Consider the following 57671-nt stretch of genomic DNA (forward strand, 5'->3'; position numbering starts at 1 on the left):
GACTTGTGTCCGTAAATCACCGCGAAATAGGATGAATATGTGCAGGAGGGGTACTGCACGTTTACGCACCGATCAAGCAGTGGGGTGGCGCGAGGGGCGAAAAGGCCGATATCTGTGACGCGTGGCTGCGGCCACACGATGTCGGCGGCGGGTAGCGGCACTGCTGCGGGTCTCGTTGGGGGGAGCGTCCATGGTGGATCAGGGTTCGGTGGCCACGAGAACGCGAACGGTGTCAACCGGCCGCTCGGGCGCCGGGAGCCGCTGGGCAGCCCAGGCGCTCACCCGGCCACCCACGGCTCGCACCGATCCGTCCCGGCCCCCGGCCGGCCCGCGATCGACCACCCTGGCGACCCGGCTCCCGATCGCGCCGTGCGCGACGCCGATCCCGAAGCTGCGCCGTCCGTGGGCGTTGGCCACCGCCGACCTGTCGGCCGCGCCGGCCCTCCCGGCGTACGTGCGGCTGCCACGCCTGCGGCCCGCGATCGTCGTTCCCGCCCTGCCCGGCGGTGGGTTCCGCGTTCCCGATCCGGACGACGACCGGCGCGCCGCGCAGATCGTGGTGGCCAGCGGGATCTCCGGGGTGGCCGTGCTGGCGACGATCGCCGCGGTGTCTCTCTTCGTGCCCGGCGTCGCCGCGGTGGGAGGCTTCGCGCTCGGGTTCCTCGGGCTCGTCGGGGCCTTCTCCGGCTACGCGGCCTGGCGCTGGCTGCGCTGGGCCCGGCACCGGACCGAACGCCTGCCCTGGTCGGTGATCGCGGCGCTCGGCGCGACGATCACCGCGTCCGAACTGTACGGAGCGGCCGGTATCGCGGTCGCCCACTCCGGATTCTTCGAGCGGCTGACCGTGCTGGCCGGATTCGGATTCGCGGCCGCGCTGACCGTCGCGGTGACCGGCGTCGCCGCCCTGATCACGTACCATCGCTCGGTGACCGACGCCCAGCTGAGCCGCTGGGCCCGCCGGTTCGCCTGACCGGCCGAAAGGAAAGAGCGGCGTGCAACATGCACGCCGCTCTTTTCTTTGAATTCGTGAATGACGATCCATTCACGAATTCAGCGGGGGATCAGGCCGCCGCGTGGTACTTGGCGACGATGTCGGCCGGAATCCGGCCGCGCTCGCTCACCTGCAGGCCATTGCGCTTCGCCCAGTCGCGAATCGCCTGGTTCTGTGCGCGGTCGGCGGCCGGGGCGGCCGGCTTCACGGTCGCGGCCGCCCGCCCGGCTTTCGCCGAACCGGGCCGACCGGCTTTCCGGGCCGCGGCGACGTAGGAGGCCAGCGCCTCGCGAAAAGCCGCCGAGTTGTCGGTGGACAGATCGATTTCGTAGTTCGTTCCGTCTAGGCCGAACGAGACCGTCTCGTCGGCGGTACTGCCGTCGACGTCGTCGACGAGGAGAACTTGCACTTTGCGAGCCATTGGAACCTCATGGAATGGAGGGGGGATCAAGCGCGCGCCCAACAATACTCTAAGTATTGAGGACGGTGAGACTTCTCGTTCCCCGAGGCGTGGCGGAATTGCCTGCCGATCCATTCGAGAAGGGCTCAACCAGGCCCGGGAAAAGACAAAGCGGGCCAGCGCCTATGGCTCTGGCCCGGGGCTGGTGAGAAACAACCATCTAGGTTCGCTCGCGGGCCGCTGGGGCGGCCAGGCCGGCCAGCGCGACCAGCACGAGGACGAGAAGCAACGCGCGGAGCAGCCCGGCGGCGTCGCCGATGAAGCCGATCGACGGCGGCCCGACCAGGAAGGCGAAGTATCCGACCGTCGCGACGACGCTCACCCGGGCGGTCGCGGTGCGGCGGTCGTCGGCGGCCGCGGACATGCCGACCGGGAACCCGAGCGACGCCCCTAGCCCCCACAGCACGACGCCCACCGTGGCCACGGCCGCGTTCGGCACGAAGATCACGGTCAGCAGGCCGACGACGGCCAGCAGCGTGGTGGCCCGCAGTACCGGCACCCGCCCGTACCGGTCGAGGAACCAGACGCCGGCGATCCGCCCGACGGTCATCGCGGTCACGAATACGCCGTAGATCACCGCGCCGGTCGAGTTGGTCACCGAGTGACCGTCGACCATGGCCAGCGCCAGCCAGTCGTTCGCCGACCCCTCGGCGAAGGCGAACCCCAGCACGATCAGCCCGATGAGCAGCGTGCCCCGGTCGGCCCACATCCCGAGCCGCTCGCGCCAGCCCGGATGCGCCTCTTCGGACGACGAAGTGCCCGCTCCCAGAGCGTCCAGATGAAGGAACCGGACCGAGACCACGACCCCGGCCACCACCGCGGCGCCGACCGCGGAGAAGTGCAGCGCGGTCGAGGCCCCGGCCCACTCGGCGAGCGCGCCGACCGCCGCACCGGCGATCGTGCCGCCGCTGAAGGCGGCGTGGAACAGCGGCATGACCGTGCGGCCGAGCTCGCGCTCGGCCGCCGCGCCCTCGACGTTCATCGCGACGTCGCAGCAGCCCATGCCGCCGCCGAGCAACGCGAGGCCGAGCACCACGAGCACGGGGTGCCCGGCGGTGGCCGCGCCGAGCCCGACGACGGCCAGGCCGAGCGACCCGACGATCACCGCACCGGCGATCGCCCGCCGGGAGCCGACCCAGGCCAGCACGTGACTGGCCGACGACAGTCCGATGATCGACCCGACCGCGAGGCTGAACACGACCCAGCCCATCTCCGCGGTGGTGGCGCCGAGCGAGTCGCGGACCGCGGGCACCCGGGACATCCAGGTGGCCAGCGCGAACCCGTTCAGCGCGAACACCGCGAAGACCGCGTTCCGCCAGGCGACGACCACCGACCGGTCGACGGACGATACGGCCGGGGCATCAGCAGACATCAAGGTCCTTCGGTGGAGCTCATTTCGGTCAGTCGAACCGTAACCGGTGTTACCCGCGAGAGGCCCGGAAATCCCTCACGATCTCCGCGTAACGACGGCCGCTCGCCTTCATCGTGCGCTGCTGCGTGGCGTAGTCCACGTGGACGAGCCCGAACCGCTTCTCGTACCCATAGGCCCACTCCAGGTTGTCGAGCAGCGACCACACGAAGTACCCGGCCAGCGGCACGCCGTCCGCGACCGCCGCGTCGATCGCCTCGAGGTGCTGCTCGAGGTAGTCGATGCGGTCCTTGTCCTCGATGCCGCCGTCGGCGTCGACGACGTCCGGCCAGGCCGAACCCTGCTCGGTGACGTAGATCTTCGGCGGGCCGTAGTCCTCGGTGACGCGGGTCAAGATCCGCTGCAGGCCGGCCGGGTAGATCTCCCAGTCCATCGCCGTGTACCGGGCCCCGGGCAGTGTCTCGACCTGCCGGGCGTGCGGCACCGGCCCCTCCGGGTCGTCGGCCACGACGCCCCGGAAGTAGTAGTTCACGCCCAGGTAGTCGGTCGGGGTCGCGATCGTCTCCAGGTCGCCATCGAGGACCGGCGGCTCCATCCGGTAGAGGTCGACCATGTCCCGCGGGTACCCGCGTCCGTGGAGCGGGTCCAGCCACCACCGGTTGGTGTGCCCGTCGGCCCGCACGGCCGCGGCCGCGTCCGCCTCGGAGTCGGTCGCCGGATCGACCGGGCTGAGGTTCAGCACGATTCCGACGTTCGACGTCGCGGAAGCGGCCTTGATCGCCTGGGTAGCGAGACCGTGGCCGAGCAAGACGTGGTGGGACGCGTCGACGGCCGAGCGGAGATCGGTGAGGCCCGGCGCCATCCGGCCCTCGAGGTGCCCGATCCAGGCCACGCACAACGGCTCGTTGATCGTGCACCAGTCGGTGACCCGGTCGCCGAGCGCGGACGCGACCACGGCCGCGTAGTCCGCGAACGCCTGCGCGGTGTCCCGGGCCGGCCAGCCGCCCTTGTCCTGCAGGACCTGCGGCAGGTCCCAGTGGTAGAGCGTGACGAACGGCCGGACGCCTGCGGCGAGCAGCTCGTCGACCAGCCGATCGTAGAAGCCGATCCCGGCCGGGTTCACCGCGCCGACGCCGGTCGGGATGACCCGGGGCCAGGCGATCGAGAACCGGTAGGCGTCGACGCCGAGGTCGCGGATCAGCCGGAGATCCTCCGGCCAGCGGTGATAGTGGTCGCAGGCGACGTCGCCGGTGTCGCCGTTCGCGATCGCGCCCGGGATCTGGCCGAACGTGTCCCAGATCGAGGGGGAGCGGCCGTCCTCGTCGACCGCGCCCTCGATCTGATAGGCCGCGGTGGCGACGCCCCAGAGGAAATCAGACGGTAGATGCACTGTTCGGTATCCCCATCACTTGACCGCGCCGGCGGTGAGACCGGCGACGAAGTACTTCTGCAGGAACAGGAACGCGGCCACGACCGGCACGCTGACGACGAGCGACGCGGCCATGATCTGGTTCCAATAGACGTCGTACTGGGTCGAATAGCCGGACAGGCCGACCGCGACCGTCCGGGTCGTCTCGTCGGTCATCACCGACGCGAACAGAACCTCGCCCCAGGCGGTCATGAACGCGTAGACGAGAACCGCGAGAATGCCCGGCACCGCGGTCGGGATCAGCACCCGGAACAGGATTCGCATCGGACCGGCGCCGTCGACCGCCGCCGCTTCGTCCAGCTCGCGAGGAATTGAGTCGAAATAGCCGACGAGCATCCAGATCGAGAACGGGAGCGAGAACGTCAGATAGGTGATGATCAGCCCGGTGCGGGTCGCGTAGAGCTCGATCCCGGTCTTGTTCCCGATGTTGACGTAGATCAGGAACAGCGGCAGCAGGAACAGGATGCCGGGGAACATCTGCGTGGACAGCACGCTGGCCAGGAACACGCCCCGGCCGCGGAAGCGCCACCGGCTGGTCGCGTACGCGGCCAGGATCGCGATCGCGACCGACAGCACCGCGGCCGCGGTCGAGACGATCAGGCTGTTCACCAGATACCGGCCGAGCGGCACCGTCGACCACATGTCGACGAACGCCTCGCCCGAGAGTTTTTCCGGGAGCCAGGTGAACGAGTCGCGGACGTTGCTCAGCGGCTTGAACGCGGTCGAGAGCATCACGTAGAGCGGAACGAGCACGAAGAGCGTCAACAAGGTCAAGATGACGCGGCGGGACCAGCGTTCCGCGACGGTCTCACGCATCGGCACGCGCCTTCCTGGTGAAGAACAGGTAGAGCCCGGAGACGATCGACAGGAACACCAGCAGGCAGACCGACATGGCCGAGCCGAGGCCGAAGTTCCAGGTCACGAACGAGCTCTCGTAGATGTGGATCGAGATCAGGTCGGCCTGATCCGGTGCGCTCTTGCCGAACAGGACGTACGGGGTGTTGAAGTCGTTGAACGTCCACAGGAAGAGCACGAGCAGCAGGACCTGGTTGACCGGGCGCAGCATCGGCAGCGTCACCGCCCGCAGCCGGCGCCAGAACCCGGCCCCGTCCATGTAGGCCGCTTCGTACAGGTCCTGCGGCACGCTCTGCAGGCCCGCCATCAGGCACAGGAACGCGAACGGCCACTGCTTCCACACCATGGTGAGTACCAGCGAGTAGAAGCTGTTGCCGCCGATCAGCCAGAACGGCCGGTCGTTCACCAGGTGCAGCTGGTCGACGAGCACGTGGTTCAGCGCGCCGGTGTCGCGCTGGAGCAGGAAGCTCCAGGTGATCACCGCCGCGTAGACCGGGAGCGCGTAGGGGGTCAGGAACAGCGTCCGGAGGATCGCCCGGCCGCGGAACGGACGCTGCAGCAGCACGGCGGCCATCAGCCCGATCGCCCAGCAGAGCGCGACGACGAGCGCGGTGTAGGCGACCGTGATCCAGAACGAATGGAGCAGTTCCTTGCCGGTCGCGCTGTTGAAGTCGAGCGAGACCTTGTAGTTGTCCAGGCCGATGAACGGGGCGCCGGACCAGTCGCGGATGTGGAACTGGGTGAGTTCTCGCAGGCTCATCCAGATGCCGGTGAGCATCGGGATGACGTGCACGGCCAGTTCCAGCACGATGGCCGGAATCAGCAGCAGGTACGGCAAGGTCGGGCGGCGGCGGCGTTTCGGCGGCTTCTCGGCCGGGGCCGGGGGCGCTTCGTCCGGTGCGGAGACGGTCGTTGTCATGGGAGTCCTCACGCGGAGAAACGGCCCGGGACGACAGGCGTCCCGGGCCGGTTGAGCCTTACTTGACCTGATCCTGGGCGGTCTTCAGCTTGTCCTGGATCTCGTCCACCGAGGGGCTCTTGCCCTTGGCGGCCTCGGCGAAGAGGTCCTTCATCAGCCCGCCGACGAGAGTCTCGAACTGGCTCTCGCTCGCGACCTGCGGCAGCGGGGCCGCGCTGGTGGCCAGCGTGTCCTGGATGGTCTTCTGCTCCGGCTTGGCGAACGCCGGGTCCTTGCCCACGGTGGTGATCGAGGGCAGCGAACCGTAGGTCTTGTTGAGGATCGTCTGCTCCTCGTCGCTGGTCATGAACTTCACGAAGTTCAGCGCACCCTCCTGGTTCTTGGAGTGCTTGAAGATCGCGATGTTGATGCCGGCGACCATGCTGTTGACCTTCTTGCCGTTGGCCGGCGGCGACTGCAGGAACGGCACCGGCGCGACGCCCCAGTCGTCGGGGTTCATCTTGCGGAGCTCGAGCTGCGAGCCGACCGCCTGCCAGAGCAGCATCCCGGCCTTACCGCTGGCGAAGTCGGCCACCGACTGGTTCTGGGCGTACTCGGCGTTGCCGGGGTTCGTGATCTTGTCGGTGCCGATGAAGTCGATGTACCGCTTGATCGCGGTGGCGTTCTCCTTCGTCGCGAACGTCGGCTTGCCGCTCGCGTCGAACCACTGGCCGCCGTACTGCTCCGAGAACGCGAACGCGTGGTGCGAGTTCTCCGAGGTGTGAGCGCCCTCGATGGCCAGCCCCCACTTGCCGTCCTTGGTCAGCTTCTTGCCGTCGGCGACGAGCTCTTCCCAGGTCGTCGGGGGGTTCTGGATGCCGGCCGCGGCGAACATCTTCTTGTTGTAGTAGAGCGCGTAGGCCAGCGAGTAGATCGGCACCGCGGTCGGCGGCTTGCCCTCCGCCCCCGCGGCGGCGAGTGCGGCCGGGACGAAGCGGCTCTTCCCGCCGATCTTGTCCAGCGTCTTGTCGTCGAACTGGACGAACGCGTCGGTGGCCTGCAGGGACGCCGACCAGGTGTTACCGATGTTGACGACGTCCGGGCCCTGGCCGCTGGTGGCCGCGGCCAGCAGGCGGTTGAGCAGGTCGGACCACGGAACGACCTCGAGCTTGACCTTGATGCCGGTCTGCTTCTCGAACTTGGCCAGCTCCGGCTTCAGGATCTCGGCGTCTTTCTCCAGGCTGGTGCTCTGGTTGCTCGCCCAGTACGTCAGGGTCTTGGCGTCATCGCCAGAGCTGCCTGAGTCTCCACAGGCGACCAGGGAGGACGCCAGCAACGCTCCGACGGCAACGGCGGCTAATCGTCGCTTGAACACGAGCTGTCCTTTCACGGGACGCCGACCGGTTCGGCACCGGGTTCCGAGCGCGGTGAGCGGAACCTTGGCCGTACGGCCCGGCGGGACAGAAGAGTTTTGGTGAACGGGACTCTAAGGTGCCGTTGGCCACTTTGTTCACGACTTAATTCAAGGCGTTATTAAAGTGTTGCCGGGTGGAAGCGCTTCCCTCGTAGAGTGGCGCCGTACGGGGCCGAGAACCGGGGTGGGACAGGTGGAACCAAGACGAGCGACCAACCGGGCGCTGCGCACGCAGAACCGGTCGGCGTTGCTCTCCGCGCTGTTCCTCGACGGCCCGCTGAGCAGGCAGGACCTGGCCGCGCGGTCGCGGCTGAGCCAGGCCGCGGTCAGCAACGTCGTGGCCGACCTGATCGAGGACGGGCTGGTCAGCGAGGCCGGCGCGGTCGAGTCGGACGGCGGCCGTCCGCGGATCCTGCTGCAGGTCGCGCCCCGGTACGCGACGGTCGCCGGGGTGGACGTCGGGGAGACCCGGGTGCGGGTCGAGCTCTTCGACCTGGCCATGACCCCGCTGGCCAAGGCCGACTACCCGCTCGACACGCTCGAGCCGGCGGAGGTCGTCCGGCACATCCTCACCGGCCTGTCCGCGGTCGACGCGGGGCCCGACGTGCTGGGCGTCGGCATCGGGGTCTCCGGGCTGGTCGAGCGGGACCCGGAGGCGGTCGTGCATGCCCAGGTGCTGGGCTGGGACGGCGTCCCGCTGGAGCGGATGCTGCGCTCCGGCACCGACCTGCCGCTGCACTTCGACAACGGCGCGAAGACCTGGGCCCAGGCCGAGCACTGGTTCGGTGCCGGGCGCGGGGCCCGGCACGCGGCGTTCGCGCTGGTCGGCTCCGGCGTCGGGGCGGCGATCGTGGCCGACGGGCAGGCCTACCGCGGGTCGTCGAGCAGCGCCGGCGAGTGGGGGCACACGACGCTCGTCTACAACGGGCGGCTCTGCCGGTGCGGGGCCCGCGGGTGCCTGGAGGCCTACATCGGGGCCGAGGCGGTGATCGCCAGGGCCCGCGAGGCCGGCGTCCCGGTGGAGGGCCCGGACGAGGAGTCGCAGGTCGCGTCCGTGCTGGCCGACCCGGCCGCCGGGCCCGTGCTGGCCGAGACCGCGGCCTACCTCGGCGCCGGGGTCGCGAACCTGATCAACCTGTTCAACCCCGAACGGGTCGTGATCGGGGGCTGGGCGGGCATCGCGCTCGGTGGCCTGCTGCCGGAGATCCGGAAGGCCGCGGCGGCCCAGGCGATGCGACGGCCGTTCGCCCAGACGTCGATCGAGCTGTGCCGGTTGGGCACCGACGCGGTGGCGCTCGGCGCGGCCACGCTGCCGGTCGCTCGTCTGCTGGAGGCCGGGGGGATCCGTGAGTGAGATTCTGCCGGTCGCCGCGGCCCAGCCGCGTCTGGTCTCCTTCGACGTCGACGCGAACGTCCGTGCGCACGCCGACGTCGTGCGGACGGCCGGGGCGCGGGTCGTCGTGTTCCCGGAGATGTCGCTGACCGGGTACGAGTTCGAGGCGCCACCGCTCGACCCCGACGATTCCCGGCTCGCGCCGCTGGTCGCCGCCTGCGCCGGGGCCGGGGCGATCGCGCTGGCCGGTGCGCCGGTCGGCGGGCACATCGCAATGCTGGCGGTCGACGGCAGCGGGGCGCGGGTGGCCTACCGGAAGCAGTACCTGGGCGACGCCGAGCCGTACACGCCCGGCCCCGCACCGGCCGTGCTCACCGTCGACGGCTGGCGGCTGGGGCTGGCGATCTGCAAGGACACCGGGGTGGCGGCGCACGCGGCGGACACGGTCGCGCTGGGCGTCGACGCGTACGTGGCCGGGGTGCTGGAGGACTCCGCCGACGTGCCGGCCGGGCGAGCCGAGCGGATCGCGTCCGAGCACCGGGTGTGGGTGGTGATCGCGAGTTACGCCGGATCCACCGGCGGCGGGTACGAGTACGCCGCCGGTGGATCGGGGGTGTGGGCGCCGGGTGGTGGGGTGGTGGCGCGGGCCGGCGCCAGGCCCGGCGACTTCGTCCGAGCCACGCTGACCCGTCGCTGAAAGATGACTGGTGCTATGACCCCAGCGATCTTTCCGCGAGCCCGCGATCGCGCAGGAACGCGTTCTCGGCCGTCGTCCAGAGTGTGCTGGTGAGGAGGTAGAGCGCGGCCGCGAGCGGGACGGTCGCGGCGAACGCGACCGAGACGTAGGGCGTCAGGCTCAGGAGTACCGGCTGGCCGAGGCGGCGCAGCCGCCGGGCCGCGAGGGTGGCGGCCGCGGTGAACAGCGCCAGGACGACGACGAAGACCAGACCGTGGACGCCGAGCAGCGGGCCGTCGAGCCAGTGGTCGCCGAGCGGGACGCCGGCCAGGTGGGCGGTGAGCAACTCGTTCGGGCGGTCGCCGATGTCGGGGGTCCGGAAGAGCGAGTAGAGCGTCAGGAAGAACGGCGCCTGGACGAGGAGTGGCAGGAACGTGTGGGCGGCTCCGACGCCCTCGGCGCGGTAGAGCGCGGAGACCTCGGTGGCCGCGGTGAGCGGGTCGTTCGGGTGCTTCGCGCGGAGTTTCTCGACGCGGGGTGCGAGCGCTTGCCGGCGTCGCTCGAGGGAGATCTGGCGGAACGTGAGCGGGACCAGGATCAGGCGCACCAGGGCGGTCGCGAGCACGATCGCGGCGGCGGTGGCGGTGGCGCCGACCACTGGCGTCAGCAGGGTGGTGGCGGTTTCGACGACGTCGTACGCGAGGGAAATGGGCAGGCCGAACGACATGGGGGACCCTCCGGGGCCTTCGAACGAACGAGGGCAGAGGGCCGCGTAACCCGCCGCGGACGCGCGGAAGCGCGCCGCCGCAAACGGCGGGACAGAGCGGAGTTACGCGGCCGGGGTGGCCGAAGGGGCTCGGGGGCGGGGGCGGCCCTGGGCGTCGGGGTCGCGCAGGCGCGGGGTACCGGCGGACGCGGTCCGGCGGGCGGTGGCGGCGAGGCCGGCCCAGGCCGGTGCCGGAAGCCGAAGACGAACCGAGCGGAGCGCGAGCACCCCGACCACGGCCACCGCAACGAGCGCGAGCGCGGCTCCACCGGCGCTCGGCTCCACCAGCAGGAGCAGCCCGGCGGCGCACGCCAACACAGCGAACAGCCGCGAAGCGATCACGTTCCCACCGTAGCCCGCGCCTGCTACTTTAAAACCAAACGGTTATGAAAGGTGGTCGTGGTGGGTGTCGTGATCGTGGACCTGACCGTCTCCCTGGACGGGTTCATCGCCGGGCCGGGCGACGGCCCGTCGGCGCCGCTCGGCCGGGGCGGTGAGCCGCTGTTCGCCTGGATGATGACGGGGCCGCGCGACCCGATCGACCCCCGGCTGTCGGTGGTCGAACCCAGCCGCCCGATCCTCGACGAGTGGCGCAGCGGGGCCGGCGCGATCGTCAGCGGACGCCGGACGTTCGACATCGCGAACGGCTGGGCCGGCGGGCACCCGATCGACGCGCCGATCTTCGTGCTCACCCACCAGGCCCCGACGAGCGGCGAGTGGTCACCGCGGGTCCGGTTCGTCACCGAGGGGTTCGACCGCGCGCTGGCCCTGGCCCGCGAGGCCGCCGGCGACGGCGCGATCTCGCTGAACGGCGCCGACGTCGCCCAGCAGGCCCTCCGCGCCGGCGTCCTGGACGAGATCCAGGTGAGCGTGGTCCCACTGCTGCTGGGCGGCGGAGTACGGCTGTTCGACGGCATCGGCCCGGTCGCCCTCGAACAGACCCGGGTCATCCCGTCCGACGGCGTCACCCATCTGCGCTACCGGGTGGTGAAGGAATAGCCCGCCGCGCGCCCGGGGTTGCCGCCGGTATGACCTCTGACACAGGGTTCGACCTGCACGCGCTCCTCGCCGAGGCCAAGATCGGCGTCCTGGCCACGATCAAGTCCGACGGCCGCCCGCAGCTCTCGCCGGTCACGCCGTACTACGACCGCGACGCCGGGATCCTCTACGTCTCGATGACCGAGGGGCGCGCGAAGACCGCGAACCTCCGCCGCGACCCCCGGGCCGCGTTCGAGGTCACCAGCCCCGACGGCTGGGCCTGGGCCACGGCCGAGGGCGCGGTGACGCTGACCGGGCCGGGGGCCGACCCGAACGGTCCCGAGGTCGAGGCGCTGGTCGGGTACTACCGGGCCGCGGCCGGCGAGCACCCGGACTGGGAGGAGTACCGCTCGGTGATGGTGTCCGACCGGCGGGTCCTGATGGCGATGAAGGTCGAGAAGGTCTACGGCGCGAAGATCCGCTAAGACCGATTTGCCGGTTTCGCTGTACGGTGGTTCTGTGGTAGCCCCGATGGTCGCTCGGCCGGACCCGGCGACGAGCGACGACCTGGACGCGGTGGCCCGCGCGGCCGCCGAGTCGGTCGACGTGCCGATCGGCCTGGTGACGCTCGTCGACGGCGACTGGATGCGGTTCGCCGGAGCGCACGGGCTGGTCGGCCCGCTGGCCGCGGCCCGCCGGATCCTGGTCACCGACTCGTTCTGCCAGGACGTCGTCCGGGGTGGCGAGCCGGTCGTGTTCCCCGACACGTCCGACGATCCGCGGTCGTCGCCGGCCGGGGCCGGGGCCACGGTCCGGGTCGGGGCGTACATGGGCGTCCCGCTGCGCGCGCCGGACGGGAACGTCATCGGCGTCGTGTGCGTGGTCGACGTGCACGCCCGCGACTGGTCCCCGGCCGACATCGGCGCGGTCCGGGGCGTCGCCGCCACCGCCGGACTGCTGCCGGGGCTGCTGACCGACCCTCCGTCCGAGGACGAGCGACCGGCGGCCGTCCCGGACCCCGGACCGCACAGCCTGTTCCTGCAGGCGCTCCTCGACAGCCTCGACACCGCGGTGTTCGCCTGCGACGCGGCCGGCGCCACGATGTTCGGCAATCGGGCCCTCGTCCGGATGCTCGACCTCGACCACGACCTCCCGGGCGACGCCTCACAGATCGCCACCGAGTGCCTGCGCGACGCCGACGGCGAGGAGCTGCCCCCCGACCGGCACCCGAGCGCCCGCGCGCTGGCCGGCGAGCCGGTCCGGGACGTCGAGTTGCGCCTGCTCCGGCCCGGCCGGACCGCCCGCACGCTGGTCGCCAACGCCGAGCGGATCACGGTCGCCGGTGCGGTGCTCGGCGCGGTGGTGGCCCTGCACGACGTCACCGACCAGCGCCGGGCCCAGCGGTTCGGGGAGTGCAACCTGGCCGTGTCCCGGGCGCTGGTCGAGGCCGACCGGATCGCCGACGCCGCCGGTCAGGTCGTGGACGCGCTGGCCCGCTCGCTGCGCTGGCCGCACGCCGAGCTCTGGCTCGTCGACCCGGTGGCCGACGTCCTCCGGCCGGCCGCGTCCTGGACCGACGGCGAGGCCGACCGGCCGGGCCTGATGTCGGCGCAGCTCACCAACGGCGAGGGGCTGGCCGGGACGGCCTGGCGGACCGGCGAGCCGGTCTGGGTCCCGGACGTCTCGACCGAGACCCGCTTCGACGTCGAGGGCGCGGCCCGGCGGCAGCTGCGCACCGCGCTCGCGGTGCCGGTACGCAGCGCGGACGCGGTCGTCGGCGTCCTCGCGCTCTACGCCGACACCCTCGACGAGGACCGGGTGGCGCTGACCGCGCACCTGGTGGCGATCGCCGCCCATCTCGGGCACTACCTGGAACGCCGCCGCTCCGAGGAGCTGGCGCTCGAGCTGGCCCGCACGAAGGACGACTTCCTCGCGCTGGTCGGGCACGAACTCCGGACGCCGCTGACCTCGATCACCACGTACGCCCAGCTGCTCCACGACAACCCGGACTGCTGGGAGAGCCAGGGCGCGCAGCTGCTCGGCGTCCTCCGGCGCAACACCGACAGCCTGCAGGCGATCATCAACGACCTGCTCGACCTCGCGGGGCTGGAGTCCGGACACATCTCGATCCGGCCGGCCGACACGGACCTGGCCGAGCTCACCCGGGAGGGCGTCGAGGCGGTGCGGGCCGCGGCCGAGCGCCGGTCGGTCACCGTCCGGACGCACCTGCCCGAGCGCGCCCCGCTGCACGGCGACCCGCAGCGGCTGCGCCAGATGCTCGACAACGTGCTGTCGAACGCGGTCAAGTACAGCCACGAGGGTGGCACGGTGACGGTCCGGCTGGCCGAACAGGCCGGGGTCGCGACGCTGACCGTCGCCGACACCGGCATCGGCATCCCGCCGGCCGAACGGGACCGGCTCTTCCAGCGGTTCTTCCGCTCGTCGACCGCCCGCGAGCAGGGCGTGCCCGGCACCGGGCTCGGGCTGGTCGTGACCAGGGCGATCGTCGAGCGCCACGGCGGGCGGATCAGCGCGACCCACGACGAGCCCGGCACCACGATGGTGATCCGGCTGCCGGTCGGTGTGTCGGACAACGAAAACGGCATGTACGCAGGTACAGCGCGTGAGAAGTGAAGTAAGTTCAGCCGATGGGCTCGAAGTCAGTGCAGATCCCGACGCCGGACGGCGTCGTCGACGCCGTCGTCGCGTTCCCTTCCGGGGACGGGCCGTTCCCCGCGGTGATTCTCTACATGGACGCCTTCGGCGTGCGGCCCGTGCTGCACGACATGGCCGACACCATCGCCGACGACGGCTTCTACGTGCTCCTGCCCAACGTGTTCTACCGCAGCGGGCCCGCGCCGCTCTTCGACACCTCGGACCTGCTCAGCGACGAGGGCCGCAACGCGGTGTTCGCGCAGGCCATGCCGATGATCCGGGAGCTCACCACCGAGCGCGCGCTGCGTGACGCGGCCGCCTATCTCGACTTCCTGGCCGCGCAGCCCGAGGCGGCCGACGGGACGGTCGGCGTCACCGGGTACTGCCTGGGCGGGCGGCTCGCGGTCCGGACCGCGGCCGCGTTCCCCGACCGGATCGGTGCGGTGGCCAGCTTTCACGCCGGTGGGTTGGTCACCGACGAGGACGACAGCCCGCATCTGGGGCTGGCCGCGGCGAAGGCCGAGTTCTACTTCGCCCACGCCGAGCACGACCACTCGATGACGCCGGCCCAGGTCGCGCAGCTGGAGGAGGCGCTCGACGCGGCCGGCCTGGAGTACCTGTCCGAAGTCTACGAAGGCACCCAGCACGGCTTCACGATGTCCGACAGCTCGGTCTACGACCCGGTCGGCCTGGAGCGCCACTGGCGCCACCTGCTGGAACTCTTCGAGCGACGGCTAGCCGGCTGAGGTGCTGCTACGGACGACGAGCTCGGGAGCGAGCAGCACGCTGCCCGCCGTGTCGTCCGAGAGCTGACCGACCAGCAGATCCAGGCTGCGCCGGCCGAGCTCGGCGAAATCCTGCCGCACGGTGGTGAGCGGGGGCAGGAAGTACCCGGCCTCCGGCACGTCGTCGAACCCGACCACGCTGACGTCGTCCGGCACCCGGCGTCCGGCCTCGTGCAGGGCCCGCAGGACGCCGAGCGCGATCGGGTCGTTCGCGCAGAAGATCGCGGTCACCGTCTCGTCCCGGGCCAAGGCCGCCCCGGCCTGGTAGCCCCAGTCGGCGGTCCAGGCCCCGTGCTCGACCGGCGGGACGATCCGGCCGGCCGCGTAGAGCGTCGACCGCCAGCCGTCGACCCGGTCGCGGGCCTCGGGCCAGTCGGCCGGGCCGCCGACGTGGTGCACGGTCGCGTGCCCGAGGTCGAGCAGGTGCCGGGTGGCCAGCGCGGCGCCGGCCGCGTTGTCGAATCGGACGCTCGGCACACTGGTCTCCCCGGCCCCGCCGACGCCGACCCGGCCCAGCCCGTCCGGGATCTGGGCGAGCGCGTTCGCCGCCGACTCTTTCGGGGCGATCGCGACGATGCCCTCGACCGCCTGCGCGCACAGCCGGTCGACGGCCTCCAGCACGGCCGAGCGCTCGAGCGAGCGGACGGTGACGACGCTGACGAAGTACCCGGCGGCGCGGGCGGCGTCCTCGATGCCGTACAACATGGACGCCGGGCCGTAGAGCGTGCTCTCGAAGCCGATCAGGCCGAGGATGCCGGAGCGGCTCGTGGCCAGCGTCCGGGCGGCCAGGTTGCGTCGGTAGTTCAGCGCCCGCATCGCTTCGAGCACCCGCGCCCGCGTCTCGTCCCGGACGCTCGGGTGGTCGTTGAGCACGCGCGAGACGGTCTGGTGGGAGACGCCGGCCAGCCGGGCGACGTCTCGCATGATCGTGGTGCGGGGCCGGCCCGAAGACTGCTCAGAGGGCTTGTCGGGTGCGGACACGGAACCCTTCCCCTCCGGCTGTGATCGCTCACATCGTAGAAGTCGACGGCATTCTTCCCGGGTTCGGGCTGGTCGCTCCGCACGGCAACAGACCGGTAACGCAGTGGATCCGAACCCTTGACGCGTTGAATGAGAACGGTAACACTCTCGGAACACAGGTGCGTGACCCACGCCACACGCGGTCCATGAACTGCTCGTATGCGTGGTTCATCGCCCAGTGGGGCTGAATGAGAGCGTTTACCCCACGAAGTGGACGACCGCTGATGTGAGCGGTCACATGGGGCGTGGTTCGTTCGACTCGGGAGGACGACGTGTTCAGGAGAGTGTCCGCGGCCATCGCGGCTGGATTACTGATCGCCGGGGGGCTGACCGCGTGCGGCGGGGACAGCGGCGGCGGCAACGACGACGGCAAGATCACGATGGGCTTCGCGCAGGTCGGCGCCGAGAGCGGCTGGCGGACCGCGAACACGAAGTCGGTGCAGGAGGCGGCCAAGGCGGCCGGTATCGATCTGAAGTTCTCCGACGCGCAGCAGAAGCAGGAGAACCAGATCAAGGCGATCCGCAGCTACATCGCCCAGAAGGTCGACGTCATCGCGTTCTCGCCGGTGATCGAGTCCGGCTGGGACCAGGTGCTGAAGGAGGCCAAGGACGCCGACATCCCGGTGATCCTCACCGACCGGGCGGTCGACTCCAAGGACACCTCGCTCTACAAGTCGTTCATCGGCTCGGACTTCATCCTCGAGGGCAAGAAGGCCGGCGAGTGGCTGGTCGACGACTCGAAGACGGCCAAGGGGCCGGTCAACGTGATCCAGCTCGAGGGCACCACCGGCTCGGCGCCGGCCAACGACCGCACCAGCGGCTTCGCCGACGCGATCAAGGCCGACCCGAAGATCAAGATCGTCGCGTCCCAGGACGGCGACTTCACCCGGGCCAAGGGCAAAGAGGTCATGGAGGCGCTGCTCAAGGCGCACCCCGAGGCCAACGTCCTGTTCGCCCAGAACGACGACATGGGCCTGGGCGCGATGGAGGCGATCGAGGCGGCCGGCAAGAAGCCGGGCGTCGACATGAAGATCGTCACGATCGACGCGGTGAAGGACGGGATGACCGCGCTGGCCAACGGCCAGTTCAACTACATCGTCGAGTGCAGTCCGCTGCTCGGCCCACAGCTGATGGACCTGGCCAAGCAGGTCGTGGACGGCAAGGAGATCCCGAAGCGCGTCCTCACCAAGGAGACGACGTTCACCCAGGAGCAGGCCAAGACGGCGCTGCCGTCGCGTAAGTACTGAACCACCCCCGGCGGGCCGCTCGATCCGAGCGGCCCGCCGGAGCGATGCGAACGGAGCCGCCCGTGGCCGAGCCCATCCTCGAGATGACCGGGGTCGGGAAGGTCTTCCCCGGCGTCGTCGCCCTCTCCGACGTCGACTTCACGCTCCACCCGGGCGAGGTCCACGCGTTGATGGGGGAGAACGGCGCCGGGAAGTCGACGTTGATCAAGGTCCTCACCGGCGTCTACGACATCGACGCCGGGTCGATCCGGCTCGGCGGCGAGGACGTCCGGTTCACCGGCCCGCTGCAGGCCCAGCGGGCCGGGATCAGCACCGTGTACCAGGAAGTCAACCTCTGCCCGAACCTCTCGGTCGCCGAGAACATCTTCATCGGACGCGAGCCGCGCACGCTCGGCGTCATCCAGTGGCGGCGGATGCGCCGTCGGAGCGCCGAGTTGCTGCAGGCGCTCGACCTCGATCTCGACGTCGGCGCGCTGCTCGGCAGCTATTCGATCGCGATCCAGCAGATGGTGGCGATCGCTCGGGCCGTCGACATCTCGGCCAAGGTCCTGATCCTCGACGAGCCGACGTCCAGCCTGGACGCGTCCGAAGTCGAGCAGTTGTTCCGGGTGATGCGCAGGCTGAAGGGCGAGGGCCTGGCGATCGTCTTCGTCTCGCACTTCCTCGACCAGGTCTACGAGATCGCCGACCGGATGACCGTCCTGCGCAACGGCCGCCGGGTCGGCGAGTACACGGTCGCCGGCCTGCCGCAGTCCGAGCTGGTCAAGGCGATGATCGGCAAGGAGCTGGCGGTCCTCGAGCAGCTCGACGAGCAGGAGAAACCTGCGGTCGAGGAGCGCCGCGAGCCGGTGATCGCAGCGACCGATGTCGGCCGGAAGGGCGCGATCGAGCCGTTCTCGCTGACGATCCACCGCGGCGAGGTCGTCGGGCTGGCCGGGCTGCTCGGCTCCGGACGCACCGAGCTCGCCCGGCTGCTGTTCGGCGCCGACCGGGCCGACGCCGGCACGTTCGCGTTCGAGGGCGCGCCGGTGACGATGCGCGGCCCGCGCACCGCGATGGACCACGGGGTCGCGTTCTCGTCGGAGAACCGGCGCACCGAGGGCGTCGTCGGCGAGCTGAGCGTGCGCGAGAACATCATCCTGGCCCTGCAGGCGTCCCGGGGCTGGTCCCGGCCGATCCCCCGCGGCCGCCAGGACGAGCTGGTCACCCGCTACATCGAGGCGCTCGACATCCGGCCCGCCGACCCCGACGTCGAGGTGCGCAACCTCTCCGGCGGCAACCAGCAGAAGGTGCTGCTGGCCCGCTGGCTGATCACCGAACCACGGCTGCTGATCGTCGACGAGCCCACCCGCGGTATCGACGTCGGCGCGAAGGCCGAGATCCAGCGGCTGCTCGCCCGGCTGTCCGGGGACGGGATGGCCGTGCTGTTCATCAGCGCCGAACTGGAAGAGGTGCTGCGCCTCTCCCACACGATCGCCGTCCTGCGCGACCGGCGACTCGTCGAACAGCTCGAGAACACCGACGACGTGGACGTCGACCGGATCCTGGCCACGATCGCCTCCGGAGTCGAAGAGTGAAACAGCTACCCAAACACCGCCTGTTCTGGCCCGCGGTCGCGCTCGTGCTGCTGCTGGTGAGCAACGTCTTCTTCAGCTCGAGCTTCTTCTCGATCCGGCTGCAGGACGGGCACCTCTACGGATCGCTGATCGACATCCTGCGCGGGAGCACCCCGCTGGTGCTGGTCGCGCTGGGCATGACGATGGTGATCGCCACGGCCGGCATCGACCTCTCGGTGGGGTCGGTGATCGCGATCGTCGGCGCGTTCGCGTGTCTGCAGGTCAGCGATCTCTCCGACCAGAACAGCGTCGGGGGCGTGCTGATCGCGGTGGCGCTGGCGGTCGTGCTCGGGCTGGTCCTCGGCCTGTGGAACGGCGTGCTGGTCGCCGTCGTCGGCATCCAGCCGATCATCGCGACGCTGATCCTGCTCGTCGGCGGCCGGGGCGTGGCCCAGCTGATCACCGACGGCCAGATCATCAACGTCCGCTCCGACCCGTACCGGACGATCGGCGCCGGGTACGCGCTGACGATCCCGGTCGCGGTGATCATCGCGGCCGCGGTCGTCGCGCTGGCCGTCGTGTTCACCCGGCGGACCGCACTCGGCCTGCTGATCGAGTCGGTCGGCAGCAGCCCCACCGCGAGCCGGCTGGCCGGCATCCAGGCCCGCCGGCTGACCGTGATCGTCTACGTGTTCTCCGGGTTCTGCGCCGGGGTCGCCGGGCTGATCTACAGCTCGAACATCTCCAGCGCCGACGGCAACAACGCCGGCAACCTGATCGAGCTCGACGCGATCCTCGCGGTCGTGATCGGCGGCACCGCGCTCACCGGCGGCCGGTTCTCGATCGCCGGCAGCGTGCTCGGCGCGGTGCTGATCCAGACGCTGAACATCACGATCTACACCGCGGGCGTACCGGGGAGGGTCACACTGCTGTTCAAGGCGGTCGTCGTGGTCGCGCTCTGCTTGGCGCAGTCGCCGGCGTTCCGCGCCAAGGTGTTCCGGCAGAAGGCGGCGGTGACGGCATGACCAGCGTGACGACTCCGCCGGCGGTCGAGCGGCCGCGCGTGGCCCGGGCCCGCCGCTACGGCGTCAGCTCCCGGTTCGTCCCGGTGCTGGCGACGCTCGTGCTGTTCTGCGTCATGTACGGGATCGGCATCGCGAACTACAACGGGTTCAGCGACACCCAGATCCTGCTCAACATCTTCATCGACAACGCGCACCTGCTGACCGTCGCGGTCGGGATGACGTTCGTGATCCTCTCCGGCGGGATCGACCTCTCGGTCGGTGCGGTGCTCGCGCTGGGCACGGTCCTGGCCGCCTCGCTGCTGCAGGCCGGCTGGCCGGCCGTCCCGGTGATCGTCGTCGTGCTGGCGTCCGGCGCGCTGATCGGTCTCGCGCAGGGCGCGATCATCCACTTCTTCGAGATCCAGCCGTTCATCGCGACGCTCGCCGGCCTGTTCACCGCCCGCGGGCTGGCCCAACTGATCAGCACGAAGGCGATCCCGATCACCAACGACTTCTGGACGACGGACGCCACCGAGCGGATCCACTTCGCGGGCTTCCGGCTCTCGCCGAGTGCGGTGCTGGCGCTGGTGATCGCGCTGATCGCCGGGCTGGCGCTGGCCTATACCCGGTTCGGGCGCAACGTCTACGCGATCGGCGGCAACCGGCAGTCGGCGGCGCTGATGGGCTTACCGGTGGCCCGCACCCGGGTGCTCGTCTACACGCTGTCCGGGCTGTGCGCCGCGCTGGGTGGCGTCCTCTACAGCTTCGAGACGCCGACCGGGAACAGCCTGACCGGTCAGGGCATGGAGCTGGACGCGATCGCCGCGGTCGTCATCGGCGGCACGCTGCTGACCGGCGGGTCGGGCTTCCTGGCCGGAACCGTGCTCGGCGTGCTGGTGCTGGGCCTGATCCAGACGATGATCACGTTCCAGGGCACGCTCAGCTCGTGGTGGACGCGGATCTTCATCGCCGGTCTGCTGTTCCTGTTCATCGTGCTCCAGCGAGTTGCCACGCGCCGCGAACGCTGACCCTCCTTGCGCCCGCCCCGGGACGGGCGCGCAAGATGTGAACGTTCACAATGCGAAAGAGGTACACCATGGGCGCCCCCGAGATTTGGTTCCTCACCGGTAGTCAGGGCCTCTACGGGCCGGAGACGCTGGACCAGGTCGCCGACCAGTCCCGCCGGATCTCCGACGAGCTCGGAGCGGCCGGCCTGCCCGCGAGCGTCGTGTGGAAGCCGGTGCTCACTGACGCGGGCGCGATCCTCCGGCTCTGCGAGGAGGCCAACGCGAACCCGGACGTGATCGGGCTGGTCGCCTGGATGCACACGTTCTCCCCGGCCAAGATGTGGATCGCCGGCCTCGACGCGCTGCGCAAGCCGCTGCTGCACCTGCACACGCAGGCCAACGTCGCGCTGCCCTGGGCCGAGATCGACATGGACTTCATGAACCTCAACCAGGCCGCGCACGGCGACCGCGAGTTCGGGTTCATCCAGGCCCGGCTCGGCGTCGCCCGCAAGACCGTGGCCGGCCACGTGTCCGACCCGCGGGTCGTCGGCCGCGTGGCCGCCTGGGCCCGCGCCGCCCGCGGCTACGCCGAGATGCGGACGCTGCGCCTGGCCCGCTTCGGCGACAACATGCGTGACGTCGCAGTGACCGAGGGCGACAAGGTCGAGGCCCAGCTCAAGTTCGGGGTCTCGGTGAACACCTACGGCGTGAACGACCTGGTCGAGGTCGTCGACGCGGCTCCCGACGCCGAGGTCGACAAGCTGGTCGGCGACTACGCCGAGCTCTACCGGGTGGCGCCCGAGCTGCTGGACGGCGGCGAGCGGCACGAGTCGCTGCGCTACGCGGCCCGGATCGAGGTCGGCCTGCGCGCGTTCCTCGACGACGGCGGCTTCAAGGCGTTCACCACGAACTTCGAGGACCTCGGCGGCCTGCGCCAGCTGCCCGGCCTGGCCGTCCAGCGGCTGATGGCCGACGGCTACGGCTTCGGCGGCGAGGGCGACTGGAAGACGTCGGTACTGCTGCGCACGCTCAAGGCGATGACGCCCGGCGGCACCTCGTTCATGGAGGACTACACCTACGACCTGACGCCCGGCTCGGAGCGGATCCTCGGCGCCCACATGCTCGAGGTGTGCCCGAGCATCGCCGTCGACACCCCCAGCGTCGAGATCCACCCGCTGAGCATCGGCGGGCGCGAGGACCCGGTCCGACTGGTGTTCGACGCGGCGCCCGGCCCGGCCGTCGTAATCGGCATGGCCGACCTGGGGGAGCGGTTCCGGCTGGTCGCGAACGAGATCGAGGTCGTGGCGCCGAGCGAGCCGCTGCCCAAGCTGCCGGTCGCCCGCGCGGTCTGGAAGCCGGCGCCCGACCTGGCCACGTCGGCCGAGTCGTGGCTCACCGCGGGCGGGCCGCACCACACGGTCCTGTCGTCCGCCGTCGGGGTCGAGGAGCTCACCGATCTGGCCGAGATGGTGGCCACCGAGCTGGTCGTGATCGACGCCGGGACCACCCAGCGGACGCTGGCCAACGAGCTCCGCTGGAACCAGGCGTACTACCGCCTGGCCAGGGGTTTCTAAGAGTCTCCTCAACTTTCGCCCTGGGCGCCCGATGGAGGTTTCAGTCGGGTTGTGCCCAGGGTGGAATTGAGGAGCGGCATGGCGCAGCGCAACGTTCTGGTCCGGTGGCTGGGCGACCGCTCGGTCAAGGCCAAGCTCGTGATCGCCCTCGGCGTGCTCGCGGTCGTCGCGATCGCGGTCGGCGTCCTCGGCCTGATGAAGCTCAGCGAGACGAACAAGGACTCGCAGTATCTCTACAACGAGAACGTCCAGTCGCTGATCGCCCTCGGCCGGGTCCATCAGGAAGAGCTCAAGACCCGGATGCTCGTCAACGGGCACGCCACCTCGCTCGACGTCAAGACGATGGACGTGTGGGAAGGCAAGATCAAGGACAGCGACGCCGAACTGGCCACCTGGGAGCAGAAGTACGAGGACCTGGGGCCGGAGGACACGGCGACCTGGAACGAGTTCAAAACGACGTGGGCGCAGTGGCAGGCCTACCGCGACAGCACGCTGCTGCCGCTGAGCCGGGCCAACAAGAACGCCGAGTTCAACGTCGCGCTGAACGGCACCGCGCAGACCCTGGTCAGCAAGGCCGCGGACGAGCTCGACTCGCTCGAGGCCACCGACTCGAACCTCGCCAAGCAGACCGCCAACCGGGCCGGTGACGCCTACCGCAGCGCCCGCACCTGGGTGATCGTGCTGCTGGTCGTCGGGCTGCTGATCGCCGGCGCGCTGAGCGTCGTCATCACGCAGTTGATCGTGGCGCCGCTACGGCGGGTCTCCTCGACGCTGGAGGCGATGGCCCGCGGGGACCTGACGACGTCGGCCGAGGTGAACTCGAAGGACGAGGTCGGCCAGATGGCCGAATCGCTGGGCCGGGCCCAGCAGAGCGTGCGGGAGGCGATCAGCGCCCTGTCGGTGAGCGCCGACACGCTCGCGTCCAGTGCGGACGAGCTGTCGTCGGTCAGCCAGCAGATCGCGAACACCGCGCAGGACGCGTCCTCGCAGGCCGGCGTCGTCTCCGAGGCCTCCGAGGAGGTCTCCCGGAACGTGCAGACGGTCGCGGCCGGGTCCGAGGAGATGGGGTCGGCGATCCGGGAGATCTCGCAGTCGGCCAACGACGCGGCCGGGGTCGCGTCCAAGGCCGTGGACGCGGCGGCCGCGACGAACGCGACCGTCGCCAAGCTGGGCGAGTCCTCGATCGAGATCGGCAACGTCGTCAAGGTCATCACCTCGATCGCCGAGCAGACGAACCTGCTGGCGCTGAACGCGACGATCGAGGCCGCGCGGGCCGGCGAGGCGGGCAAGGGCTTCGCGGTCGTCGCGAACGAGGTCAAGGACCTCGCGCAGGAGACCGCCAAGGCCACCGAGGACATCTCGAAGCGGGTCGAGGCGATCCAGGCCGACACCGACTCCGCGGTGTCGGCGATCGAGCAGATCTCCGGGATCATCGCCCAGATCAACGACTACCAGATGACGATCGCGTCCGCGGTCGAGGAGCAGACCGCGACGACCAACGAGATGAACCGGAGCATCGCCGAGGCCGCGCAGAGCTCCTCGCAGATCGCCGCGAACATCTCCGGGGTGGCCGACGCGACCTCGCGCACGTCCGGCAACGCCGGTGACGCGCGCCAGGCCGCCGAACGCCTCAACGCGATGTCTTCCGACCTCCGCGCGCTGGTCGGCCGCTTCCGTTACTAGTCTGTGCGGCGTGCCCGAGCCGAAGGTTGTGGAATTACTCGTCCACGGGGTCGGCGGAGCGACGCCGAACGAACAGCTCGACGACCCGTCACCGACCAGAGTGTCCGGTGACGGGACCGTCGGCTTCTACCGCCACAAGTCGCCCCCGCCGGGCGTGACGCCGCCGGACGCGCTGCTGGGGACCGGGGCCGAAGGGCCCAACCCGGAGGCCTCGGGAGACTTCCCGGGCGCGCGCAGCGCCGAGGTGCGGGCGAGCCTGGTGCAGGAGGCCTACTGCTGGGGCGGCATCAACTCGGCCACCAAGAGCCGGGCCGCCTGGATCATCCTGGCCCCGTTCACGCTGATCAACGCGGCCTGCTGGATGCGGTCGGCCGGTCCGTCCGATCGGGCCGGCCGCATCGGCAAGGGCCTGCACGAGGCCGCGTCGCGCCTGCTCGCGTTATCGCTGACCGGCACGTTGCTGCTGGCCGCGGGCGGGGTCGGCGTCGACATGATCGGCTGGCAGTGCGCGTCCCGGCCGGAGTGCGGCAGCCGCTGGTCGGTGCTCGAGTTCCTGTCGCGCCCGGACAGTTGGGCGCACCCGGCCGGACGGCGGCTGGCCCTCACCGCGCTGGTGCCGCTGATCCTGCTCGGCCTGCTCTGGTACCTGGCCCGCCGGAGTTGGGTGGCGTACGAGAGCGTCCGGTTCCGCGTCGACGTCGCCGAGGGGACCTCGGGCCTGTCGGCGCCGGGGTTCTGGGAGGGTGAGTTCCAGGTCGGGCGTCTGCGGACGTTGCACGTCTCCCTGGGGGTGGTGACGGTCGCGTTGCTGCTGACCGTTCCGGCGTTCACTGTGGACGGTCTGGGGGACGCTTCGCCGGGCTGGGGTGCGGTGGTTCTCGCCGCGGTGCTCCTCGTGCTGGTGTTGCTGGTCGTGGCGACGGCGGCCCAGGGGAGCGCGCGGGGCTTCCCTGGGGTGGGTGCGCTGCGGCTGGCGTCGTTCGCGGTGCTGGTCGCATCGGTGGTGTACGTGCTGGCGCCGCACTCGTGGCCCGGCCCGGGGCACCGGCTGCCCGGGTACGGGACGCTGCTGATGCTGTGGGTGGGTGCGCAGCTGGTCCTGATCGGGATTCTGGGGATCGCGGCCGTTCTGACCGGACGGGGGAGCAGCGGGCAGATGCTGCGCGGGTTCGTCGCGCCGGTGTTCGCCGCGTTCGGGATCTTCTCCGGGATCGCGTACTCGGCCGCGCTGCTCACCCGGGTCTCGGACTGGCTCGGCCACGGCCGCGACGGCGCGCTGCTGGCCCGGCCGCCGGCCGTCGTGTCGTGGGCGGCGGTGGCGTTCGGCGTCGAGGTCGTTCTGGTGGTGCTGCTCGCGCTGTACCTGGTGGTGCGGGTGACGTGGCGGGTCGGCCGCGGGTGGCGCGGGGTGCTCGACGAGTACCACGTGACCGCGACCGCGCCCGACACCCCGGGCAGCGGCCCGGTGCCGGAGATCTCCGGGCGGGCCCGTCAGCAGGCCAAGAAGATCGTCCGGATGCGCGCGATCGCCGACCTCACCGAGAGCGCGGGCCGCTACCTCGCGCTGCTGGTCCTGCCGCTGGTGGCGCTGGGCACCTACGGCGTCGTGACGACGCTGACGCACTGGGCCACCCCGCCGACGCCGGCCACCTACTCGGTGCAGTACGTCAACCCGGTGCCGGGCGCGGTGACGCTGCTCTACAACGCCGGGTCGTGGGTGGTCGGGGCGACCGCGATCGGGCTGGTCTGGCTGGTCTCGCAGGCCTACCGGAACGAGGCGCTGCGCAAGGTCGTCGGCGTCCTCTGGGACCTGGGGACGTTCTGGCCGCGGGCCGCCCACCCGCTGGCTCCGCCCTGCTACGGCGAGCGGTGCGTGCCGGAGCTCGTCGCCCGGATCACGTTGCTGACCGAGCAGGGGCACGGCGTCGTGGTGTCCGGGCACTCGCAGGGCAGCGTGCTCGCCGCCGCCACGCTGCTGAAGCTGCCCGCCGCGCGGGCCGGACGGGTCGCGCTGCTGACCCACGGGTCGCCGCTGCAGCGCCTGTACGGGCGGTTCTTTCCCGCGTACTTCCACGCGCAGGAGCTGGAGACGCTGGCCGGGCGGTTACCGCGCTGGCGGAACCTCTGGCGGGAGACCGATCCGATCGGAGGACCGATCGAGGCGGTCGAGCGTCATGGCGCGCTGGCCGACCCGGTGCAGTTCTTCCCGGAGCCGCACGAGGTGGCCTATCCGCCGATCCGCTGGCACCTCGACTATCCGCTGGATCCCGCGTACGGCGACGAGCTGGCCGCAGCCGCCGCTACCGTCCGTCAAGGTAACGTTGAGTGACTATTTTCCCAGGCTGGAGGAGCCCATGGTCTCGCGTCTGAACCCCTACGTGCACTTCCGCGGGCAGGCCCGCGAAGCGCTCGACTTCTACCGGAGCGTCCTCGGCGGTGAGCTGAACGTGATGACGTTCGGCCAGTTCGGCGGCGACGCCGAGATTGCCGACCAGGTCATGCACGGCCAGCTGGAGACGCCGGCCGGCTACACGCTGATGGTCTCGGACCTGCCGCCGGGTATGCCGCTCAACCCGGGTGACAACTTCACGGTCAGCATCAGCGGCGACGACGCCGAGGAGCTACGCGGGTACTTCGCGAAGCTGGCCGAGGGTGGCACCGTACAGACGCCGCTGGAGAAGCAGATGTGGGGCGACGAGTTCGGCGCGGTCACCGACAAGTTCGGCGTTCCCTGGCTGGTGAACATCAGCGCGTCGTAGCGTCGTCGGCATGTGCCGACGTCACCGCCGGCGCGGCGGGGCGTCCACAGTGGCTCGGCGTGCGGAGCGGCGTCGAGCCGGACGAGCCCGCGACGGTGGGAGGCGTCTTCCGCCGGTGGGCGGCCGGCTACGTGCGTCGTCACCTGCGTTCGCGGCCCGGCCCGGGCGCCCGGAGCCCGGTCTCGGTGGTCGTTCCGCTGTTCAACCAGGGCCGGTACGTGCGGCAGGCGATCGAATCGGTGCGTGCGCAGGAGACCGCCGCGGAGATCGTCGTCGTCGACGACCCCGGACGAGCTCCGGACCGGACCACGGGTGCCGGCACACCTCTGGACGACCGGCTACGAGCCGAGTGCGTCGGTGGCGCCGCAGCGGCGAGGTCGGGCGTGATCGGGGCGGAGCCCAGGTCGACGTGTTCTACTCGGGCGTCCGTGTCTTCAGCGATGAAGGGGACCGAAGCGATGACTGCACGCACTCGCCCGCCGTTCCGCGCCGATCACGTCGGGAGCCTGTTGCGGCCTCCGAAGCTGCTCGCCGCCCGCGCCGACTTCGCCGCCGGGCGGATCCCGTCCGAGGAGTTACGGGCGATCGAGGACGACGCGATCCGGACCGTCGTCAGAGAGCAGGAGAACACCGGACTGCGGACGGCGACCGACGGCGAGTTCCGCCGGACGTCGTGGCACATGGACTTCATCTACCGCCTCGGTGGCGTCCACCGCGCCGACGAGCAGCTGACGGTCAAGTTCCGGAACGCGCAGGGCGGCCTCGAGTTCACGTCCGCCGCGCTGCGCGTCGACGGTCCGATCACGCTGCCGTCGCCGATCTTCGCCGACGACTTCCTGTTCCTGAAAGACCAGGTCACGACCGGTACGCCGAAACTGACGATCCCGTCGCCGAGCATGGTGCACTACCGCGGCGGGCGGGCCGCGATCGATCCGTCGGTGTACCCCGACCTCGACCAGTTCTGGACCGACCTGTCCGCGGCCTACGCGGAGCAGGTCCGGGCCATCGCCGACCTCGGCTGCACCTACCTGCAGCTCGACGACACGAGCCTGGCCTACCTGAACGACCCGGCCCAGCGCGAGATGGTCGCGGCCCAGGGCGGTGACCCCGACCACCAGCACGAGCGGTACATCGCCCAGATCAACGCGGCCCTGGCCGGGCGCCCGGACGGGCTGTCGGTGACGACGCACATGTGCCGGGGCAACTTCCGCTCCTCGTGGGCCGCCGAGGGTGGCTACGACTTCGTCGCCGAGGCGCTGTTCACCCAGCTCGACGTCGACGGGTTCTTCCTCGAGTACGACGACGAGCGCTCCGGCGACTTCTCGCCGCTGCGGTTCGTGCCGCCGGGCAAGCAGGTCGTGCTCGGCCTGGTCACGACCAAGAGCGGCGCGCTGGAGAGCAAGGACGACCTGAAGCGCCGGATCGACGAGGCGAGCAAGTTCGTGTCGCTCGACCAGATCTGCCTGTCGCCCCAGTGCGGGTTCTCGTCCACCGTGGAGGGCAACGCGCTCACCGCGGCTGAGCAGTGGGCCAAGCTCCGCCTCATCGTCGAGGTCGCCGAGGAGGTCTGGGGCTAATCGAGCGCGCGGCTCGGACGCTCGTCGTCCGGGCCGCTGCCCCATTGCTCGTCGAGGCGCGCGACCGCGTCGAGCATCGTTTCGGCCGAGCGGCGCAGCGCGTCGCGGGCACCGAACACCAGCCGCCGATCGGCGAGCACGGCGTCCGCGTCGGCGTACCCGAGCTCGCGCAGCGCCTCGACCGTGCGGCGGCGGAAGTCCAGCGGCGCGGTCGGGCCACCCGGCCTCCCGGCCGGACCGAGTGGCCGGCTCGGACGGATCTCGACGACCTGGCAACCGCCGAACGCGTGCCGGTCCCAGGTCAGACCGGTCCCGAGATGGATGACGACCGCGGAGCGGCACCCGGCGTGCGTGGTCAGCGCACCGAGCGGCGTGTTGTCCCAGAGAAAGCCGTCGACGTACGACCGCCCGCGCACGTCCGGCGGGGAAGGACAGCGGAATCGCGGAGCTCGCGAGCGCCGCGTCGGCCGGGACCGGGCCGGTCGCGACGCGCCGGCGTCGAGCCGGCCGCGGACGGCGGCGGCCGCCGGGTCCGTCCACTTCAGCGGGTCGGGCCGAATATTTCCGGGCCGGACACCTCACCGTCGCCTGGTGCCGGCCGGGAGGAGCGGGCCGGGGGTGCCGGCCCGCAGCGAGCCCTCCCAGTTGCCGGCCGTGCTGACCGCGTCGTCGAGCAGGCGGGCGGCCAGGTAGCGGTCCAGGCGGGGGCGGCGGCCGGCCTGCCACCAGTCGGTGACGATCGGCGCGGCCACTGCGGCGGCCAGCGGCGCGCGCAGCCTCGGGACCGCGACGGCCGCCGGGACCAGCAGCGGCCACCACACGCGGCCGACGGCCCGGGCCAGGCCCATCGCGGTCACCGGCAGGCCGGCCGCGACCAGGTGCGCCGCCTCGGTGACCGGCGCCGGGACGACAGGCCTCAGCTGCCGGGCCAGTACCCCCACGCCGATCGCGGCGGCGGCCGTGGCCGCCACTGGCCGCCGGGCGGCCAGCAGGACGACGGTGGCCGCGAGCGCCGGGCTCACCCGGGCGGCCGGCAGCGCACCCGGGTGACGACGTTCGAGCAGCCCGATCGAGCGGGCGTAGAGGCGCCGCCGGGCGACGAACGGGCGGAGCCGCGTCCGGTGCTCGTGGCCGATCGTCACCGACGGGACATAGTGGACGTTCCAGCCCGCGTCGACGAGCCGCCATTCGAAGTCGACGTCCTCGCCGATCGGGAGCTCCTCGTCGAAGCGTCCGCCGATCTCGTGGACGGCCCGCATCCGCACCAGCAGGGTCGCGGTCGGGACGTAGGGCACGATCGCGGCCGGCCGGACCAGGCCCGGCGACGGTCCCATGTCGAGCGGCGAGTGCGCGGCCTCGTACTCGCCGAGCCAGCCCGTCCCCGCGCCGTCGCCGTGGCTCGTCACCCGGGGCGCGACGGCGGCCACCTTCTCGTCGGCGAAGTACGGACGCAGCGCGTGCAGCCAGCCGTCGGGAACGACGACGTCGGAGTCGACCAGGGCGGCGAACGGGGTCTCGACCGCGGCCAGGCCGGTGTTCCGGGCCGCGGACGGGCCGCGGTTGACCGGGTGGCGCACCAGCCGGGCGTCGAACCGCCCGGCTACGCCGGCGATCCCGGCGTCGGCCGGGGAACCGTCGTCGACCACGACGACGGGGGCGCCGGGCGCGGTCCGGCGGACCGCCTCCAGGCAGCGGGCGAGCTCGGCCGGGCGCGCGTAGGTCGGGACGACGACCGTGACGTCGGTGACGCCTTCGGCCGGGTCCCAGACCGGGTGGGCCATCCCGGCGTCGAGCAACCGGCGGGCGAGCTTGCGGTGGGGCGCGGCCGGGCCGACCGGGGTGCCGTCGGCCCACGCGCGGATCAGCGGGACGCCGGCCTCGGCCACCCGCAGCAGACGCCCGGGGGAGCCGCCGAGCAGCGTCCGCCCGTCCCCGCTGATCCGGAGCCCGGAGTCCAGCCTCAGCCGAATCCCACCCGGCGCCAGCCCGCCGCCCCCGGCCACGCCGCCGTCCCTCGCCGCGCCGGAACTCATCGCGCGTCCGGTGACTCGTGGCCGGCGAACCCGCTGGCCAGCTCGCCGATCGCCTCGTCCAGCAGCGAATCCAGGTCGGCGTCGGACCGCGCGAGCCACTCCGTGTACGCGGCCAGCGCACACCCGAGCGCCGCGTGCGCCACCAGCTGGGGGAGCAGGTCCTCGACCGGCCGCCCCACCCGACCCGCGACGAACTCCGCGATCACGTCGCGCCACCCGGCGAACCGCAGCGTCGAGTACGCGATCAGCGTCGGCACCCCCACGATCAGCGCCATCCGCCGTCGGTGCAGCGCGACGTGGTCGGCGTCGACCCGGTTGAACGCGACGACCGCCTCGCGGAGCGCGGCCATCATCGGGACGTCGGCCGGCGTGGCCGCCAGCCGTTCGCGGAGCCGGGCCAGCTCGGCGTCGAAGTCGCCCCAGACCAGGTCGTTCTTCGACGTGTAGTAGCGGAAGAACGTCCGGCGGCTGATGCCCGCGGCCGACGCGATCTCGTCGATCGTCGTTTCGTCGAATCCGCGGGTGGTAAACAGCTCTAGTCCGATTTGTTCTAGTTCGTCGTGGGAAGTCGCCGGTGGCCGGCCCATCCGCGCAGGAGGCGGACCCGGCTGGTTCGTCATCCGCTCTTCCTTTCTGCATCGGGTGTCATTAGTGTTGGTGCTGTTCCTGAGTGACGCTCGCCTTTTGCGGCGACGAGCTCCCCATCAGCGCAAAGGAGCATTCCATGCCTTCCGAGACTCTCGAAGCCACCGCCGTCGAGGAGACCGTCGAGGTCGACCTGGTGGAGGACGACCTGCTGGTCGAGGACGTCTCGATCGACGGGATGTGCGGCGTCTACTGAGCCGAGATCAGTCATGACCGCGGTCCCGGACAGTCCCGCGGTTCTGACGAGCTTCGACCTGGATCGCGCCTGGGACGTCCATCCCCAGGTCGCGGTCCGGCCGGAGCCGTTCGGAGCCCTGCTCTACCACTTCGGCACGCGCCGCCTCTCCTTCCTGAAGGACCCGACCCTGCTCGGGGTGGTCACCACCCTGTCGGATCACCCGTCCGCCCGCGCCGCGCTGGCCGCGAGCGGCGCCGACGTACCGCAGCAGCGGCGGCTGGCGCGTGCACTGGCCACGCTGGCGTCCACCGACATGATTACCGCACGGACGGAGGCGTCCTCGTGACGGCACCCACAGCCACCCGCTTGATCGACCACTTCAAGCTCGGTCTCGACGCCCCCATCTGCCTGACCTGGGAACTCACCTACGCGTGCAACCTGTCCTGCGTCCACTGCCTGTCGAGCTCCGGACGTCGTGACCCGCGCGAGCTGACCACGGCCGAGGCCAAGGCCGTCATCGACGAGCTCGAGCGGATGCAGGTCTTCTACGTGAATATCGGCGGTGGCGAGCCCACCGTCCGGCCCGACTTCTGGGAGCTCGTCGACTACGCGACCGAGCACAAGGTCGGGGTCAAGTTCTCCACCAACGGCGTGAAGATCACGCCCGCGGTCGCCGAACGCCTGGCCGGATCCGACTACGTCGACGTGCAGATCTCGCTCGACGGCGCGACCGCCGAGGTCAACGACCACGTCCGCGGCCCGGGCTCGTACGCCACGGCCATGCGCGCGATGGAGAACCTGTCGAACGCGGGCTTCCGCGGCTTCAAGCTGTCGGTCGTCTGCACCCGGCACAACGTCGGCCAGCTCGACGAGTTCAAGGCGATCGCCGACCGGTACGGCGCCCAGCTGCGGCTCACCCGGTTGCGTCCGTCCGGCCGCGGCGCCGACGTCTGGGACGAGTTGCACCTGCTCCCGCACCAGCAGCGTGAGCTCTACGACTGGCTGGTCGCGCACGGCGAGGACGTGCTGACCGGTGACTCGTTCTTCCACCTCGCCGCCTTCGGCGACGCGCTCCCGGGCCTGAACCTGTGCGGCGCCGGCCGGGTCGTCTGCCTGATCGACCCGGTGGGGGACGTCTACGCCTGCCCGTTCGCGATCCACGAGAACTTCCTCGCCGGGTCGGTGCGTGACGCCGGCGGGTTCACCGGGGTCTGGCGCACGTCGGAGCTGTTCCAGGAGCTCCGGCAGCCGCAGACCGGTGGCGCCTGCCGGTCCTGCCAGCACTACGACTCCTGCCAGGGCGGGTGCATGGCGGCCAAGTTCTTCACCGGGCTGCCGCTGGACGGGCCCGACCCGGAGTGCGTGCAGGGCTACGGGGAGAACGCGCTGGCCGGCGTGGTGGCCGGGTCCGCCCCGAAGCCGTCGCTCGACCACTCGCACCGCACCGAGCGGAAGTCGCGTCCGGTGGCGCTCACGCTGACGACCAGACCACCCGACAAGGCCTGCGACGAGAACCCGCTGTCCGGGTTCACCGTGCTGCCGAGCTCCGGATGCGCCTCCGGCGCCTGCGGCTGCTGACCTCAGCACGATGCTCCTCACGGAGCCGGTCGGAGTCGCCGGTGTCTTAGCCCCGTCCCGGGTCGTGTTCGGTCCGCACGAGACCAACCTGGCCCGCGGACGGGCGCTGGGCGACCGGGCCCGCGCGTACTACGCCGAGCGGGCCGCCGGGGGCACCGGCGTGCTGGTCACCGAGGTCGCGTCGGTGACCCCGGACGACTGGCCGTACGAACGGGCGCCGCTGGCGTCCGAGTGCGCCGAGGGCTGGGCGGCCATCGCCGCCGCCTGCCGGCCCTACGGCACGCTGGTGCTGGCCGGACTCGGGCACGCCGGCCTGCAGGGCTCCAGCGCGTACTCGCAGGACGTGCTCCGGGCCCCGTCGCCGGTCGCCGACGTCGTGACCCGCGAGCAGCCGGCCGCCATGGAGCAGCCCGACATCGACGCGGTCGTCGCCGGGTTCGGCGCGGCCGCCGCGCTCGCCGCCGAGGCCGGGCTGGCCGGCGTCGAGCTCAACGCCGGGCCGCACTCGCTGCTGCGTCAGTTCCTCTCCGGCCTGACCAACCTCCGGTCCGACGCCTACGGCACGGACCGGTCCCGCTTCCTGCGGGACGTGATCGCCTCGGTCCGGGCCGCCGCCGGCCCGGATCGGGTGCTCGCTCTGCGCCTGTCCGGAGACGAGGACGCCCCCTGGGCGGGCCTCACCCCGGCGGACGCGTACCGGCTGGTGGACGAGCTGGCCGGAACCATCGACCTGCTGACCGTGGTGCGGGCCGGGCACTACTCGTCGTCGCGCTACCGCCCGACGGCCCGTACCGAACCCGGCTTCAACCGGGAGCTGTGCCGGTCGGTGCGGGCGGTGGCGGCCGGGCGGGTGCCGGTCGTGCTCCAGGGCAGCGTCGTGGACGCCGGAATGGCCCAGGACGCGCTGGACGACGGGACCGCGGACCTGGTCGAGATGACCAGGGCCCAGATCGCCGAGCCCCGGCTGGTGGCGCTGGTCCGGGCCGGGGCGCCGAACCGCGCTCGGCCGTGTCTGCTGTGCAATCAGGCCTGCCAGGTCCGTGACGTCCGGAATCCGCTGGTCAGCTGTGTCGTCGAGCCCCGAGCCGGTCACGAGCTGGACGACGATCCGCCGGCCAGCCGGCCAGGGCCCGGCGATTCGCCCGAGGTGCTGGTCGTCGGCGGCGGCCCGGCCGGGCTGGAGGCCGCTCGGACCCTCGCGCTCCTCGGTCGTCGTGTCCACGTCGCCGAGCGCTCCGCGGTGCTCGGCGGGGCGTTGCGCACGGCCGCGGCCGGGCCGGGGCGGGAGCGGCTCGCGCTGCTGGTCGACTGGCTCGCCGAGGAATGCCGGCGGCTGGGCGTCCGCATGAGCACGGAACGGACCGTCACCCCGGCCGACGTGCACGGGACCGTGATCCTCGCGACAGGGTCGCGGCCTGCGAACGCGGCCGGAACGGTCGACGTACTGGACGTGCTGAGCGGGGCAGCGGAGCTGCCATCAGGAGCGGTCGTCCTGGACGACCCGGTGGGCGGGCCGGTCGCGGTCGCGCTGGCCGAGCAGCTGGCGTCGGCCGGGCGGACCGTGCACGTCGTCACGCCCGACCCGGTGCTGGGCGCCCGCACCCCCGAGCTCGCCGACGCGAACTTCCGGCTCGAAGCGCTGGGTGTCCACCGTGCGCTGCGCAGTCGCGTCGCGGCGATCCGGCCCGGCGAGGCCGAGCTCGAGCACGTCTGGACCGGCGAGCGGCGCACGGTCGCCTGCGCCGCGGTCGTCGACTGCGGCCACCGCCGGCCCGACGAGACGTTCGCCGAGGTCGACGCGGTGAGAGCGGGCGATTGCGTCGCCCCGCGGACGGTGTTGGAAGCCGTGCTGGAGGGCCGCCGAGCGGCGTTCGCGATCGTCGCGCCACCATCCCGGGCGAGCGACAGCTCGCCTCAGTTACCCGCGGGGCATCGATCCCGCGTCGCCGCACTGCCCGTGTGACAACGATTACCCGGCAGTGCATCACCCACCGAGGTAAGACAGAGATAGAGGAGGCGCGCGATGGGGCGTGTCGAAGGAAAAGTCGCATTCATCACCGGTGCCGCTCGCGGCCAGGGTCGTAGCCACGCGTTACGGCTGGCCGAGGAGGGCGCCGACATCATCGCCGTCGACCTGTGCGGCCCCGTCCGCGGTGTGCCGTACGCGGCCTCGACGCCGGACGACCTGGCCGAGACCGTCAAGCTCGTCGAGGCGCTCGACCGCCGGATCATCGCGACCCAGGTCGACACCCGCGACCGCGACGCGCTGAAGGCCGCGATCGACGACGGCGTGGCCGAGCTGGGCAAACTGGACATCGTCGTGGCCAACGCCGGTATCTGCATCATCGGCGGCTGGGACCAGATCACGCCCGAGGTCTGGCAGGACACGCTCGACGTGAACCTGACCGGCACCTGGAACACCGTCCAGCTGGCCGCGCCGCACCTCGTCGCCAACGGCGGCGGGTCGATCATCATGACCAGCTCGGCGGCCGGTCTCAAGGGCCTGCCGTTCCTGACGCCGTACGTGGCCAGCAAGTTCGCGGTCACCGGCCTGGGCAAGGCGTTCGCGCACGAGCTGGCCGAGCACAACATCCGGGTCAACACGCTGCACCCCACCGGCGTCGACACCCCGATGGGCAGCTCGGAGGGCACCTCGGCGTTCGGCGATCTGCTCGCCGCGCACCCGAAGCTCGGCGGGATGCTGGCCAACAGCCTGCCCGTCGAGGTCACCGACCCGCGCGACCAGAGCAACGCCGTGTTGTTCCTGGCCTCGGACGAGTCCCGGTACGTCACCGCGCTGTCGATGACCGTGGACGCGGGTAACACGCAGTACTGATCCACAGGGGAGGAACCGTCATGGGACGGGTAGAAGGCAAGGTCGCATTCATCACCGGCGCCGCCCGCGGCCAGGGTCGTAGCCACGCGTTACGGCTGGCCGAGGAGGGCGCCGACATCATCGCGATCGACGTCGCCGAAGACATCCCCAGCGTCACCCGGTTCTACCCGGGCGCCACCGAGGCCGATCTTCAGGAGACCGTGAAGCAGGTCGAGGCGCTCGACCGGCGCATCATCGCCAGCAAGGTCGACGTCCGCGACTACGACGCGTTGAAGGGCGCGCTCGACGCCGGAGTCGCCGAGCTCGGCCACGTCGACATCGTCAGTGCGAACGCCGGCATCTTCCTGCACAGCGACAAGACCCACGAGGTCAGCGAGAGCGACTGGGACGACGTCCTGGACATCAACCTCAAAGGTGTCTGGCACACGGTGAAGGCCGCGATCCCGCACCTGATCGCGCAGGGCACGGGTGGCTCGATCATCCTGACCAGCTCGACCGCGGGCATCAAGGGCACGCCGAACGTGGCTCCCTACACCGCGAGCAAGCACGGCGTCGTCGGGCTGATGAAGACGCTCGCGCTGGAGCTGGCCGAGTACAACATCCGCGTGAACAGCGTCCACCCGACCGGGGTGGCGACGAACATGATCCTGAACGAGACCACGTTCAAGCTGTTCCTGCCGGACGTCGAGCACCCGACGGCCGAGCAGGCCGCGCCGGTGTTCCAGAGCACGAACGCGCTGCCGGTGCCGTGGGTCGAGCCGGTCGACATCAGCAACGCGCTGCTGTTCCTGGCTTCGGACGAGGCCCGGTACGTCACCGGTCTCGAGATGAAGATCGACGCGGGTTACACCACCAAATGAATGCTGGCCGGCCCTCCGGGGCCGGCCACCCTCATAGGAGCATGAATGACCATGACTACCGCCCCCGACGTGGTCGCTGCCCGGGGCCGCGTGGGTGCCCGCCTGGTCGGGCGGGAGCGCGAGCTCGACCTCGTGCTGGCCGCCGTCGCGGCCGGCCGGGACATCGTTTTGGAAGGCCCGCCCGGGACGAGCAAGACCACGATGCTCACCGCGATCACCGCCGAGTGGGGCATCCCGCTGCTGTTCGTCGAGGGCAACGCCGACCTGACCCCGGCCAAGCTGGTCGGCCACCACAACCCCGCGCGCGTGCTCAAAGAGGACTACAGCGAGGACAACTTCGTCCCCGGGCCGCTGTCCGAGGCGATGCGCCAGGGCGGCTTCCTCTACATCGAGGAGTTCAACCGGGCTCCCGACGACACGCTGAACACGCTGCTCACCGCGATGGCCGACCGCCGGCTGTCGATTCCCCGGGTGGGCACGATCGAGGCGCTGCCGACGTTCCGGATCATCGCGTCGATGAACCCCTACGACAACGTGGGCACGACCCGGCTGTCGTCGAGCGTCCACGACCGGCTGTGCCGGCTGGCGGTCGACTACCAGTCCTCCTCCGCGGAAGAGGGGATCGTCGCGCTGCGGACCGGGCTTCCGGCCGGCAGCGACCTGGTGCGCGACGCGGTCGCGGTCACCCGGGCCACCCGCGAGCACCCCGACGTGCGTCAGGGCTCCAGCGTCCGCGGGGCGATCGACCTCGCGCTCGTCGCGGTGCAGCTCGGCGCGCTGCGCGGCCTGTCCGTCTCCTCGGACGTCTCGCGTGCGTCGACCGACCCGTACGCTCAATTGGTTCTGGACGCCATGCTGGTCGCGTTGTCGGGCCGCATCCATCTGGACGAGGCCGCCGACACGACGCCGGAGCGCGTGCTCACCGAGATCTGGGAGGACCGGTTCATCCTGCAGCCGTCCGCGGCCCAGCCGGGTTGAAGAGCGGTCGAGGCCGACTCGCCGGTGCAACGCCGGTCCGACCGGGCCGGGCGGGGCAAGCCGCTGAAGCGGAAGCCCAAACAGCTCGACGAGGAGCCGACCGAGTTCCGGCCCTCGCGGTCCTCGTCGGGTCAGGGGCGGGTGCTGACCGGGCGCGGTAAGCGGGATCGGAAGGGACCGCAGCTGCCGGGTTCGATGGCTCCGGGGCAGACCGACGAGGAGGCCTCGCTGGTCGCGCTGGATCCGTCGGAGAACGGCGTCGATCTGGCCGTGCGGGCCCGGGCCCGGGAGATCGCGGCCCGGCTGTCGCTGCGGCGTCCGCGTCGGGATCGTCGTCTGCACCGGGGGGTCGGCGACCTGGCGTCGCTGCCGTACCGGGACGGATCGGCCGACCTGGACCTCGACCGGACCCTCGACGCGCTGATCGGGAACCCGGACGAGGTCGACGACGAGTCGGGTATCGACCGGCGGATCATCGTGCGCGAGCGGGTGCAGACGCGGCGGTCGGTGGTGCTCGTCGTGGACGTGTCCGGGTCGATGAAGGGTGAGCGGATCCGGACCGCGGCGGCGACCGTCGGCGCGGTCGCGGGCGAACTCGCCGACGACGACCTCGCGGTGATCGCGTTCTGGTCGGACGCGGCCGTGCTGTTGCCGCTCGGACGGCCCGCCCGGCCCTCGGACCTGCTGGACCTGCTGCTGTCGGTGCCGGCCCGGGGCCTGACCAACGTCGGGTTCCCGTTGCAGTTGGCGGCGCGGGAGCTGGCCCGGGTGCCGGCCCGGGACGCGCGGGTGCTGCTGCTGTCGGACTGCGTGCACAACGCGGGGCCGGATCCGCGGGTGTTCGCGGCCCGGTTGCCGCGGCTGGACGTGCTGCTCGACGTCGGGACGCCGCCGGGCGAGCACGACCTGGATCTGGGCCGGGACCTGGCCCGGGCCGGGCGCGGGCTGGTGCGTCCCCTGTACTCGCACCGAGACGTGGCGCCTGCTCTGACGTCGATATTCGCTTCTTGAGAGGGGTTCGCATGCCGATCATCGTCGCTACGGTTCTGCCCAAGCCGGAGGACCGCGCAGCGGTCAGGGAGGCGTTGCTGGCGGCCGCGCCGGCCGTGCACCAGGAGAAGGGGTGTCACCTCTACGCGATGCACGAGAACGACGAGAAGTTCGTCGTGATCGAGAGCTGGGAGTCGCTGGAGGACATGGGCGTGCACGCGGCCGGTCCGGCGTTCACCGCGATGTCGGCCGCGCTGGAGGGGAAGCTGACCGCGCCGCTGGACGTCGTGGTGCTGTCCGCGCTGCCGGCCGGTGACCCGGCCAAGGGCGCCTTGCCGGCGTGAGCCTGCTGTACTCCCCGTTGCGGTTGGGTCGGCTGACCCTCCGTAACCGGGTGGTGTTCTCCGCCCACCTGACGTCGTTCGCGGACGACGGGCTGGTGACGGATCAGCACGTGGAGTACTACGCGGCCCGGGCTCGCGGGGGCACCGGGCTGATCATCACCGAGGAGCACACCGTGCACCCCTCGGACCGGCCCTACGAGAAGATGATCCGGGGCTATTCGCCGGAGGTGCTGCCGGGGTACCGCCGGCTGACCGCGGCCGTGCACGGCGCCGGGGCGGCCGTGCTCGCGCAGCTCAATCACAACGGCGGGCAGTCGTCGGGGATGTACACGCGGCAGCCGGTGCCGGCCCCGTCGGCGGTGGCCGACCCGATGTTCCGGGAGGTGCCCCAGGCGCTTCCGAGAATCTCGATCGATGCCCTGGTGCGGGCCTACGCGGCTACCGCGGCCCGGTGCATCGAGGGCGGGTTCGACGGGGTCGAACTGCAGGCTTCGCACTCGTCGCTGATCCGGCAGTTCCTCTCCGGGGCGACGAACCGGCGGACGGACCTCTACGCGGACCGCAACCGCTTCCTGCTCGAGGTGATCGCGGCCGTGCGGGCGGCGATCGGCGACGCGGTACTCGGGGTGCGCCTGGGCGGCGACGAGATGATCGCGGCCGGCATCACGCTGGACTCCGCGGTGGCGACGGCGCGGGTGGTGGAGGCCACCGGGGCGGTGGACTACCTGAACACGTCGATCGGGGTCGCGACCGAGACGCTGTTCCTGATCCAGGCCAGCATGCGGGTGCCGGCCCGGTATGCGCTGCACATTCCGGCGGCTCTGCGGGCGGCGGTGTCGCTGCCGGTCGTCGGAGTGGGGCGGTTCAAGGATCGGACGCAGGCGTCGAAGGCGCTGGAGTCCGGGATCGCCGACCTGATCGGCGTGGTGCGGGGGCAGATCGCGGACCCGGACTGGGCGTCCGGCGGGTCGCGGACGTGCCTGTCGTGCAACCAGGAGTGCGTCGGCCGGGTGGGGTTCAACCGGTGGATCGGCTGCGTGGTCAATCCGTCGGCCGGGCGGGAGTCCGTCGTGGTGGCTCCGCCGCGGCGGCGGTCGCGGGTCGTGGTGGTCGGTGGCGGACCCGGGGGTCTGCAGGCCGCGCTGACCGCGGCCTCGCGGGGCCACGCGGTCACGCTGTACGAGCGGTCGTCGCAGCTCGGCGGGGCGGTCCCGCTGGCCGCCCGGGTCCCCAGCCGGGCCGAGTTCGGGGAGCTGACCCGCTCGTTGGTGGCCGCGGTCGCCCGGGCCGGGGTCTCGGTGCGGACCGGGTTCGCGCTCGACGCGGCCGCGGTGACGGCCGATGCTCCCGATGCGGTCGTGCTCGCGACCGGCGCGCGGCCGGTGCGGCCCTCCTGGGCCACCTCTCCCCGCGTGGTGGACGTGACCGACGTGCTGTCGGGGCGGGTCGCGCCGTGGGGCCGGGTGCTGGTCTACGACGAGCTGGGGTTCCATCAGGCGACGTCGGTCGCCGAGCTGCTCGCGTCGCGCGGGTGCGCGGTGGAGATCGCGACGCCGGGGATGATCGTCGGGCAGGACCTGGGGACGACCCTGGACCTGGAGCTGTGGACCCGGGCCGCGGCCGATCTCGGGATCGTGGGCACGCCGGACGTGACGGTCGCGGCCATGGACGGGGACGTGGTGACGCTGGCCCACCATCCGACCGGGACGGTGCGGGAGCGGACCGTGGACTGGGTCGTGTCGGTGGTGCAGCCGGCGCCGGAGGATTCGCTCTGGCGTGCGTTGCGCGGGGCACCGTTCGCGGTGCACCGGGTCGGGGACTGTCTGGCGCCGCGGCGGGCGGATGCGGCGGTCCGGGAGGGCGAGCGGGTCGGGGCGGCGCTGTGAGCCGGGTCGTGGTGATCGGGGGTGGGGTTGGTCTGGGGGCGGTGAGTGCGGTCGTGGATGTGGCCGGGTGGCTCGGGGCTTCGGTCGGGGTGACTCGGGCGGCTCTGGACGCGGGGTGGTTCGACGCGTCGTTCCTGGTGGGGGTGTCGGGGCGGACGATCGCGCCGGTGCTGTACGTGGGGTTCGGGGTTTCGGGGGCGGGGTTTCACGAGATCGGGGCGCCGGTGCACGTGGTGGCGGTGAACACGGATGTCGGGGCGCCGTTGATGGCTCGGGCCGATCTGGCGCTGAACACCGATGCGGGGGCGTTGTTGGGGGAGCTGCAGGGGCGCGAGTTCGTTCCGGCGGCTACGCGTCCGCCTGAGGTTGTTGTGGAGGCGCGGGCGGAATCGCCTGGGGTGCCGGGTGGGACGGCGTTCGAGCGGCTGAGGGCGTTGACCGGGGCCCCGGTACGGGGCCGGCCGACGCGGGCGGATGGGCCGGCTCGGGCCGGTGGGGCGCTGGACGTGGGCGGGGTGCTGGACGTGGGCGGGGGGCTGGACGTGGGCGGGGTGCTGGACGTGGGCGGGGGGCTGGACCTGGGCGGGGGGCTTCGGGCGGGGGAGGCGGCCGACCGGCTGGTCGGCTTTCTTCGGCGGCACCACTACCTGGGAGACTCGACAGGATGAGCGAATTGGCCGACCGGACCTGGCCGGAGATCTCCGGCGACGACGTGCTCGCGATCCCGGTCGGGTCGACCGAGCAGCACGGCCCGCACCTCCCGTTTTCGACCGACACCGACGTCGCAGTAGCGCTCGCCCGGGCGTTGGCCGAGCAGCGCCCCGACGTGCTGGTCGCCCCAGCGATGCCGTACGGCTCGTCGGGCGAGCACCAGGCGTTCGCGGGAACGCTCTCGATCGGGCCGTCGGCGATCGAGACCGTGCTGGTCGAGCTGGGCCGGTCGGCGACCGAGACGTTCGGACGGATCCTGTTCGTGTCCGGCCACGGCGGAAACGCGATCCCGGTCAACCGCGCGGTGCGACGGCTCCGCAGCGAGGGCCGCGACGCGCTCGCCTGGGCCCCGCGCTGGAAGGGCGACGCCCACGCCGGCCGCACCGAGACGTCGGTGCAGCTGTGGCTCGACGATTCCCGGGTGAGTCTGCAGCGCGCCGAGCCGGGCAACACCGCGCCGCTGGCCGAGCTGCTCCCGACGATGCGCCAGGCCGGTCTCCGCCCGGTGACCCCCAACGGAATCCTCGGCGACCCCACCGGAGCCACCGCCGAGGAGGGAGCCCAACTACTGGCCGAAGCCGCGGCCGATCTGGCCACCACCGTGGCCCGCTGGCTGGACTCTTGACCCTTAGAACCGGGAAATCGGGGTATCGCTCTCGCGTCCTGATGACGAATAGGGTGAAGGGGCAGCAATGGCTACAGGTGTTGCGTCGGTTTGGGTTCCCGTGGACGACATGGACCGGGCCGTCACCTTCTACCGCGACGTGCTCGGTCTCAAGCTCACCGACGAGCAGCCGCAGTGGAGCGAACTGGACGCCGGCGGCCTGATGATCGGCCTCAACGCGCGCGAGGGGGCCAGCCAGCACGCCGACGGCGGCGCGGTGATCAGCTTCCGCCCGGACGACGACATCGAATCCGAGGTGGACCGCCTGCGAGCCGCCGGAGTCAACTTCACCGGCGAGATCAGTGACCACGAGTGGGGCCGGATCGTCCCGTTCAAGGATTCGGAAGGCAACGACCTACAGCTCTACGCCCCGCCGAAGAACTGATCTCGCGGAACCGTTGCACGCTTCGGTGCGCTCAACGCCACCGAAGCGTGTGCGGTCTCGCCGACGGCGCTATCGGAGCCTGCCCGGATGCGCATCCTCGATTCGATCGACCTTCAGATAGCGCAGCAGACGTCGCTGATCGTCGTCCTCGAGCCCGGCGAATGCCGCATAGGCGACGCTGCGAGGATGAGGTGCTTCAGCTGACAGCAACGAAATAATTGCTGCCCAGGCGAGGGATACCAGGTGGAAGAGACGATCGTTCTGTAGTAGTGACAGTTGGGTGAGCGCGCCCAGGCGGTCCGCCGCGTCCGTGTCGCTCCTGGCGCGGTCGCCTAGTTCGAAGACCGCGCGGGCGCGGTAGAAGTGTCCGGACCGGACTGCCTCCTCCAACTCCGCGTTGCTCAACTCGTGGACCGGCAGCACCGGCGCGTCGAAGGTCATCCCTCTGCCTTCCGAACGAGGGTGTCGTACACGTCGCGTTTCTCCTGCTCCAGGATCTCGACGGATCTATGGTCGCCGATCGACCTCGCGTATTTGATTTCGACGTCAAAGGCTCGTGCCTCAGCGGTGTAGGTGGTCGCCGGATCGGAGAACCATCCCCGGTAACCGATCCATCCGGCCTCATGATCGTCCCGAAGATGCCTCATCTCGTGTAGTAGGGCGCCGTAGGACGATTCCGGATCCAGAATGAGTTGGCCGCGGTCTCCCGGGCTCAGGCCCGGGGCGTATGCCATTTGACCTTGTTCTTCGAGAACCTCAACGCCAAGCCGCTTGGCTTCCGCGATCTCCGCCGCATATTCCGCCGGATGAGTTTCTCGTGCTGATCCTCGCTCGCGTAGCGGGTCCTTGTCCGAATGGCGCAGGAGACCACGCCCGGGTGCTCTTCGCGACTGGGGTCGGGTCGGAGGCGGATCTGGGACATGCACTCGGCGCAAGACGTTGCGTAGGGAGCCGATCAGATCTTCTAGGCGGCGGATCATCGGGGCCAGGCGGCGGAGGCTGGTTAGTAGGGCGTGTAAGAGGCTGGTGATACGGGCTATCCACTTCGAGGCCAGGGTCGTGACCTGGGTGATCACCCATGGGGTGGCCAGGCCTAGGGTGAGGCCCTCTTCGGCCAGCCACTCCCAGAGACGCACCGCTAAGACCGAGACGAACTCGGCGATCAGGTCTCGGACGAACGTGCGGACTGCGGCTACCAGGAGCCCGGCGCCCGTCGTGATCTCGGCCAAGGCGGTGGCGGCGGAGCTGAGTGCGTGGAGGGCGTCGCCGTGGTGTCGTGCGGTGTGGCGGTAGGCGTCGGAGGCTGGGCCGGTCCAGGTGTAGACGTCGGCGCTGACGGCCAGGTCCAGGGCTCCTCGCTCGGCCGACGCCCGGGCGGCTACGTTGCGCCAGGTACCGGCGTAGGCGGTGATCTGGTCCGGGTCGCCGGCCAGGGCGTCGAGGGCGTCCGAGAGTGGCTTGAGGTGTTCGATCAGCCAGCCGACTCCCCAGGCCACCAGCTGGCCGAGCGGATCCGTGACGAAGACCAGGGCGTCGAGCGACGTGGCTACTCCGCCGATCGTGGTGTCTATCCAGCTGCCGGTGCGGAAGCCGGTGACGAGTTGGTCGATGTCCTCGGCGATCGGGACGCCGCTGAAGGATCTGGTGGTGTCCTTGCGGGCGACGATCAGGTCGTTGTCAGCCATCGGGCATCAGGTCCGCCGAGCTCTGGTCGGCGACTTGGTAGCCGTCGGCCGCGTTGCGGAGGTCGTCGGCGGTGCGCGAGAGGGCGTCGGCCGCGTCTCGGAAGGCATCGACGGCGCCGTGTTGTAGCGGGTCGAAGAGGGTGGGGAGCTCGGCGCAGAGGATGCCGTAGGCGGCTCGGCCCAGCTCTACGGTGAGTGCGGCTCGGCGGGCGCCATCGACGCCGTGCGCTACGTCGTCGATGCTGCGGGCGTGGCGCACGACGTCTGCGGGGCTTACCCCGAACGCATCCTCGCCGTCACCGGGCACGCCCACCACCCGGCCACCGCCCGCCGTCGCCCGGCCGGAACGCAGCCCCTTCGTCCGGGGACGGGAAACGGGCCTGGTAGCTGCGGACGATCGTGCGGGCCGTCTCGGAGTCCGGGCCGACCGTTCTGGCGGCTATCTCGGCGACTCGGCCGGCGAGTTCTGCCTGGGCTCGGCGCATCGTCGTCAGGATGTCGGCGGCCAGGCGGTCGACCGGCCAGCCTCGGACGGCGTCGGTCAGCCGTAAGTCGGTGACCGCGCCGGAGGCCGTCACCGTCACCACGACACCCGCGGACCGCGCCGAGACCGAGAGCCCGGCCACCTCCTCGGCCATCTGCATCGTGCGCTCCGCGCGCTCTGACGCCGCTGCTGACCAGTTACGGACCCAGTCCTCACCGAGACCGAATTCCATTGCGCACCCCCGTTTCGGTGATGGGTTGCACGCGTCGAGTGACGAAAGAGTTCAACGATTTGATCGCCGATGCGGTGACGTGCTGTTCGCGGTGGCCGGGGAGCCTGTTGGGTGCTGCTCCAGTCAGCGATCGGGTTGTTGTCAGCCGGTGGGGCCGGATCGACTGGTTGGCCGTGTGCGGCCGGCGGACCAAAACGCCCCGAGACCCTGATCGGCCTCGGCCTCGGCCCTGTCACCGTCACCGTCACCGCGCCCGGCATCGCCGATGCACTCGCCTCCGCGACGGGCTGGCCTCCGTGACGGGCTGGCCTCCGCGACTCGGCTGGCCTCCGCGGCGCGTTCAACCGCCGCGGCGCGCTGACCTGCGCCCTCGCGCCGAGGCGACGGATTGCGGAGCTTGCGGTGCTGCACCGTGCTCGGCATCGCCGATGCCTTCGCTCCCGCGACGGGCTGGCTTCCGTGATGCGCTCGACCTCCGTGACGCGCTCGACGTGCGTGACGCGTTGAGCTGTGCGCGCTCGCTCCGCTCGTGGGAAGGCGACGGAGCACGCTCTGCTGCGCACTGCGTTCGCCGACGGCTCGAGCCCAGGCCGCGGCCGTCATCGGCCCGTGGTGCTGACCTCCCCGGACACCGCGACCCGCCAGGTCGCGATCCGGCCCGCGGCCGACGACGCGACGCAGGTCAGCGACCGCTATCGATGAGGGGTGCTGGCGCGCCGGCCCCCGACGGGACGACGCCCGCGTCACAGCTGGCGGCCCGTCGACGGGTCCGGCCGCGGGAGTTGGCCGACCGACGCCGCTCGGAAAGCCAATCAGCGCAACGATCGCCCATCCGACAGATGCGTGCGGATCCGGGCGTACGGGGCACACTGGGGCCCATGAGGTTGATCAATGCAACCGTGCGCCTCGGTGCAGCCGGTCTCGTGCTCCTCGCCGCGGCTGCCTGCGGCAGCTCCAGCGACAACTCGGCCACGGCGTCCACCCCGAGCCAACCGCCCCCCACGACCACCCCCGCAAAAACCGAGCCTCCCGCAAAAACCGAGCCCCCCGCAACAACCGAGCCCTCCGCCGGCAACGGCTGCTCGCCCAACGACACCAAAATCCCCGCCAACGCCAAAACCGCCACCACCGCCGACCTGGACCTCGACGGCGCCCCCGACACCCTCTGGCTCGCCGACGTCTCCGGAAAGCGGACCCTCGGCGTCAAGACCGCCACCGGCGCCACGTTCTCGACCACGTTCACCAGCGCCGCACCGCAGGCCGCCACCGCGATCGGGCAGAAGCTCGCCCCGGCCGGCCCGGCGATCGTGCTGCTGAACACCGGCCGGTCCGTCTCCCTCTACGACGTCGTCGACTGCCGGCTGGTCCCGACGACGAACGCCCAGGGCAACCCCTACACGTTCGACCTCGGGTTCACCGGCTACGGCACCGGCGTGGGCTGCGTCCGCAACGACACCGGCTTCACCCTCGTCGGACGGCTGTCGACGCCGGCGAAGTCCGGCGGCGGGCACCAGGTCACGCAGACGGAGATCGTGCTCCGGGACTTCGGCCGTCAGGCCCGCAACGGAACCACGACGACCCTGGCCGCGCACGCCGCGGACGACAGCGACGTCGAGAAGCAGGCACACGAGGTGACCTGCGGCCCAGGCACACCGGTCAGCGAACCCCAGAGCTGAGAACCCCCACCCGGGGCACCAACCGGGGGTGGTACTGGCCGAAGCCGGAAACAACGACAGTCGAGGGCATGACGCCCACCACGGCCCTCGACATCGCGCTCGGCCTCGCGCTCCTCGCGTACATCGTCTCCCGGCAGCTCCGCTGGATCCCGGTCGACACCTCGAAGATGTGGCGGATGCCGCTGATCCTTGGCATCGCCGGCCTGTTCCAGCTGGCCGGCCACCGGACCGCCGTCACGACGGCCGACGTCACGATCCTCGTCCTGTCCGCGATCCTCGCGGTCGCCTCCGGCGTCGCGATGGGGACGACGGCCCGCTTCCGGCCGATCACCACGATCCCGGCCAGGCCGTCCCGCGACGGCACGATGCCGACGGTCGAGAGCCGGGTCGGCTGGGTCGGCGTCGGGCTCTGGTTCGGGCTGATCGGTTCCCGGATCGCCCTGGACCTCGTCGGGACCCACTTCGGGGCCACGTTCGCCACGTCGGTCGGCGTGATCCTGCTGATCGTCGCGGTGAACCGGGCCGTCCGCACGCTGGTCTTCTCGGCGCGGCTCGACCACCACATCGCGGGTGGCGTGAGAATGGGCGCGTGATCCCCGCTCGGCGCCGGTCCCTCTCGATCGCGCTCAACCTCATCGGGGCCGCATTCATCTCCTACGACCTGATCGACCGGGCCCTGCGCGACGATCCGCCCTGGATCGCCGCGCCGGCCTGGTTGGCGATCGCCTGCTGGGTGACGGTCACGTTCCTGCCCGAGCACTTCGCCCGCCGCCGGCTCGGGCTCTACGTCGTGATGATCGTCACCGGCTCGTTCGTCGCCTGCGCCACCAACGTCCTGGGGTTCGTCCCGGCGGTCGCCGGGCTGATCCCGTTCATCGGCCAGGTCGGCCGCTCCTGGCGCGCGATCGGCGTCGCCGTCGCCGGGTCCGCCGCGTTGCTCTCGCTCGGCGCGCTCGCGGTCGGCGCGCCTCCGTCGTTGCTGGTCACCGCCCTCTCGTTCCTGCTCGTCATCTGCGTCGGCGGCCTCTCCCGGCGGCAGTACCGGTCGGCCGAGGCCCAGTCCCGCGTCCTGCTGGAGGAGCGTCTCGCCGTCGAACAGGAACGCGCGCTGGTCGCGACCCTCACCGAACGGTCGCGCATCGCGCGCGACCTCCACGACGTGCTCGCGCACTCCCTCGGCGGTCTGGTGATCCAGTTGGACGCGGTGGACGCACTGCTCGAATCCGGACGGACCGACGACGCGCGAAAGCGGGTGATCGCCGCCCGGGAGCTCGCGGTGTCCGGCCTCGACGAGGCCAAGCGCGCGGTGTCGACGCTGCGCGAGCCGGCCGACTCGGTCGAGGCCGTGTGCGCGGAACTCGTCCGGACGCACCGGGACCTCGGCGGCGAGATCACGGTGGAAGAGTCCGGCGAGCCGGTGTCGCTGGCTCCGGACGCGCGGGTCGCGTTCCGGCGTGCGCTCCAGGAACTGCTGACGAACACCCGGCGGCACGCGCCCGGCTCGCCGACCACGCTCCGTCTCGAGTGGACGCCCGAGGGGCTGACGGTCACCGCGTCGACCGCGCCGGGACCGCCGCCGGCCTATCCGACGCAGGGTGGCGGTCACGGTCTGGCCGGGATGCGTGAACGCGTCGAGGGCGCGGGCGGCGCGATGATCGTGCGCCGGGAGCCGGCGTTCGCGGTGGAGCTGACGTTGCCGAAGGGTGCCTCATGATCCGGGTGCTGGTCGCCGACGATCAGGCGATCGTGCGGGACGGGCTGGTGACGCTGCTCGACCTGGCCGACGACATCGACGTCGTCGGGGCCGCGTCGGACGGGGAAGAAGCGGTGCGCCTGGTCGCGGACGCGCACCCGGACGTCGTCCTCATGGACCTGCGGATGCCGAACGTGGACGGGGTGGAGGCCACCCGGCGGATCCGGGAGCGGTTCCCGGGAACCGCCGTCCTGGTGCTGACGACGTACGCGGACGACGAGTCGATCGGCGGGGCGCTCCGGGCCGGAGCCCGGGGCTACCTGACGAAGGACACCGGGCGGGCGGAGCTGGCGGCGGCCGTGCGGGCGGTGGCGGCCGGGCAGTCGACGTTCGCCCGCGAGGTCGGGGAGCGGCTGATCGGCGGGTTCTCGGCCCCGCCGCCGGCCGGGGGCCTGCGTGAACGTTTCCCGGCGCTGACCCCGCGTGAGATCGACGTGCTCGACGCGATGACCCAGGGGCACAACAACGCGGCGATCGCGGCCGAGCTGTTCCTGTCGGTCGCGACCGTGAAGAGCTACGTGAACACGCTCTTCGCCAAGCTCGGCGCCCGCGACCGGGCCCACGCGATCGCGATCGCACTCGGCCGCGACAGCTGACTCCACCCCGGTGCCACCCGTGGGTGGTGCCGGTCCACCCGGGCGCGCGCCGACGATCGGCGCCATGGCTGGATCAATCGAACGGATCGGCGGCTTCTGCGCCCGCCGGCGGTGGTGGGTGCTCGTCGCCTGGATCGTCATTCTGGTCTCGGCGGTGGCCGGGGCCGCCCGGTTCGCGGAGCCGCTGACGTCGGAATTCGCGATCGCCGGCATGGAATCGACGGACACCCTCGACCAGGTGCATCAGGAGTTTCCGGCGTCCGGGGCCGACGGCGGCCGGGTCGTGGTGGCGGGTCCGCTGACGACGACCGACGCCGCGGCGGTGACCGCGCTGGGCCACTCGCTGGCAGCGGTACCGGGGGTGGCGGACGTCTCCAAGCTCACGCTCGCGCCGGGCGGGAGAGTCGGTTTCTTCGACCTGACGCTCTCCTCCGACAACGTGCCCGGCGGGGTCGCCGCCGCGGTGCGCGCGGCCCGGGCGTCCGGGCTGCAGGTGGAGGCGTCGTCGGGGCTGGCCGGTGAACCCGCGACGTCGAGTTCCTCGGCCATCGGGATCGTGATCGCGCTGGTCGTGCTGCTGATCACGTTCGGATCGCTGGTCGCGGCCGGGCTGCCGCTGCTGACCGCGATCCTCGGGCTGGTCGTGAGCCTGGAGACGATCCACGCGATCACGGCGCTGGTGTCGCTGAACTCGGTGGCGCCGACGCTGGCGATCCTGCTCGGGCTCGCGGTCGGGATCGACTACGCGCTGTTCGTCGTCAACCGGCACCGGCAGCAGCTTCGGGCCGGGTCGGCGGACGTGACCGCGTCGATCGCGGCCGCGATGGGGACGGCCGGGACCGCGGTGTTCTACGCGGCGCTGACCGTGATCGCGGCGCTGGCCGGGCTGGCCGTCGTCCGGATCGGGTTCCTGACCCAGATGGGGCTGGCCGCGGCCGGAGCGGTGCTGGTCGCGATGGTCATGAGCCTGACGCTGACCCCGGCGCTGCTGGCGTTCGCGGGCCGCCGGATCGTGGGGAGGCGCCGGGCGGCCGGGACACCGCACCGGTTCGCGCACCGGTGGGCCGCGGTGGTGACCCGGTACCGGGTGGTGGCGGTGATCGGGTCGGTGCTCGTGCTCGCCGTGCTCGCGATCCCGGTCGCCGGGCTCCGCCTGAACCTGCCCGACGACGGCACCGACCCCTCGTCCGCGACCGACCGCAAGGCCTACGACCTGATCGCCGACGGCTTCGGCCCGGGCGCGAACGGCCCCCTGCTCGTTCTCACCACCGACCGCACCGCGGCGGCCCGGATCGCCGCGGTCGACGACGTCGCCCGGGTGGTGCCCAGCGGCGTCCACGGCGACGACGTCCTGCTGACCGTGATCCCGGCCAGCGGGCCGTCCGACGAGGCGACGGCCACGCTCGTGCGCGCGCTCCGCGACGACGGCTGGCGGGTGACCGGGCAGACCGCGGTCGCGATCGACATCTCGCAGCGGCTGGCGAACGCGCTGCCGGTGTACCTCGCGCTGGTGGTCGGGTTCGCGTTCGTCCTGCTGCTGGCGATCTTCCGGTCGATCCTGATTCCGCTGACCGCGACGCTGAGCTTCCTGCTGAGCCTGGGGGCGGCGCTCGGGTGCACGGTCGCGGTGTTCCAATGGGGGTGGCTCGGCTCGGCGTTCGGCGTCGATCCGGCGGCGCCGTTGCTGAGCTTCCTGCCGATCCTCGTCATCGGAGTCCTGTTCGGACTCTCGATGGACTACGAGATGTTCCTGGTGTCCGGCATGCGGGAGGAGTTCGCGTCGCACGGGGACGCGCAGCGCGCGGTGACGTCCGGGTTCGCGCGCGGGGCGATGGTGGTCGTCGCGGCGGCGCTGATCATGATCGGGGTGTTCGGCGGCGGGGTCGTGCGGGGGGACGGGACGATCCGGCCGATCGCGTTCGCGCTGGGTGCGGGCGTGCTGACCGACGCGTTCGTGGTCCGGCTGGTGCTGGTCCCGGCGACGATGGCGCTGCTCGGCCGGGCCGCATGGTGGCTACCGGGGCGGGCTCTTCCGGGTGAGGGTGGTGATCATTCCTCCGACGAGGAGGAACAGGGCGCCGAGCAGCGCGAGGCCGCCTACCGCCCGGCCGGTCGCCGCTAGGCCCGGCCGCGGCCCCGGGGTCGCGGCCGGCACCGCGGCCGAGGCGGTGTCGTTCTTGTGGTCGGGATCCAGCGGGTACACGGCCGCTGCCCTCGCCGAAAGCGTCCACGGCTTCGCCCCGGCCCGCAGGCGCAACCGCAACACCGGCGCCGCTCCCGGCGTCAGCGCCCCGACCGTCCACCGCCCGTCCGAGTACGACCCCACCGACGGATCCGCGCCGGCCGGGCCGGGGCCGGTGGGCATCCGTACCGTGACGGTCACGCCGGAGGCCGCGTCCGGGCCGGTGTTCGAGACCGTGACGACGGCGTCCACCGCGGCCGGGCCCGAGCGCGTCACCGTCACCGACGTCGCCAGGTCCGCGCCCGGAATCCAGGCGACGGCCTGGGCCGCGTTGTCGCTCGGATCCGGGTCCAGCGCCCCCGACTGCGTGATTCGCACCTCGTTCACCGCCCGGGCCACGTAAGTCACCGCCACGATCACGGTCAGCGTCGCCGATGCCCCGTCGGCCAGCGTCCCCACCGACCACACCCGACCGGCCCGGTCGAACGTCCCCTGGCTGGTCGTCACCCCGATGATCCTCGCGGACAGCCGCATCGGATCGATCGCCTCGACGTCGGTCGCCGGGCTCGGCCCCGCGTTCGAGACTGTCACCGTGTAGGTCAGGACGTCGCCGATCTGCGCCTCGGCCGGGCTGACGGTCTTGGTGATCGACAGGTTCGCCTGCGGCTGCACGGTCAGCGTCAGCGACGTCAGGTCGTTCGACGCGTCGACGTCCCGCTCGTCGACCGACGCCAGCGAGGCGGTGCCGGTGTACTGGCCGGCGGTGGTCGCGGTGACGGTGGCGGTCAGCCGCGCGACCGCCCCCACGGCCAGCGTGCCGATCGTCCAGACCCCGGCCGGGTCGATCGAACCGTCGCCGTTGGCGCCGGTGACCGCCACCCCGGCCGGTACCGAGCTGTGGACGACCACGGCGGTGGCCACGTTCGGCCCGCGGTTCGTCGCGGTCAGGGTCACGGTCGTCCGCTCGCCGACGACCAGCGTCGACCGGCCGATCGTGGCGTGCACGGCCAGGTCGACCGGCGTCGGCGACGCGGAGAACGACGCGTACGCGGTGTTGTCGGCCGGGTCCGGGTCCACCGTGCCCGGATCCTCGGCCGCCGCCACGTTGCCGACCGTCCGCGCCGCACCGACCCGCACCCGGAGCGTCAGCGTCGCCGGAGCGGCCCCGGCCGCCAGCCCGCCGACGTCCCACCGCGCGGACCCGACGTCGACCGTGCCCTGGCTCACCGAGTAGCCGACCAGCACGTCGGCTCCGAGCGCGCCGAGCCGCTCGCGCACCACCACGGCCGGCGCCGGATCCGGCCCGGCGTTGGACACCCGGACCACGTACGTGACGACGTCACCGACCGAGACGCCGGCCGGGGACACGGTCTTGGTGATCGACAGGTCGGCCTGCGCGGGCCGCACGGTCAGCTGGGCGGTGTCCACGTCGTTCAGCGGGTTCGCGTCCGCCGGGATGGCCGAGACCAGGGCAGCCGTCACGCTCACGGTGCCGGACGCGCTCGGCCGGACGACGAGGTCGAGCGTCGCGGTGGCGCCGACGGCCAGCGCGCCGATCGTCCACCGGCCCGAGGACGCGTCGTACGCGCCGGTCGACGGCGTCGCCGAGTCGAGCGTCAGCAGGCTCGGCAGCGGCACGGCGACCGCGACCGCCGTCGCCGCGCGCTGCCCGACGTTGTGGGCGGTCACCGCGATGCGGGTCGGCCGACCGGCGCGCGGCGCGAAGTCGCTGTCGAAGGCCGTGACCGCGAGGTCGGTCGCCGGCGTGGACGCGTTGAGCGTCACCGAGGCGCTGTTGTCGGCCTGGTTCGCGTCCGGCTGGTCCGTCCCGGTGATCGTCGCGCCGTTGGTGACCGCCCCGGCGCTCACCACGTCCGCGGCCAGCGTCAGCGTCCGGCTGTCGCCGGACGCGAGGAGCGGAACGGTCCAAGCGCCGGTGGCCGCCGTGTAGGTGGTTCCGACGCCCGCTACGGACGAGACGTACGCCAGGCCGTTGGCGACCTGATCGCTCACCGTGACGTTCCGGGCGGCGCTCGGGCCGGCGTTGCGCAGCGTCACGGTCAGCGTGATCCGGTCGCCGACCGCCGGCGACGTCGGCGACGCGACCAGCGTCAGCCCGAGATCGGCGCGGATCGGGATCGACGCCGTGCCGGTCGCGCTCACCGACTGCCCGATCGGGGTGACCGCGGCGGCGGTCGCGGTGTTCGTGATCGTGCCGGCCGCGGTGATCGTGCTGTCGGCCAGCGTCGTCGACCCGGTGCAGGTCGTGCTCGCCCCCGGCGCCAGAGTGGCCGCGGCGCAGCTGATCGAGCCGGTCGTCACCCGGTTGTCGGTGACGGTCAGGTGGTCGAGCGCGGCGCCGCCGGTATTCGTCAGCGTGTAGGTGTAGTCCACGGTCTGGCCGATCTGGTACGGCCCGGCCGTCGCCGGCTGGGTCGTGACGCTGAGCGCGGCCCGCACCGGGACGGTCAGCGTGCTGGTCACCGGTGTGAGCGGGAGCCCGGCGAGGTCGGCGGACGCGGTCGCCGTGCTGGTGATCGCGCCCGCGCTGACGTCGGCGGCGGTGACCGTGTGCGTGCCCCGGCAGATCGTGGTCCCGCCCGGGTCGGGCAGCGCCGGGACCGTCGTCGCGTCGCAGGTGATCGCCGTGGTGGAGCCCGAGTCGGTCACGACCAGGTTCGAGATCGTCCCGAGGCTGCCGTTGGAGACCATGAACTCGTACGGCACCGCGGTGCCTGCGGTCAGCGTCGCCGGGAGCGGCGTGCCGGCCCGGCTGACCTGCTTGACCAGGCGCAGGTCTCCGAGCCGGTTGATCGTCGAGGCGGTCACGTCGCTGATCAGGTGGACGTCGGTCGCGCCGCCGCTGGACGCGGTGAAGCCGAACTTGTAGCTCGACGGCGGGTTGTCGGGCGCGGGCACGTCGAGAATCTGGTGCCAGCTGTCGGCGTCGCCGTACCGGATCAGCACGACGACCCGGGGGTTGGGCGCCGGCGTGACCTGCACGTTGACCCAGCGCCGGGCCACCTCGGGGTTCGCGGTCGTCACCCGCAGCGTGTCGGTGAGCGTGCTCGTCGGCTGCCCGGGCGGGCCGGTGGTGGTCGAGGCCAGGTAGCAGTAGCCGGTGGTGCCGCTGCCCGACCCGCGCAGCGTGACGACGTTCCGCTCCAGACGGTCGCTGTCGCTGGAGCCGGACCGCTGCCCGGCCGGGCAGCCCTGGCCGCGATTCTCGACGTCGCGGAGGAAGTTGCCGTAGACGTCGAAGCCGAGTCCCAGGTAGCCGCCGGCGACGCCCGGGTTGGCGCCGCTCTGCGCGTACCCGAGGCTGCCCCCGTATCCGCCCACCGAGCTGGCGCCGGTCGAGCCGTCGACGAGGAAGAACGCCAGCCCGTCGCCGGGGTCGACGTCGGGCGCCGGCTGGCTGTACTGGTACTGGGCGAACGTCACCGAGAGCCCGGCCGGCGCCGGGATCGGCCGCTGGTAGACCGCGGCCGCGGTGGCGTTGACCCGGGCGTCGGTGAGCTGCAGGTAGCCGGGCGCGGCCCCGGCCACCGGCGCCGGCCCGACGCCGGTGGCGGCGCAGCCCGGGATCGCCGCCGAGCCGCTCGACGGGCTCGGCGCGGCGCTGCCGGGGGCGGCGCCGGTCAGGCAGGTCTGGCCGCTGACCGCCCAGTTCGGATCGGGCACCGACGAAGAGTGGAAGTCCTGCCCCAGCACGGCGGTACCCCCGGTCGGGGGCGCCGCCGCAGCTGCCACAGTCGCCGCGGCCACCCCGGCCGCCGTCGTGGCTGCGGCCGCCGCCGTGGCCGGGAACCGCGGACCGGGCAGTGGGGCCAGGACGAGCGCGCCCGGCATCACCAGGGCTAGCAGGGCCGCCGCACAGGCGGCGAGCCGGAGCCGCACAACCCTCCCCATCGCCGTGTTCGCATCCGTCAGAATAGGCGAAAACGGACGTTAGGCGAGTGTGCGCGCGGCTCCGGGGCTACCTCATACGTCGGCGACCGGCTGCGCGAACTGGGCGTTGTACAGGCGGGTATACGCGCCGTCGGAGCGCAGCAGCGAGTCGTGCGTGCCCTGCTCGACGATGCTCCCGTTCTCCATGACGAGGATCAGGTCGGCGTCCCGGATCGTGGAGAGCCGGTGCGCGATCACGAAGCTCGTCCGGCCCTCGCGCAGCGAGTTCATCGCCCGCTGGATCAGCAGCTCGGTGCGGGTGTCGACCGAGCTGGTGGCCTCGTCGAGGATGAGGATCGCCGGCTCGGCCAGGAACGCCCGCGCGATCGTGATGAGCTGACGCTCGCCCGCGCTGACCGACGAGCCCTCCTCGTCGAGCACCGTGTCGTACCCGTCGGGCAGGGTCCGGACGAAGTGGTCGACGTGCGTGGCCTCGGCCGCCGCGACGATCTCGGCCTGCCCCACGTCCCGGCGTGAGCCGTAGGCAATGTTTTCGGCGATCGTGCCGCCGAAGAGCCAGGCGTCCTGCAGCACCATGCCGGTGGCCGCGCGCAGGTCGGCGCGGTCCATCGTCGCGATGTCGACGCCGTCGAGCGTGATCCGCCCGCCGGTGACCTCGTAGAAGCGCATCAGCAGGTTGACCAGCGTCGTCTTGCCCGCGCCGGTCGGCCCGACGATCGCGACGGTCTGCCCCGGCTCGACGCTCAGCGACAGGTCGTCGATGAGCGGCTTGTCGGGGGAGTAGCGGAACGAGACGTGCTCGAACGCCACCCGTCCGGCGACCCGCTCGGGCCGGGCCGGGGTCTCCGGGTCGGGATCCTGCTCCACCGCGTCCAGCAGCGCGAACACCCGCTCGGCCGACGCCACCCCGGACTGCAGCAGGTTCGCCATGCTCGCGACCTGGGTCAGCGGCTGGCTGAACTGCCGCGAGTACTGGATGAACGCCTGTACCTCGCCGAGCGTCAGCGCCCCGGACGCGACCCGCAGCGCGCCGACGACCGCCACCAGCACGTAGTTGATGTTGCCGATGAACATCATCGCGGGCTGGATCAGGCCGGAGATGAACTGGGCCCGGTAGCTGGACTGGTAGAGCGCCTCGTTCTGCGCGGTGAAGACCTCGCGGGCCTCGTCCTGCCGCCCGAACGCCTTGACCAGCGTGTGCCCGGTGAACATCTCCTCGACGTGCCCGTTGAGCTTGCCGGTGGTCGACCACTGCCCGATGAACTGGGGGCGGGCGCGTTTGCCGATCCGGCCGGCGACGAACGTCGAGAGCGGGATCGTGATCAGCGCGATCACCGCCAGCAGCGGCGAGATCCAGATCATCAGGCTCAGCACGCCGACGATCGTCAGCAGCGAGATGATCACCTGGCTGAGCGTCTGCTGCAGGGTCTGGGCCAGGTTGTCGATGTCGTTGGTGACCCGGGACAGGATCTCGCCGCGGGGCTGCCGGTCGAAGTAGTTCAGCGGCAGGCGGGAGAGCTTGGCCTGGGTGTCCTCGCGCAGCCGGTAGACCACGCGCTGCACGACGACCGTCGTCACCCGGCCCTGGAGCAGGGCGAACAGCGACGCGGCCAGGTAGATCACGAGGACGATCAGCAGCACGCGCCCGACCGCGTCGAAGTCGATGCCCCGGCCCGGGACGACGTTCGTGCCCTGGACGATGTCGGCCAGCGTGCCGTCGCCGCGGTCGCGGAGGCTCTGGACGGCCTGTTCCTTGCTGATGCCGGGCGGGAGTTGCCTGCCGATGACCCCGGCGAAGATCAGGTCGGTGGCGTGGCCGAGGATCTTCGGGCCGGTCACCGACAGCGCGACGCTCACCGCCGCGAGGAACAGCCCGAGCGCCATCAGCGGACGCTCCGGCCGCAGCGTCGCCAGCAGCCGGCGCGCGGACCCCTTGAAGTCGAGCGCCTTCTCGCCCGGGCCGCTCATGAACCGTGCGGGACCCGGACCGGCCGCCGGGCCGCCCGGGCCGCGCGCTGCGGTCGGCCGCTCCCCGACCGCGACCGCCGTAGCGGCCCCTGGCCCCCCGGGCCCTCCCGGCCCCGCGGCGGCCCCTCCTGGCCCCCCGGCCGCCCCCGGCGGCCCTCCCGGCCCGCCTCCGGGACGCGATCCATTGCTGGACGGCGCGGTCATGCCGCGGCCTCCTGTTCGGTGAGCTGGGAGAGCACGATCTCCCGGTACGTGTCGTTGGTGTCCATCAGCTCGGCGTGCGTGCCGGTGCCGACCACGCGTCCCTCGTCGAGCACGACGATCCGGTCGGCGTTGCGGATCGTGCTGACCCGCTGGGCCACGATGACGACGGTCGCCCCCGCGGTCTCCCGGGCCAGCGCGGCTCGCAGAGCGGCGTCGGTCGCGTAGTCGAGGGCCGAGAACGAGTCGTCGAACAGGTAGATCTCCGGCCGGTGCACGAGCGCCCTGGCGATCGCCAACCGCTGGCGCTGCCCGCCCGAGACGTTCGACCCGCCCTGGGCGATCGGGGCGTCCAGGCCCTCGGGCAGCGTCCGGACGAACCCGGCGGCCTGGGCGATCTCCAGCGCCCGCCAGAGCTCCTCGTCGGTCGCGTCCGGATTGCCGTACTTCAGGTTGGACGCGACCGTGCCGGTGAACAGGTACGGGCGCTGGGGCACCAGCCCGATGACCCGGGCCAGGTCGTTCGGCGCCAGCTCGCGGACGTCGATGCCGTCGACCAGCACCGCGCCCGCGGTGACGTCGGACAGGCGGGGTACCAGGTTGAGCAGCGTCGTCTTGCCGCTGCCGGTGCTGCCGATGATCGCGGTGACCTCGCCAGGGTTCGCGACCAGGTCGACCTCGCACAGGATCGGCTGCTCGGCCCCCGGGAACTGGAACGTCGCGCCGCGCAGCTCGAGATGGCCGTGCACGTCGCCCAGCGGCGTCGGGTTCTCGGGCGGCACGACCGTGGTGCCGGTGCCGAGCACCTCCTGGAGGCGCTCCGCGCTCACCTCGGCCCGCGGCGCCATCATGAACATG

At 71.7% G+C, this 57671-nt stretch carries 53 protein-coding genes and 1 pseudogene (1 of these 54 only partly in view); 35 read left to right on the top strand and 19 right to left on the bottom strand.

Translation table 11 applies throughout. The annotated features are described in order from the left end of the window. Positions 1-229: 229 nt before the first annotated feature. A complete protein-coding gene (locus FL583_RS23180; protein ID WP_142706907.1) occupies positions 230-970 on the top strand; it encodes a hypothetical protein in 741 nt (246 codons plus the stop codon). Positions 971-1061: 91 nt separating this feature from the next. On the opposite strand, the gene FL583_RS23185 is transcribed toward FL583_RS23180, so the two are convergent. The 6 genes from FL583_RS23185 to FL583_RS23210 all read right to left on the bottom strand — a co-directional run bounded on the left by FL583_RS23185 (position 1062) and on the right by FL583_RS23210 (position 7377). Beyond that, the gene (locus FL583_RS23185) at positions 1062-1412 is read right to left on the bottom strand and encodes a histone-like nucleoid-structuring protein Lsr2 (RefSeq protein WP_142706908.1); all 351 of its coding nucleotides are present in this window, start codon (positions 1410-1412) and stop codon (positions 1062-1064) included. A 199-nt stretch (positions 1413-1611) separates the two neighbouring features. After that, on the bottom strand, positions 1612-2823 hold the full coding sequence (locus tag FL583_RS23190; protein ID WP_205752379.1) for an MFS transporter: 1212 nt from the start codon (positions 2821-2823) through the stop codon (positions 1612-1614). A 49-nt stretch (positions 2824-2872) separates the two neighbouring features. Beyond that, positions 2873-4210, bottom strand: a complete 1338-nt coding sequence (locus tag FL583_RS23195; RefSeq protein ID WP_142706910.1) for a GH1 family beta-glucosidase — start codon at positions 4208-4210, stop codon at positions 2873-2875. Between the two features lie 15 nt (positions 4211-4225). Next, complete coding sequence (locus tag FL583_RS23200; protein WP_142706911.1) at positions 4226-5065, bottom strand: carbohydrate ABC transporter permease; 840 nt, start codon at positions 5063-5065, stop codon at positions 4226-4228. Beyond that, a complete protein-coding gene (locus FL583_RS23205; protein ID WP_142706912.1) occupies positions 5058-6023 on the bottom strand; it encodes a carbohydrate ABC transporter permease in 966 nt (321 codons plus the stop codon). The genes FL583_RS23200 and FL583_RS23205 overlap by 8 nt, the downstream gene beginning before the upstream one ends. Positions 6024-6081: 58 nt before the next feature. Beyond that, positions 6082-7377 carry an ABC transporter substrate-binding protein gene (locus FL583_RS23210; RefSeq protein WP_142706913.1) on the bottom strand — a complete coding sequence of 432 codons (1296 nt, stop codon included), beginning with the start codon at positions 7375-7377 and terminating at the stop codon, positions 6082-6084. 232 nt (positions 7378-7609) lie between these two features. Between FL583_RS23210 and FL583_RS23215 the strand changes: the two genes are divergently transcribed. Further along, complete coding sequence (locus tag FL583_RS23215; RefSeq protein WP_142706914.1) at positions 7610-8770, top strand: ROK family transcriptional regulator; 1161 nt, start codon at positions 7610-7612, stop codon at positions 8768-8770. Continuing rightward, positions 8763-9446: a carbon-nitrogen hydrolase family protein gene (locus FL583_RS23220; RefSeq protein ID WP_142706915.1), complete on the top strand. Its 684-nt coding sequence runs from the start codon at positions 8763-8765 to the stop codon at positions 9444-9446. Before FL583_RS23215 ends, FL583_RS23220 begins: the two co-directional genes overlap by 8 nt. 13 nt (positions 9447-9459) lie before the next feature. Here the strand turns inward: FL583_RS23220 and FL583_RS23225 are convergent, their stop codons facing one another. After that, the gene (locus FL583_RS23225; RefSeq protein WP_142706916.1) at positions 9460-10152 is read right to left on the bottom strand and encodes a YidC/Oxa1 family membrane protein insertase; all 693 of its coding nucleotides are present in this window, start codon (positions 10150-10152) and stop codon (positions 9460-9462) included. Positions 10153-10254: 102 nt separating this feature from the next. Continuing rightward, positions 10255-10533: a DUF6412 domain-containing protein gene (locus FL583_RS23230; RefSeq protein ID WP_205752380.1), complete on the bottom strand. Its 279-nt coding sequence runs from the start codon at positions 10531-10533 to the stop codon at positions 10255-10257. A gap of 60 nt (positions 10534-10593) precedes the next feature. Between FL583_RS23230 and FL583_RS23235 the strand changes: the two genes are divergently transcribed. From FL583_RS23235 to FL583_RS23250, 4 genes are read left to right on the top strand one after another with little or no spacing between them, the layout of a single operon-like run. Next, a complete protein-coding gene (locus FL583_RS23235) occupies positions 10594-11190 on the top strand; it encodes a dihydrofolate reductase family protein (RefSeq protein ID WP_170323830.1) in 597 nt (198 codons plus the stop codon). Between the two features lie 29 nt (positions 11191-11219). Further along, on the top strand, positions 11220-11654 hold the full coding sequence (locus FL583_RS23240; RefSeq protein WP_142706918.1) for a PPOX class F420-dependent oxidoreductase: 435 nt from the start codon (positions 11220-11222) through the stop codon (positions 11652-11654). A 46-nt stretch (positions 11655-11700) separates the two neighbouring features. Further along, the gene (locus FL583_RS23245; protein WP_142706919.1) at positions 11701-13803 is read left to right on the top strand and encodes a sensor histidine kinase; all 2103 of its coding nucleotides are present in this window, start codon (positions 11701-11703) and stop codon (positions 13801-13803) included. Positions 13804-13817: 14 nt separating this feature from the next. Further along, positions 13818-14570: a dienelactone hydrolase family protein gene (locus FL583_RS23250; protein ID WP_142706920.1), complete on the top strand. Its 753-nt coding sequence runs from the start codon at positions 13818-13820 to the stop codon at positions 14568-14570. On the opposite strand, the gene FL583_RS23255 is transcribed toward FL583_RS23250, so the two are convergent. Next, complete coding sequence (locus FL583_RS23255; protein ID WP_142707031.1) at positions 14559-15533, bottom strand: LacI family DNA-binding transcriptional regulator; 975 nt, start codon at positions 15531-15533, stop codon at positions 14559-14561. The two genes, FL583_RS23250 and FL583_RS23255, sit on opposite strands and share 12 nt — an antisense overlap. 368 nt (positions 15534-15901) lie before the next feature. Here FL583_RS23255 and FL583_RS23260 point away from each other — a divergent pair, with 368 nt between their 5' ends. From FL583_RS23260 to FL583_RS23300, 10 genes and pseudogenes are all read left to right on the top strand, one after another. Beyond that, entirely contained in the window at positions 15902-16876 is a 975-nt protein-coding gene (locus tag FL583_RS23260) for an ABC transporter substrate-binding protein (protein ID WP_142706921.1), read from the top strand. Positions 16877-16920: 44 nt separating this feature from the next. Next, on the top strand, positions 16921-18453 hold the full coding sequence (locus tag FL583_RS23265; RefSeq protein ID WP_142706922.1) for a sugar ABC transporter ATP-binding protein: 1533 nt from the start codon (positions 16921-16923) through the stop codon (positions 18451-18453). Beyond that, a complete protein-coding gene (locus tag FL583_RS23270) occupies positions 18450-19457 on the top strand; it encodes an ABC transporter permease (RefSeq protein ID WP_142706923.1) in 1008 nt (335 codons plus the stop codon). Before FL583_RS23265 ends, FL583_RS23270 begins: the two co-directional genes overlap by 4 nt. After that, positions 19454-20464: a galactofuranose ABC transporter, permease protein YjfF gene (gene yjfF, locus FL583_RS23275; RefSeq protein ID WP_142706924.1), complete on the top strand. Its 1011-nt coding sequence runs from the start codon at positions 19454-19456 to the stop codon at positions 20462-20464. Before FL583_RS23270 ends, yjfF begins: the two co-directional genes overlap by 4 nt. A 68-nt stretch (positions 20465-20532) precedes the next feature. Continuing rightward, positions 20533-22017 carry an L-arabinose isomerase gene (gene araA, locus FL583_RS23280; RefSeq protein WP_142706925.1) on the top strand — a complete coding sequence of 495 codons (1485 nt, stop codon included), beginning with the start codon at positions 20533-20535 and terminating at the stop codon, positions 22015-22017. A 78-nt stretch (positions 22018-22095) separates the two neighbouring features. Next, positions 22096-23700 (top strand): methyl-accepting chemotaxis protein, encoded by a 1605-nt coding sequence (locus FL583_RS23285; protein WP_142706926.1) that lies wholly within the window; start codon positions 22096-22098, stop codon positions 23698-23700. Between the two features lie 10 nt (positions 23701-23710). Further along, positions 23711-26029: a hypothetical protein gene (locus FL583_RS23290; RefSeq protein WP_142706927.1), complete on the top strand. Its 2319-nt coding sequence runs from the start codon at positions 23711-23713 to the stop codon at positions 26027-26029. Positions 26030-26054: 25 nt separating this feature from the next. Next, on the top strand, positions 26055-26459 hold the full coding sequence (locus FL583_RS23295) for a VOC family protein (RefSeq protein WP_142706928.1): 405 nt from the start codon (positions 26055-26057) through the stop codon (positions 26457-26459). 185 nt (positions 26460-26644) lie between these two features. Continuing rightward, positions 26645-26734 (top strand): annotated as a pseudogene (locus FL583_RS43045) (glycosyltransferase); the annotation flags it as partial. A gap of 183 nt (positions 26735-26917) precedes the next feature. Then, complete coding sequence (locus tag FL583_RS23300; protein ID WP_420843182.1) at positions 26918-28036, top strand: 5-methyltetrahydropteroyltriglutamate--homocysteine S-methyltransferase; 1119 nt, start codon at positions 26918-26920, stop codon at positions 28034-28036. Here the strand turns inward: FL583_RS23300 and FL583_RS23305 are convergent. The 3 genes from FL583_RS23305 to mftR all read right to left on the bottom strand — a co-directional run bounded on the left by FL583_RS23305 (position 28033) and on the right by mftR (position 30689). Continuing rightward, positions 28033-28452 (bottom strand): patatin-like phospholipase domain-containing protein, encoded by a 420-nt coding sequence (locus FL583_RS23305; RefSeq protein ID WP_142706930.1) that lies wholly within the window; start codon positions 28450-28452, stop codon positions 28033-28035. The two genes, FL583_RS23300 and FL583_RS23305, sit on opposite strands and share 4 nt — an antisense overlap. A gap of 162 nt (positions 28453-28614) precedes the next feature. Next, positions 28615-30069, bottom strand: coding sequence for a mycofactocin biosynthesis glycosyltransferase MftF (gene mftF, locus FL583_RS23310; RefSeq protein WP_142706931.1), 1455 nt, complete (start codon positions 30067-30069; stop codon positions 28615-28617). After that, the gene (mftR, locus tag FL583_RS23315; RefSeq protein ID WP_142706932.1) at positions 30066-30689 is read right to left on the bottom strand and encodes a mycofactocin system transcriptional regulator; all 624 of its coding nucleotides are present in this window, start codon (positions 30687-30689) and stop codon (positions 30066-30068) included. The genes mftF and mftR overlap by 4 nt, the downstream gene beginning before the upstream one ends. 104 nt (positions 30690-30793) lie before the next feature. Between mftR and mftA the strand changes: the two genes are divergently transcribed. From mftA to FL583_RS23380, 13 genes are all read left to right on the top strand, one after another. Next, positions 30794-30910: a mycofactocin precursor MftA gene (gene mftA, locus FL583_RS23320; RefSeq protein ID WP_142706933.1), complete on the top strand. Its 117-nt coding sequence runs from the start codon at positions 30794-30796 to the stop codon at positions 30908-30910. Between the two features lie 13 nt (positions 30911-30923). Then, positions 30924-31238: a mycofactocin biosynthesis chaperone MftB gene (gene mftB / locus FL583_RS23325; protein WP_142706934.1), complete on the top strand. Its 315-nt coding sequence runs from the start codon at positions 30924-30926 to the stop codon at positions 31236-31238. Further along, positions 31235-32470, top strand: a complete 1236-nt coding sequence (gene mftC, locus FL583_RS23330) for a mycofactocin radical SAM maturase (protein WP_142706935.1) — start codon at positions 31235-31237, stop codon at positions 32468-32470. The genes mftB and mftC overlap by 4 nt, the downstream gene beginning before the upstream one ends. A 10-nt stretch (positions 32471-32480) precedes the next feature. Continuing rightward, the gene (locus FL583_RS23335; protein WP_142706936.1) at positions 32481-34433 is read left to right on the top strand and encodes a mycofactocin system FadH/OYE family oxidoreductase 1; all 1953 of its coding nucleotides are present in this window, start codon (positions 32481-32483) and stop codon (positions 34431-34433) included. A 60-nt stretch (positions 34434-34493) separates the two neighbouring features. After that, positions 34494-35306, top strand: coding sequence for a mycofactocin-coupled SDR family oxidoreductase (locus FL583_RS23340; protein WP_142706937.1), 813 nt, complete (start codon positions 34494-34496; stop codon positions 35304-35306). A gap of 20 nt (positions 35307-35326) precedes the next feature. Beyond that, positions 35327-36166, top strand: coding sequence for a mycofactocin-coupled SDR family oxidoreductase (locus FL583_RS23345; protein ID WP_142706938.1), 840 nt, complete (start codon positions 35327-35329; stop codon positions 36164-36166). Between the two features lie 51 nt (positions 36167-36217). Beyond that, entirely contained in the window at positions 36218-37144 is a 927-nt protein-coding gene (locus tag FL583_RS23350) for an AAA family ATPase (protein WP_420843183.1), read from the top strand. Positions 37145-37168: 24 nt separating this feature from the next. Next, a complete protein-coding gene (locus FL583_RS23355; protein WP_205752383.1) occupies positions 37169-38155 on the top strand; it encodes a vWA domain-containing protein in 987 nt (328 codons plus the stop codon). Positions 38156-38166: 11 nt separating this feature from the next. Next, complete coding sequence (locus FL583_RS23360; RefSeq protein WP_142706940.1) at positions 38167-38478, top strand: putative quinol monooxygenase; 312 nt, start codon at positions 38167-38169, stop codon at positions 38476-38478. After that, positions 38475-40364, top strand: coding sequence for a mycofactocin system FadH/OYE family oxidoreductase 2 (locus FL583_RS23365; protein WP_142706941.1), 1890 nt, complete (start codon positions 38475-38477; stop codon positions 40362-40364). The genes FL583_RS23360 and FL583_RS23365 overlap by 4 nt, the downstream gene beginning before the upstream one ends. After that, complete coding sequence (locus FL583_RS23370; RefSeq protein ID WP_170323832.1) at positions 40361-41032, top strand: FAD-binding protein; 672 nt, start codon at positions 40361-40363, stop codon at positions 41030-41032. The genes FL583_RS23365 and FL583_RS23370 overlap by 4 nt, the downstream gene beginning before the upstream one ends. Next, positions 41029-41700, top strand: coding sequence for a mycofactocin biosynthesis peptidyl-dipeptidase MftE (gene mftE, locus FL583_RS23375; protein ID WP_142706943.1), 672 nt, complete (start codon positions 41029-41031; stop codon positions 41698-41700). Before FL583_RS23370 ends, mftE begins: the two co-directional genes overlap by 4 nt. Before the next feature lie 67 nt (positions 41701-41767). Beyond that, the gene (locus tag FL583_RS23380) at positions 41768-42124 is read left to right on the top strand and encodes a VOC family protein (RefSeq protein WP_142706944.1); all 357 of its coding nucleotides are present in this window, start codon (positions 41768-41770) and stop codon (positions 42122-42124) included. A gap of 69 nt (positions 42125-42193) precedes the next feature. Here FL583_RS23380 and FL583_RS23385 read toward each other — a convergent pair whose 3' ends face one another. The 4 genes from FL583_RS23385 to FL583_RS23400 are packed head-to-tail and all read right to left on the bottom strand — an operon-like array spanning position 42194 to position 44525. After that, a complete protein-coding gene (locus FL583_RS23385; RefSeq protein WP_142706945.1) occupies positions 42194-42565 on the bottom strand; it encodes a hypothetical protein in 372 nt (123 codons plus the stop codon). Then, entirely contained in the window at positions 42562-43809 is a 1248-nt protein-coding gene (locus tag FL583_RS23390) for a WXG100 family type VII secretion target (RefSeq protein ID WP_142706946.1), read from the bottom strand. Before FL583_RS23390 ends, FL583_RS23385 begins: the two co-directional genes overlap by 4 nt. After that, on the bottom strand, positions 43802-44116 hold the full coding sequence (locus tag FL583_RS23395; protein WP_205752385.1) for a type VII secretion target: 315 nt from the start codon (positions 44114-44116) through the stop codon (positions 43802-43804). The genes FL583_RS23390 and FL583_RS23395 overlap by 8 nt, the downstream gene beginning before the upstream one ends. After that, positions 44106-44525: a YbaB/EbfC family nucleoid-associated protein gene (locus FL583_RS23400; RefSeq protein WP_142706948.1), complete on the bottom strand. Its 420-nt coding sequence runs from the start codon at positions 44523-44525 to the stop codon at positions 44106-44108. Before FL583_RS23400 ends, FL583_RS23395 begins: the two co-directional genes overlap by 11 nt. 878 nt (positions 44526-45403) lie before the next feature. Between FL583_RS23400 and FL583_RS23405 the strand changes: the two genes are divergently transcribed. The 5 genes from FL583_RS23405 (at position 45404) to FL583_RS23425 (ending at position 50672) form a co-directional block, all read left to right on the top strand. Next, on the top strand, positions 45404-46201 hold the full coding sequence (locus tag FL583_RS23405; RefSeq protein ID WP_142706949.1) for a hypothetical protein: 798 nt from the start codon (positions 45404-45406) through the stop codon (positions 46199-46201). Positions 46202-46269: 68 nt separating this feature from the next. Next, complete coding sequence (locus tag FL583_RS23410; RefSeq protein WP_142706950.1) at positions 46270-46794, top strand: hypothetical protein; 525 nt, start codon at positions 46270-46272, stop codon at positions 46792-46794. Continuing rightward, positions 46791-47915 carry a sensor histidine kinase gene (locus FL583_RS23415; protein WP_142706951.1) on the top strand — a complete coding sequence of 375 codons (1125 nt, stop codon included), beginning with the start codon at positions 46791-46793 and terminating at the stop codon, positions 47913-47915. Before FL583_RS23410 ends, FL583_RS23415 begins: the two co-directional genes overlap by 4 nt. Beyond that, positions 47912-48550, top strand: a complete 639-nt coding sequence (locus tag FL583_RS23420) for a response regulator transcription factor (RefSeq protein WP_142706952.1) — start codon at positions 47912-47914, stop codon at positions 48548-48550. Before FL583_RS23415 ends, FL583_RS23420 begins: the two co-directional genes overlap by 4 nt. A 64-nt stretch (positions 48551-48614) precedes the next feature. Next, entirely contained in the window at positions 48615-50672 is a 2058-nt protein-coding gene (locus tag FL583_RS23425; protein ID WP_142706953.1) for an MMPL family transporter, read from the top strand. On the opposite strand, the gene FL583_RS23430 is transcribed toward FL583_RS23425, so the two are convergent. The 3 genes from FL583_RS23430 to FL583_RS23440 all read right to left on the bottom strand — a co-directional run. Further along, positions 50565-54644 (bottom strand): DUF7507 domain-containing protein, encoded by a 4080-nt coding sequence (locus FL583_RS23430; RefSeq protein ID WP_142706954.1) that lies wholly within the window; start codon positions 54642-54644, stop codon positions 50565-50567. The two genes, FL583_RS23425 and FL583_RS23430, sit on opposite strands and share 108 nt — an antisense overlap. Positions 54645-54716: 72 nt before the next feature. After that, entirely contained in the window at positions 54717-56612 is a 1896-nt protein-coding gene (locus tag FL583_RS23435; RefSeq protein ID WP_205752386.1) for an ABC transporter ATP-binding protein, read from the bottom strand. A gap of 200 nt (positions 56613-56812) precedes the next feature. Continuing rightward, on the bottom strand, positions 56813-57671 hold the final stretch of the coding sequence (locus FL583_RS23440) for an ABC transporter ATP-binding protein (RefSeq protein WP_142706956.1). The gene runs 878 nt beyond the window's last position; the window shows 859 of its 1737 coding nt (coding positions 879-1737); the start codon falls outside the window, past its right edge — the gene reads right to left on this strand; its stop codon occupies positions 56813-56815.

The organism is Cryptosporangium phraense, from assembly GCF_006912135.1.
Lineage (GTDB): Bacteria > Actinomycetota > Actinomycetes > Mycobacteriales > Cryptosporangiaceae > Cryptosporangium > Cryptosporangium phraense.

Bases quoted from the DNA above. Each gene is read 5' to 3' on its own strand.
- FL583_RS23420 (WP_142706952.1), top strand. From the start codon at position 47,912: ATGATCCGGGTGCTGGTCGCCGACGATCAGGCGATCGTGCGGGACGGG.
- FL583_RS23240 (WP_142706918.1), top strand. From the start codon at position 11,220: ATGACCTCTGACACAGGGTTCGACCTGCACGCGCTCCTCGCCGAGGCC.
- FL583_RS23345 (WP_142706938.1), top strand. From the start codon at position 35,327: ATGGGACGGGTAGAAGGCAAGGTCGCATTCATCACCGGCGCCGCCCGC.
- FL583_RS23295 (WP_142706928.1), top strand. From the start codon at position 26,055: ATGGTCTCGCGTCTGAACCCCTACGTGCACTTCCGCGGGCAGGCCCGC.
- mftE (WP_142706943.1), top strand. From the start codon at position 41,029: ATGAGCGAATTGGCCGACCGGACCTGGCCGGAGATCTCCGGCGACGAC.
- araA (WP_142706925.1), top strand. From the start codon at position 20,533: ATGGGCGCCCCCGAGATTTGGTTCCTCACCGGTAGTCAGGGCCTCTAC.
- FL583_RS23390 (WP_142706946.1), bottom strand. From the start codon at position 43,809: ATGGCTGACAACGACCTGATCGTCGCCCGCAAGGACACCACCAGATCC.
- FL583_RS23350 (WP_420843183.1), top strand. From the start codon at position 36,218: ATGACTACCGCCCCCGACGTGGTCGCTGCCCGGGGCCGCGTGGGTGCC.
- FL583_RS23300 (WP_420843182.1), top strand. From the start codon at position 26,918: ATGACTGCACGCACTCGCCCGCCGTTCCGCGCCGATCACGTCGGGAGC.
- FL583_RS23360 (WP_142706940.1), top strand. From the start codon at position 38,167: ATGCCGATCATCGTCGCTACGGTTCTGCCCAAGCCGGAGGACCGCGCA.
- FL583_RS23435 (WP_205752386.1), bottom strand. From the start codon at position 56,612: ATGAGCGGCCCGGGCGAGAAGGCGCTCGACTTCAAGGGGTCCGCGCGC.
- FL583_RS23250 (WP_142706920.1), top strand. From the start codon at position 13,818: ATGGGCTCGAAGTCAGTGCAGATCCCGACGCCGGACGGCGTCGTCGAC.
- yjfF (WP_142706924.1), top strand. From the start codon at position 19,454: ATGACCAGCGTGACGACTCCGCCGGCGGTCGAGCGGCCGCGCGTGGCC.
- FL583_RS23185 (WP_142706908.1), bottom strand. From the start codon at position 1,412: ATGGCTCGCAAAGTGCAAGTTCTCCTCGTCGACGACGTCGACGGCAGT.
- FL583_RS23380 (WP_142706944.1), top strand. From the start codon at position 41,768: ATGGCTACAGGTGTTGCGTCGGTTTGGGTTCCCGTGGACGACATGGAC.
- FL583_RS23335 (WP_142706936.1), top strand. From the start codon at position 32,481: ATGCTCCTCACGGAGCCGGTCGGAGTCGCCGGTGTCTTAGCCCCGTCC.
- FL583_RS23410 (WP_142706950.1), top strand. From the start codon at position 46,270: ATGACGCCCACCACGGCCCTCGACATCGCGCTCGGCCTCGCGCTCCTC.
- FL583_RS23400 (WP_142706948.1), bottom strand. From the start codon at position 44,525: ATGGAATTCGGTCTCGGTGAGGACTGGGTCCGTAACTGGTCAGCAGCG.
- FL583_RS23225 (WP_142706916.1), bottom strand. From the start codon at position 10,152: ATGTCGTTCGGCCTGCCCATTTCCCTCGCGTACGACGTCGTCGAAACC.
- FL583_RS23425 (WP_142706953.1), top strand. From the start codon at position 48,615: ATGGCTGGATCAATCGAACGGATCGGCGGCTTCTGCGCCCGCCGGCGG.
- FL583_RS23255 (WP_142707031.1), bottom strand. From the start codon at position 15,533: ATGCGAGACGTCGCCCGGCTGGCCGGCGTCTCCCACCAGACCGTCTCG.
- mftA (WP_142706933.1), top strand. From the start codon at position 30,794: ATGCCTTCCGAGACTCTCGAAGCCACCGCCGTCGAGGAGACCGTCGAG.
- FL583_RS23405 (WP_142706949.1), top strand. From the start codon at position 45,404: ATGAGGTTGATCAATGCAACCGTGCGCCTCGGTGCAGCCGGTCTCGTG.
- FL583_RS23205 (WP_142706912.1), bottom strand. From the start codon at position 6,023: ATGACAACGACCGTCTCCGCACCGGACGAAGCGCCCCCGGCCCCGGCC.
- FL583_RS23430 (WP_142706954.1), bottom strand. From the start codon at position 54,644: ATGGGGAGGGTTGTGCGGCTCCGGCTCGCCGCCTGTGCGGCGGCCCTG.
- mftF (WP_142706931.1), bottom strand. From the start codon at position 30,069: ATGAGTTCCGGCGCGGCGAGGGACGGCGGCGTGGCCGGGGGCGGCGGG.
- FL583_RS23340 (WP_142706937.1), top strand. From the start codon at position 34,494: ATGGGGCGTGTCGAAGGAAAAGTCGCATTCATCACCGGTGCCGCTCGC.
- FL583_RS23200 (WP_142706911.1), bottom strand. From the start codon at position 5,065: ATGCGTGAGACCGTCGCGGAACGCTGGTCCCGCCGCGTCATCTTGACC.
- FL583_RS23190 (WP_205752379.1), bottom strand. From the start codon at position 2,823: ATGTCTGCTGATGCCCCGGCCGTATCGTCCGTCGACCGGTCGGTGGTC.
- mftR (WP_142706932.1), bottom strand. From the start codon at position 30,689: ATGACGAACCAGCCGGGTCCGCCTCCTGCGCGGATGGGCCGGCCACCG.
- FL583_RS23265 (WP_142706922.1), top strand. From the start codon at position 16,921: ATGCGAACGGAGCCGCCCGTGGCCGAGCCCATCCTCGAGATGACCGGG.
- FL583_RS23385 (WP_142706945.1), bottom strand. From the start codon at position 42,565: ATGACCTTCGACGCGCCGGTGCTGCCGGTCCACGAGTTGAGCAACGCG.
- FL583_RS23245 (WP_142706919.1), top strand. From the start codon at position 11,701: ATGGTCGCTCGGCCGGACCCGGCGACGAGCGACGACCTGGACGCGGTG.
- FL583_RS23285 (WP_142706926.1), top strand. From the start codon at position 22,096: ATGGCGCAGCGCAACGTTCTGGTCCGGTGGCTGGGCGACCGCTCGGTC.
- mftB (WP_142706934.1), top strand. From the start codon at position 30,924: ATGACCGCGGTCCCGGACAGTCCCGCGGTTCTGACGAGCTTCGACCTG.